Source organism: Symplocastrum torsivum, from assembly GCF_059505465.1.
On record NZ_JCACKQ010000120.1, the window covers coordinates 115,344 to 173,014 of the forward strand.

General features: G+C 45.7%; 50 protein-coding genes and 1 pseudogene (2 of these 51 cut by a window edge). 17 read left to right on the top strand and 34 right to left on the bottom strand.

The window, feature by feature from the left end; all coding sequences use genetic code 11:
• From AC5JL3_RS29165 to AC5JL3_RS29190, 6 genes are all read right to left on the bottom strand, one after another.
• A protein-coding gene (locus tag AC5JL3_RS29165) for a COP23 domain-containing protein (RefSeq protein ID WP_496077777.1) crosses the window boundary here: on the bottom strand, positions 1-299 show its beginning. Its footprint begins 604 nt before the window's first position; only the first 299 of its 903 coding nucleotides appear in the window; the start codon lies at positions 297-299; its stop codon lies beyond the left edge, outside the window.
• Positions 300-516: 217 nt separating this feature from the next.
• Positions 517-1,020 (bottom strand): gamma-glutamylcyclotransferase family protein, encoded by a 504-nt coding sequence (locus tag AC5JL3_RS29170; protein ID WP_496077778.1) that lies wholly within the window; start codon positions 1,018-1,020, stop codon positions 517-519.
• Between the two features lie 569 nt (positions 1,021-1,589).
• Positions 1,590-3,260, bottom strand: a complete 1,671-nt coding sequence (locus AC5JL3_RS29175; protein ID WP_496077779.1) for a DUF8738 domain-containing protein — start codon at positions 3,258-3,260, stop codon at positions 1,590-1,592.
• 312 nt (positions 3,261-3,572) lie between these two features.
• Entirely contained in the window at positions 3,573-4,034 is a 462-nt protein-coding gene (gene dtd, locus AC5JL3_RS29180; RefSeq protein ID WP_496077780.1) for a D-aminoacyl-tRNA deacylase, read from the bottom strand.
• A 103-nt stretch (positions 4,035-4,137) separates the two neighbouring features.
• Positions 4,138-4,773 (bottom strand): YqiA/YcfP family alpha/beta fold hydrolase, encoded by a 636-nt coding sequence (locus tag AC5JL3_RS29185; RefSeq protein WP_496077781.1) that lies wholly within the window; start codon positions 4,771-4,773, stop codon positions 4,138-4,140.
• Positions 4,774-4,788: 15 nt separating this feature from the next.
• A complete protein-coding gene (locus tag AC5JL3_RS29190; RefSeq protein WP_496077782.1) occupies positions 4,789-5,256 on the bottom strand; it encodes a Spy/CpxP family protein refolding chaperone in 468 nt (155 codons plus the stop codon).
• Here AC5JL3_RS29190 and AC5JL3_RS29195 point away from each other — a divergent pair.
• Positions 5,255-5,434 carry a hypothetical protein gene (locus AC5JL3_RS29195; protein ID WP_496077783.1) on the top strand — a complete coding sequence of 60 codons (180 nt, stop codon included), beginning with the start codon at positions 5,255-5,257 and terminating at the stop codon, positions 5,432-5,434. The genes AC5JL3_RS29190 and AC5JL3_RS29195 overlap by 2 nt on opposite strands.
• Before the next feature lie 104 nt (positions 5,435-5,538).
• Here AC5JL3_RS29195 and AC5JL3_RS29200 read toward each other — a convergent pair whose 3' ends face one another.
• Together AC5JL3_RS29200 and AC5JL3_RS29205 are read right to left on the bottom strand one after the other, a co-directional pair.
• Positions 5,539-5,892: a hypothetical protein gene (locus tag AC5JL3_RS29200; RefSeq protein WP_496077784.1), complete on the bottom strand. Its 354-nt coding sequence runs from the start codon at positions 5,890-5,892 to the stop codon at positions 5,539-5,541.
• Positions 5,889-6,497 carry a sigma-70 family RNA polymerase sigma factor gene (locus tag AC5JL3_RS29205; protein WP_496077785.1) on the bottom strand — a complete coding sequence of 203 codons (609 nt, stop codon included), beginning with the start codon at positions 6,495-6,497 and terminating at the stop codon, positions 5,889-5,891. The genes AC5JL3_RS29200 and AC5JL3_RS29205 overlap by 4 nt, the downstream gene beginning before the upstream one ends.
• A gap of 891 nt (positions 6,498-7,388) precedes the next feature.
• Between AC5JL3_RS29205 and AC5JL3_RS29210 the strand changes: the two genes are divergently transcribed.
• Positions 7,389-7,886, top strand: coding sequence for a DUF4112 domain-containing protein (locus tag AC5JL3_RS29210; RefSeq protein WP_496077786.1), 498 nt, complete (start codon positions 7,389-7,391; stop codon positions 7,884-7,886).
• A 70-nt stretch (positions 7,887-7,956) separates the two neighbouring features.
• Here AC5JL3_RS29210 and AC5JL3_RS29215 read toward each other — a convergent pair whose 3' ends face one another.
• Complete coding sequence (locus AC5JL3_RS29215; protein WP_496077787.1) at positions 7,957-10,905, bottom strand: methyl-accepting chemotaxis protein; 2,949 nt, start codon at positions 10,903-10,905, stop codon at positions 7,957-7,959.
• Between the two features lie 830 nt (positions 10,906-11,735).
• On the opposite strand from AC5JL3_RS29215, the gene AC5JL3_RS29220 reads away from it, so the two are divergent.
• Positions 11,736-12,935, top strand: coding sequence for an aminotransferase class V-fold PLP-dependent enzyme (locus tag AC5JL3_RS29220; protein ID WP_496077788.1), 1,200 nt, complete (start codon positions 11,736-11,738; stop codon positions 12,933-12,935).
• Positions 12,936-13,028: 93 nt separating this feature from the next.
• Here the strand turns inward: AC5JL3_RS29220 and AC5JL3_RS29225 are convergent.
• Positions 13,029-14,453 (bottom strand): annotated as a pseudogene (locus AC5JL3_RS29225) (IS4 family transposase).
• Between the two features lie 267 nt (positions 14,454-14,720).
• On the opposite strand from AC5JL3_RS29225, the gene AC5JL3_RS29230 reads away from it, so the two are divergent.
• Positions 14,721-15,533 (top strand): creatininase family protein, encoded by an 813-nt coding sequence (locus AC5JL3_RS29230; protein ID WP_496077843.1) that lies wholly within the window; start codon positions 14,721-14,723, stop codon positions 15,531-15,533.
• A 68-nt stretch (positions 15,534-15,601) separates the two neighbouring features.
• Entirely contained in the window at positions 15,602-17,287 is a 1,686-nt protein-coding gene (locus tag AC5JL3_RS29235; protein WP_496077789.1) for a pentapeptide repeat-containing protein, read from the top strand.
• 106 nt (positions 17,288-17,393) lie between these two features.
• Here AC5JL3_RS29235 and AC5JL3_RS29240 read toward each other — a convergent pair whose 3' ends face one another.
• Together AC5JL3_RS29240 and AC5JL3_RS29245 are read right to left on the bottom strand one after the other, a co-directional pair.
• A complete protein-coding gene (locus AC5JL3_RS29240; RefSeq protein WP_496077790.1) occupies positions 17,394-18,911 on the bottom strand; it encodes a phytoene desaturase family protein in 1,518 nt (505 codons plus the stop codon).
• Positions 18,912-19,058: 147 nt separating this feature from the next.
• On the bottom strand, positions 19,059-19,778 hold the full coding sequence (locus AC5JL3_RS29245; protein ID WP_496077791.1) for a pentapeptide repeat-containing protein: 720 nt from the start codon (positions 19,776-19,778) through the stop codon (positions 19,059-19,061).
• A gap of 366 nt (positions 19,779-20,144) precedes the next feature.
• On the opposite strand from AC5JL3_RS29245, the gene AC5JL3_RS29250 reads away from it, so the two are divergent.
• Positions 20,145-20,324, top strand: coding sequence for a hypothetical protein (locus tag AC5JL3_RS29250; protein WP_192218736.1), 180 nt, complete (start codon positions 20,145-20,147; stop codon positions 20,322-20,324).
• Positions 20,325-20,477: 153 nt separating this feature from the next.
• Here the strand turns inward: AC5JL3_RS29250 and ribBA are convergent, their stop codons facing one another.
• Positions 20,478-22,148: a bifunctional 3,4-dihydroxy-2-butanone-4-phosphate synthase/GTP cyclohydrolase II gene (gene ribBA, locus AC5JL3_RS29255; RefSeq protein WP_496077792.1), complete on the bottom strand. Its 1,671-nt coding sequence runs from the start codon at positions 22,146-22,148 to the stop codon at positions 20,478-20,480.
• A gap of 213 nt (positions 22,149-22,361) precedes the next feature.
• Between ribBA and argC the strand changes: the two genes are divergently transcribed.
• The gene (argC, locus tag AC5JL3_RS29260) at positions 22,362-23,420 is read left to right on the top strand and encodes an N-acetyl-gamma-glutamyl-phosphate reductase (protein WP_496077844.1); all 1,059 of its coding nucleotides are present in this window, start codon (positions 22,362-22,364) and stop codon (positions 23,418-23,420) included.
• Positions 23,421-23,656: 236 nt separating this feature from the next.
• Here argC and AC5JL3_RS29265 read toward each other — a convergent pair whose 3' ends face one another.
• From AC5JL3_RS29265 to AC5JL3_RS29290, 6 genes are all read right to left on the bottom strand, one after another.
• On the bottom strand, positions 23,657-23,881 hold the full coding sequence (locus AC5JL3_RS29265) for a hypothetical protein (RefSeq protein ID WP_192218734.1): 225 nt from the start codon (positions 23,879-23,881) through the stop codon (positions 23,657-23,659).
• Complete coding sequence (locus tag AC5JL3_RS29270; RefSeq protein WP_496077793.1) at positions 23,878-24,183, bottom strand: hypothetical protein; 306 nt, start codon at positions 24,181-24,183, stop codon at positions 23,878-23,880. Before AC5JL3_RS29270 ends, AC5JL3_RS29265 begins: the two co-directional genes overlap by 4 nt.
• Before the next feature lie 118 nt (positions 24,184-24,301).
• A complete protein-coding gene (locus AC5JL3_RS29275) occupies positions 24,302-25,429 on the bottom strand; it encodes a hypothetical protein (protein ID WP_496077794.1) in 1,128 nt (375 codons plus the stop codon).
• A gap of 157 nt (positions 25,430-25,586) precedes the next feature.
• Positions 25,587-26,015 (bottom strand): FKBP-type peptidyl-prolyl cis-trans isomerase, encoded by a 429-nt coding sequence (locus tag AC5JL3_RS29280; RefSeq protein WP_192218732.1) that lies wholly within the window; start codon positions 26,013-26,015, stop codon positions 25,587-25,589.
• A gap of 130 nt (positions 26,016-26,145) precedes the next feature.
• Positions 26,146-27,192 (bottom strand): adenosine deaminase, encoded by a 1,047-nt coding sequence (locus AC5JL3_RS29285; protein WP_496077795.1) that lies wholly within the window; start codon positions 27,190-27,192, stop codon positions 26,146-26,148.
• 57 nt (positions 27,193-27,249) lie between these two features.
• The gene (locus tag AC5JL3_RS29290) at positions 27,250-28,083 is read right to left on the bottom strand and encodes a GNAT family N-acetyltransferase (RefSeq protein ID WP_496077796.1); all 834 of its coding nucleotides are present in this window, start codon (positions 28,081-28,083) and stop codon (positions 27,250-27,252) included.
• A 166-nt stretch (positions 28,084-28,249) separates the two neighbouring features.
• Here AC5JL3_RS29290 and AC5JL3_RS29295 point away from each other — a divergent pair, with 166 nt between their 5' ends.
• The 5 genes from AC5JL3_RS29295 to AC5JL3_RS29315 all read left to right on the top strand — a co-directional run bounded on the left by AC5JL3_RS29295 (position 28,250) and on the right by AC5JL3_RS29315 (position 33,336).
• Positions 28,250-29,590 (top strand): adenylosuccinate synthase, encoded by a 1,341-nt coding sequence (locus tag AC5JL3_RS29295; protein WP_496077797.1) that lies wholly within the window; start codon positions 28,250-28,252, stop codon positions 29,588-29,590.
• A gap of 148 nt (positions 29,591-29,738) precedes the next feature.
• Positions 29,739-30,362, top strand: coding sequence for a 50S ribosomal protein L25/general stress protein Ctc (locus AC5JL3_RS29300; RefSeq protein ID WP_496077798.1), 624 nt, complete (start codon positions 29,739-29,741; stop codon positions 30,360-30,362).
• 119 nt (positions 30,363-30,481) lie between these two features.
• On the top strand, positions 30,482-32,053 hold the full coding sequence (locus tag AC5JL3_RS29305) for a bifunctional aminoglycoside phosphotransferase/ATP-binding protein (protein ID WP_496077799.1): 1,572 nt from the start codon (positions 30,482-30,484) through the stop codon (positions 32,051-32,053).
• Positions 32,054-32,164: 111 nt separating this feature from the next.
• Positions 32,165-32,788 carry a GNAT family N-acetyltransferase gene (locus tag AC5JL3_RS29310; protein ID WP_496077800.1) on the top strand — a complete coding sequence of 208 codons (624 nt, stop codon included), beginning with the start codon at positions 32,165-32,167 and terminating at the stop codon, positions 32,786-32,788.
• A gap of 248 nt (positions 32,789-33,036) precedes the next feature.
• The gene (locus AC5JL3_RS29315; protein WP_496077801.1) at positions 33,037-33,336 is read left to right on the top strand and encodes a ferredoxin; all 300 of its coding nucleotides are present in this window, start codon (positions 33,037-33,039) and stop codon (positions 33,334-33,336) included.
• A 127-nt stretch (positions 33,337-33,463) separates the two neighbouring features.
• On the opposite strand, the gene AC5JL3_RS29320 is transcribed toward AC5JL3_RS29315, so the two are convergent.
• The 5 genes from AC5JL3_RS29320 to AC5JL3_RS29340 form a co-directional block, all read right to left on the bottom strand.
• On the bottom strand, positions 33,464-34,372 hold the full coding sequence (locus AC5JL3_RS29320) for an Npun_R2821/Npun_R2822 family protein (RefSeq protein WP_496077802.1): 909 nt from the start codon (positions 34,370-34,372) through the stop codon (positions 33,464-33,466).
• A gap of 10 nt (positions 34,373-34,382) precedes the next feature.
• Entirely contained in the window at positions 34,383-35,378 is a 996-nt protein-coding gene (locus tag AC5JL3_RS29325) for an Npun_R2821/Npun_R2822 family protein (protein ID WP_496077803.1), read from the bottom strand.
• Positions 35,379-35,381: 3 nt separating this feature from the next.
• The gene (locus AC5JL3_RS29330; protein WP_496077804.1) at positions 35,382-36,347 is read right to left on the bottom strand and encodes a glycosyltransferase family 10 domain-containing protein; all 966 of its coding nucleotides are present in this window, start codon (positions 36,345-36,347) and stop codon (positions 35,382-35,384) included.
• 1,159 nt (positions 36,348-37,506) lie between these two features.
• Complete coding sequence (locus AC5JL3_RS29335; protein ID WP_496077805.1) at positions 37,507-38,070, bottom strand: phycobiliprotein lyase; 564 nt, start codon at positions 38,068-38,070, stop codon at positions 37,507-37,509.
• 108 nt (positions 38,071-38,178) lie between these two features.
• On the bottom strand, positions 38,179-38,859 hold the full coding sequence (locus AC5JL3_RS29340; RefSeq protein ID WP_496077806.1) for a HEAT repeat domain-containing protein: 681 nt from the start codon (positions 38,857-38,859) through the stop codon (positions 38,179-38,181).
• Between the two features lie 177 nt (positions 38,860-39,036).
• On the opposite strand from AC5JL3_RS29340, the gene rlmN reads away from it, so the two are divergent.
• Positions 39,037-40,179 (top strand): dual-specificity RNA methyltransferase RlmN, encoded by a 1,143-nt coding sequence (gene rlmN, locus AC5JL3_RS29345; protein WP_496077807.1) that lies wholly within the window; start codon positions 39,037-39,039, stop codon positions 40,177-40,179.
• Between the two features lie 13 nt (positions 40,180-40,192).
• Here the strand turns inward: rlmN and AC5JL3_RS29350 are convergent, their stop codons facing one another.
• The 5 genes from AC5JL3_RS29350 to AC5JL3_RS29370 all read right to left on the bottom strand — a co-directional run bounded on the left by AC5JL3_RS29350 (position 40,193) and on the right by AC5JL3_RS29370 (position 47,566).
• Positions 40,193-41,542, bottom strand: coding sequence for a cytochrome P450 (locus AC5JL3_RS29350; protein WP_496077808.1), 1,350 nt, complete (start codon positions 41,540-41,542; stop codon positions 40,193-40,195).
• A 342-nt stretch (positions 41,543-41,884) separates the two neighbouring features.
• Positions 41,885-42,688 (bottom strand): SDR family NAD(P)-dependent oxidoreductase, encoded by an 804-nt coding sequence (locus AC5JL3_RS29355; protein ID WP_496077809.1) that lies wholly within the window; start codon positions 42,686-42,688, stop codon positions 41,885-41,887.
• Between the two features lie 262 nt (positions 42,689-42,950).
• Positions 42,951-43,424, bottom strand: coding sequence for a PIN domain-containing protein (locus AC5JL3_RS29360; RefSeq protein WP_496077810.1), 474 nt, complete (start codon positions 43,422-43,424; stop codon positions 42,951-42,953).
• On the bottom strand, positions 43,421-43,690 hold the full coding sequence (locus AC5JL3_RS29365; protein WP_496077811.1) for a UPF0175 family protein: 270 nt from the start codon (positions 43,688-43,690) through the stop codon (positions 43,421-43,423). Before AC5JL3_RS29365 ends, AC5JL3_RS29360 begins: the two co-directional genes overlap by 4 nt.
• A gap of 3 nt (positions 43,691-43,693) precedes the next feature.
• Complete coding sequence (locus tag AC5JL3_RS29370) at positions 43,694-47,566, bottom strand: HEAT repeat domain-containing protein (protein WP_496077812.1); 3,873 nt, start codon at positions 47,564-47,566, stop codon at positions 43,694-43,696.
• Between the two features lie 195 nt (positions 47,567-47,761).
• Between AC5JL3_RS29370 and AC5JL3_RS29375 the strand changes: the two genes are divergently transcribed.
• Complete coding sequence (locus AC5JL3_RS29375) at positions 47,762-48,601, top strand: SDR family oxidoreductase (protein WP_496077813.1); 840 nt, start codon at positions 47,762-47,764, stop codon at positions 48,599-48,601.
• Between the two features lie 8 nt (positions 48,602-48,609).
• On the opposite strand, the gene AC5JL3_RS29380 is transcribed toward AC5JL3_RS29375, so the two are convergent.
• The 5 genes from AC5JL3_RS29380 to AC5JL3_RS29400 form a co-directional block, all read right to left on the bottom strand.
• The gene (locus AC5JL3_RS29380) at positions 48,610-49,245 is read right to left on the bottom strand and encodes a hypothetical protein (protein ID WP_496077814.1); all 636 of its coding nucleotides are present in this window, start codon (positions 49,243-49,245) and stop codon (positions 48,610-48,612) included.
• A gap of 141 nt (positions 49,246-49,386) precedes the next feature.
• A complete protein-coding gene (gene hflX / locus AC5JL3_RS29385; protein ID WP_496077815.1) occupies positions 49,387-51,099 on the bottom strand; it encodes a GTPase HflX in 1,713 nt (570 codons plus the stop codon).
• Positions 51,100-51,319: 220 nt separating this feature from the next.
• Positions 51,320-52,051: a hypothetical protein gene (locus AC5JL3_RS29390; RefSeq protein ID WP_496077816.1), complete on the bottom strand. Its 732-nt coding sequence runs from the start codon at positions 52,049-52,051 to the stop codon at positions 51,320-51,322.
• 274 nt (positions 52,052-52,325) lie between these two features.
• Positions 52,326-52,943, bottom strand: coding sequence for a hypothetical protein (locus AC5JL3_RS29395; RefSeq protein ID WP_496077817.1), 618 nt, complete (start codon positions 52,941-52,943; stop codon positions 52,326-52,328).
• 153 nt (positions 52,944-53,096) lie between these two features.
• A complete protein-coding gene (locus tag AC5JL3_RS29400) occupies positions 53,097-55,175 on the bottom strand; it encodes an S-layer homology domain-containing protein (protein ID WP_496077818.1) in 2,079 nt (692 codons plus the stop codon).
• 423 nt (positions 55,176-55,598) lie between these two features.
• Here AC5JL3_RS29400 and AC5JL3_RS29405 point away from each other — a divergent pair, with 423 nt between their 5' ends.
• The 3 genes from AC5JL3_RS29405 to AC5JL3_RS29415 all read left to right on the top strand — a co-directional run.
• Positions 55,599-56,657: an ABC transporter ATP-binding protein gene (locus tag AC5JL3_RS29405; RefSeq protein WP_496077819.1), complete on the top strand. Its 1,059-nt coding sequence runs from the start codon at positions 55,599-55,601 to the stop codon at positions 56,655-56,657.
• The gene (locus AC5JL3_RS29410) at positions 56,658-57,458 is read left to right on the top strand and encodes an ABC transporter permease (RefSeq protein WP_496077820.1); all 801 of its coding nucleotides are present in this window, start codon (positions 56,658-56,660) and stop codon (positions 57,456-57,458) included.
• 87 nt (positions 57,459-57,545) lie between these two features.
• Positions 57,546-57,671 carry the 5' end (the start) of a GldG family protein gene (locus AC5JL3_RS29415; RefSeq protein WP_496077821.1) on the top strand. It continues 1,695 nt past the right edge of the window, so only the first 126 of its 1,821 coding nucleotides appear in the window; its start codon is at positions 57,546-57,548; its stop codon lies beyond the right edge, outside the window.

Here is a 57,671-nt window from a genome sequence, read left to right on the forward strand (position 1 = left end):
TGAGATGATTGGGGTTCTGTTTTTCCTTCAATATCAGCCGCCAACGTTGTGTTTTGAAGCCGTGGTTTTTGAAGAGTTGCTGGTTCGGGATGGGGGTTCAAGGCAAGCGCACCACTACTTGCGATTAAGATTGCTACGCCAGTGGATAAACTAACACTCTTAAACACCAAAGACATCAGACCTGAATGATGATTCAACTGCCTTAGCGTCATTGCCTTTATCCTCCAAAGTTTGACTACAGCCGCTGTTGTTGAGTTAAAAAGAGCTTTTGCGATCGCACCCTGACTAAGGACTTGCAACAACGAGTGCAAATACTATCGACATCTACATTGGCATCATAACCTTTTCGGCTCAAGAACACACACTCCACAAACTTAAGAATCCTTGCTGTTGTTGAAATATTTAATCCTTGAGGTTTACAACGGAATTTGAGTTCTCAACATATATTTTAAAGTAAATACCCGTAGATAAACCTCCATTAAATAACATACCTTCCTGAATCTTACAGTCCTTATATTAAGCCGAGCGTAGTGTCTGCCATTGAGGTTTTTGTATCTGTTGTAACTGACGGATGTGATTAAACAATTTCCAATAATACTGCTCTGGTAGTCCACAAGTCACGGCTCCTCGTAGGACAACATTGGAATACCATTCGTTAGGAGCCAGTTCTTCAGTTAATTTGTCTACTACCACGTAAGTCCGAACATTCTTGTAGACCATACCCTTACACTGAACTTCTACCATTTCATGGCGGTAGCCATTAAGAGGGACTTCTTCCCGCTCATCAAGGGCATTACTTAACCGATTGGGCAAGCGATACAAGACACCTTCAACTGAAGCTGTTGGGTCTGGAACTACATCCAGTACTCCACACTTACGAAGTTTTGATTGCCAGTAAAAACCTAATCTGTAGCCTTTGAGCGTTGCCGAACCAATGACATAGTTATGTGTGTTTTCACCCAGCGATCGCTTTAAATCTACTGGGCACATGCAGGAGCCGTAAGCGAAGTAGTAGAACATAAAGTTTCCCAAGATTTAGCGGATGAATAACGTTGAATCCTTAGTCAAACTGATCGTAAACTCTCTATCTTTGATTAGAAAATTTGATTGTTAACAACCTGTAGGGTTGATGTATTTAAAATACTCTGCACTTCATCTAGCCTTGTATTGTCTAGTTATAGGTTTGGAAAAAACCTTTGATTCAGAGTACAATTGGTGTGATTTTATACATAATTAAGAGTTTTAATCTTCATCTTGAGTATGAATTCTAGCAAAAGTACCCACTTAATGCAACAAATGCCGATAGGGAAACCGTAGATTAAAGGTAGTGGAGTGCTAGAGCATGATTCAATAATCGCTTGAAGCCCTGTTGTCAAGGCATTTGGTTCAAATGAGGCAGAGATTGACAAGACGTGTTCTAGCCAATCTCTTTATCCGCTTACACTTTTGAATGCGTGACTTGTGACTTCCGCATAGCGGTACTAGTGCATCCCGGCGGAAATAACTATCCAGTTAAAAAAGGTTAAAAAGCTTACTGTGCAAGCAATATTCCTTCTGCCCAGGAGCCTCCTATCTTCTGCCTTCTTGCACTAGCTACCACTAGCAATTTGATTCCAGGCTTTAACAACTTCTTGCAATGGCAGAGGGAGACGGTTTGCCGCAATATCTACATACCTGGTTGTACCCGCTTTGCCAGTAAGGGTGATGGTAATGTAGTCAGCACCTCTGGAAACTGGGTAACTTAGCTGATCGAACTGAGAAAATTCTGTTCGCTCTAGAAGCTGCTGAAACTTTTGCACATCTTGGCGAGAAATACGAGAAACCTGCATTGGTGCCATTAGACCATTGCGTATCACCTGCAATCGAACCACTTGTCCGTCATCCTGGAGGCGGGTTTCAGTGGTTTGACCTGCGATGCCACCACTTGCGATCGCACGGAAGATTGTGTTACTTGGCAAGGGGGGTGGTAACTCGCTTCTGGGAATTGGAACAGCACCACTCCCTGCATAAGTCCCTGGTTTGTCGAGTTTAACTACAGAACCAGAGTCATTCGTGCGATAGACCAAACGGCTGTCTCCAGCTTCTACAGTCACTCGCCAACCTGGTACGATCGCCATTGTGCAGAGAACATTCGGTTCATACAAACCCAAGCAGCCATCCGGCCAGCTTTGCTTATCTACCTGGACGATCCGCAGATTAGAGGTGCGTAACCCAGTTTCTTGGGAGGCACTCTGCAAAACTCGATCAGCAACAGATTTTGGTAAGTTGCGATCGCTAATTGTGCTAGCCGCTTCATTCAGCCTGACCTGGGAACCATTGACATCAGAGCGATAAACTAAGCGTTGTTGTCCAGCTTCTACGGTTACCTCCCAAGCTTGCAGGGCAATCCTGGTGCAAGCTTCCCTAGGACGCGGCAGACCGAGACAGCCGTCAGTCGTAATCTGTTGAGATTTAACAATGCGTAGCTCAGACGTGCGTAACCCTGTACGCTGGGAGGCAGCTTGCAAGATAGCGTTGCTAGCCGCTTGAGGCAAGGTACTACTACCCATATTGCTTGCCCGTTCATCCAACCTGACGAAAGAGCCATTGCGATCGGTGCGATAGACCAAGCGTTGTTGCTTCGTTTCAACGGTCACTCGCCAACCTGGTGTAATTGCACCAGTACACCGCTCATTGTCACGGGCTAGACCCAGACAACCATCTGGCCAATCCTGCCGTTCTGATTGGGTAATGCGTAGTTGGGATGTTGAAATGTTCAACTGTTCAGACGCAGCTCGTAAAACCCCATTAGCAACAGAATCTGGCAAGCTTCCACTCGGAGGGGTTTGTTGACCTTCTAGGCGCAATAGACGACCCGTGCCATCCGTGCGATACGTCCAATTTTGCTCTCCGTCAGACATGACAATCCGCCAGCCATTCTCAATGAAAATTTCAGCACAAGCTTCACGCGGTCTACCCAAACCCAAGCAGCTATTCGGCCAACTTTCTTGACTGAAACTAGTCACTCTTAATTGACCAGGGGGAACTCTGAACTCACGCGCAATCTCACGGCGAACGGCATTGACAACCGCACGCGGGATTTGACGGTTATTTTGCTTTGGACTAGTAACCGCTTCACTGCGGTTTTTCAGTGTGGAATTAACAGAACCTAAGGAGGGTTCTACAGCATTAGCGGCAACACTTAAGGACAAAATACTGGTTAATGTCAGAACAGCAAGCATCTGCTGCCTTTGACGAGTTTTTTGGCGGAAACGTTTCATATTATTACCTAGGACGCGATACGTTGCGCTATTTAGTACAGATTGCGAACGTATAGGGATATACAGCTATTGGGACGCATATCTGATACTTATAAGTTCCGTAGTCGCGTCATTACGATCTTCGTTGTGGACTACTTTCCAGGCTAAGAGCAGCGCATGGAATACGACCTCGCCTTATCGATTCACCTAACTGGGTGATTTTTGAGCAAAAATAGCAGAAAGCCGTCAGCTATCAGCTTTTTTGTTTTCCTTGTTCTGTCTAGGTTTCACAGATCTAAGCTATACTTCATATTTCCAGGAAACTGCTATGGATCATATTGACCCCTTCTCTCGCTCTAGCAGTAGCGTTACGGGTCCATCATTTTCAATTGAGACTTGCATCATTGTGCCAAACTGACCCGTTTCCACGCGCAAACCACTTTGCCGTAACTTCTCGACAAATAGTTCGTATAGCTGTTGTGCTGGTTCTGGTGCGGCTGATTGAGAAAATGACGGGCGGCGTCCTTTGCGACAGTCACCGTAGAGGGTAAACTGGCTGACGACTAATAGTTCACCGCCAATTTCCTGAACAGATTTTTCCCATCGATCAGTGCCAGTTTCATGACCTGGAAATAGGCGTAAGTCTAAGCACTTTCGTGCCATCCAGTCCAATTCGGCTTCGGTATCAGTATTGGCAATCCCTACTAAGAGATTGAGTCCTTGTCCAATTTTGCCAACAACAACACCTGCCACCTCAACCTGAGAAGATTTGACTCGCTGGATGACAACACGCATAAGCGGCTAAACACTTTGGCAACTGGGAAAAATGTCCAAAAATTGGTCGAGGTTGAAGCCCTTTCCCTAATTTTTCGATTGTAAACCCAATCCCCAGTCTCCTTCACGATAGCTGGCAAAACGATTGAGTTGCCTGCCAAATCTCTGGCATCACGTCAGTCAAGGCATGGTCACTGTCGAGTTCAATTAGTTGCACCCAAGGACGCTCACGAGCATAGTCGCGTGTCGATTCAATTGGGATTACTTCATCCTTGCGTCCGTGAAAAATCAGTGTCGGTACTGGTCGCAATAGCTGCGAGTCTTGATACTGATGGGCCTCTTCTACAAACTGATAATGCAAGGGAAGCGATCGCCCTTCTGTGTAGTGGTAAACCTGAAGATATCCTGATGTCTGCCACTGTTGTAATTGTTCTGCTCCAAGTTTAGGCAACCAATGCGAGAGAAAGCCAAATGCAGGAGCGAGCAAGACAAGTCGTTGAACTTGGGAGTGCCGTTGCCCTAGCCAAGCAGACGTTAAACCACCCAAACTTGAACCAATTAGCGTTACAGGTGTCTCGGCGTTCGCCAACATTGCCTCTACTTGAGTAAGCTGGCGCGTAATCGTCAAGTGGGAGAAGTCACCTTGGTTGAGGTCAGGAACTTCTAAAGAAATGCCAAGTTTTGTGAAGCGATCGCATAGATAGATTGCCTTTGCTGACTCAGGACTCGAAGCAAAACCGTGGAGGTAAATAAACCTCACTCCTCTAACCCTCTTCTAGTTTGGTCTGTCAGCGCGGAAATTTCCCTTTTGATGTTGCATCAGTCGAGCAAATTGCCGGCGTTGCTGTGGTGTCAGGATTTCTCGTATCGCTAACATACTTTCTAAGTGTAATTCTCCCTTCTGCTGCCGCAATACATTTACCTCACGATACTTGTCACGGATTTGCCCTTGTGAGGCTGTCCCTGCCATCAACCCACTTAATTCTTGCTGGGCTTGCTGCAATTCTTGGCGCTGTTGAGCCATCTGATCTTTATACTGTTGCTGAATAGCTTTCAGTTGCTGCTCTTGCTGGGGGGTAAGATTGAGTTCTTCCACAAGGCTTTGGCCCTCCTGATTCGGACGGGCTTGACCTATAACGTTTTGCTCAATTTGTGAGGTCAACGGCTTAGGATTGACAAGAGCAACAACGCCCCCAATCGCAAGCAGGAGAACTGACCAAATAGAAACACGACGTAACAACATGGAAATAGCCTATGATTTGTTTGGAGTTGAGAAAATTACTGGAAATTTAGAGTCAAAGATTTTGACAAGGAACAAGGGAAGAAAAGGACTTTTTTCCAATCTCATGCTCTATCCCGCTTCTTTTCACGGCACTCCTAATACTGATGATAGCGAAGCCCTGGTTCAGCCCTATCTGTAGAGTCGAGCTGTCCTCTCTCCCTTCTCGTTTAACCTGTCAACTCTCAACGTTCCAAGTTCAACTCAAATACTGGATTGTTAACGTTTCATTCTTGACAAAATAGCTTATGGTGCCGTTTTGGCATATAGCATCCAATCAGTTTGTGTATTATTGCTTTGCGAATACGTTGAGGTTTCTCCGACAACACCTTCCCAATTGTTCTCTAAGAAAGCTTCCAAGCTTGCTGAATTAGATAACTCTGGAAAAGGAATCAGAGTACGGTAGCCACTCCAAGCCATCAGTAAACCTGCGGCAATTACGGGTGGCACTGTCCACAACCGCCGACTGACGGGTGATTGAGATTTCTCAACCGCGTTCATTAGCTGCTCCTCTAAATCAGCCTTAGCTGGAGGTGGTGTGGAGCGATGTTGGCGCAGAAACTCTTGCCATTGTTTCTCATCGTCTGGAAACTGAGTCATAGCATCTCTCCTTGTTGCTGGATATATTGGCGCAGGGACATTCGAGCATGAAACAGGCGAGACTTAACTGTGCCAACGGCTATGCCCAAGATTTGTGCCACCTCCTTTTGTGGGATGTCCTCCAAGTCATGCAACACCAACACAGCACGATGTTCAAAACTCAACTGCTGTAGTCCTCGCTGAATGATGTCTTGATAGTGCAAGTGCATCAAGTCAGGCGCTTGGGATTTTGAGTTTTGTAAAGACAAGCTATCTGTTTCGGCTTTGAGCTTTGAGTTAAAAGAACGTTGCCTTTGCAAATTGCGCCGCTGATCAGAGGCAACATTCCAGCAGATGCGATAAATCCACGTAGAAAATTGGGCAGCCTGCCGCAGTTGGGGCAAACCCTTCCAGGCTCGTAAGAAAACCTCCTGTACTAAATCATCTAGAGCCTCAGCACCACAAAGCTGGTAAAGCGTTGACCTCACTCGCGAAGAATAACGTCGGTACAGTTGGCGAAAGCTATGCTGGTTGCCTTGTTGGCACTGGAGTACCAACTCAGTATCGGATTCGGACTGGTTATCAGCAAGGTCATTGTTTGACGCCTCGGCAGGTATGACTGACACCTGTGGGTTCCCCCTCACCGGTTTATTTTCTTGAGCCTTTAGACTGAGACTGCAAAAGAAAGGTTCAAGAGAAGGTATCTGTTTGTTGTGTGGAAGTTTCTCTCTTAAACCTCTTAAGTGCTGCCAAGCACTCTAAAACGCAAATATACCCATATCTAGGGGAACAGAAGTCAGCTACAGGATTTAGGGCAAAAGAGAGAGGGCTTAAGCCAGATCTGAAGACAACATAAGCTTTATAACCTCTACTTAAGTTTTAAAACTGGCATCTTTAGAAATGTCTCAAAGTTATATATTCCATCAGTTTGTTTTCCTTGTCTTTTGTGCCGTTTTTGGGGTAGGTTTGATTTTTCTTGGATATTCCTTTGCTTTACCTACTGCCTAATTTAAAAATTTTGTTTCTTAAAATTAATAATTGGGTGAAAGTGAGGACATGGGCTTCTTCGTGAACCGGATTGAAAAGCTGAAGTGTATTGGAATTACATATTAAATTTTGTCACTTTTGTTTATGGCTGACTTTTAACTGACAAGAGTCTGCTGCCAACAACAACGAATGACTTAAAGCAAGTAAGTTAAATGGAATGGCACTGACTTAAGCCCTAAACTAAAGTTTGGGCTAAAAGCTAAAACCCGTTAAAACGGGTTGAAAGACTTTCCCAGTAAGCTTTAGCTATTTAGAGCTTTGAGCCGGAAATTTATTTCCAGGCTCTTAAGTAAGTGCCATCCAAGTTAAATGAGAGAGCAGCTTAGGGCTTGATATGTTGTAAAGTACATTTTGTTTCCACAACTGTAGTGTTGTAGATACTATCCATGTACGGGTAGGTGAGCAAGATTGTTCAATCACCAACCATGTTGTCAATCTGCCTCTACTACTTACTCACTCTTAACTGTGTAATGTCCCAGCCTTCTCGTCAGCCAATTGATGCCCATACCCCTGCTGTTCAGCGCATACGTCGGTTGAGCTATGTGCTTGATAATGCGATCGCCATTCCAGGCACACGTTATCGTGTAGGTCTTGACCCCTTACTCGGTCTATTACCGGGAGCTGGTGATTTTGTCGGAGCTGGTCTTTCAGCCTACATTGTTCTGGAAGCTGCACGGCTAGGTATTCCACGCTCCCTGATGGTGCAAATGGTGACGAATATCCTGTTTGAGACAGTGGCAGGTTCTGTACCAGTGGTAGGAGATTTAGTGGATGTAACCTGGAAGGCTAATGCGAAAAACATTGCTTTGCTGGAAGAACACCTAGAGATTCCACGACAAAGACAACGACGAGTAGATTGGTTGTTTCTTGCTCTATTGTTGGGAGTATTGCTGTTGATTGTGATGGCTGTAGCTGCGCTCAGCGTCATGATCCTAAGATGGCTGATAACAGTGATAACAGGCGGATAGCCGATCTACCAACTAACAAGATACCTCTGGCTGCCTCCCCTGCTCCTCCTACTCTTTCCTCAGAGGACTCTCAGCTATGTTCTTCACTGCCAACCTTAAAGCGACCAACAGACATTTGTAATTTCTCGGCTACTTCTACGGTTTGTCGTAAAGAGCTAGAGACTTTACGAGAGGAGTCGGACGTCAGTTTAGAAGTTTCGGCAATCTCTTGAATCAAATCAGTAACGCCTTCAGATATTTGGGTTTGAGCTACAGTTGCATCAGAAATTGATTGTACTAACTCGTCAATCTCACGCGAAACTTCAAAAATCTGCTCTAGACTCTGCTTCGCATCGACAACCTGGTTGGTACTATCAACGACTTGAGTTCTACCTTCTTCCATTGCCTCCACCACTTCTTTTGTACCTAGCTGAATCGTTTCAATCACCTGTTCGATTTCTTTGATTGCGTTAGTTGATTGAGTTGCTAGTGCGCCAACTTGTGCAGCAACCACTCGGAATCCTTCCCCTTCCTCACCTGCACGGTTCGCCTCAATACCAGCGTTTACAGCTAATAAGTTGGTTTGCAAGGCGATTTGCTGAACTAAGGAAACTACCTTGGCAATCTGCTGGGAGGAATCGCTGAGAAGCCTTACCTTGTCAGCCGTTTTTACTACCGTTGTTTGTAAATTCACAATTTTATTTACTGTGCTATCAATAGCGGCTCCACTAGTTTCTGCTGCTGTAGCGGCAGTATGAGCGACGGCAGCAGCTTTGTGGGCATTTTCTGCCACGACTTGAACGGAATACATCATCTGCTCTACAGAGTTCAGGATGTGGGTAACCTCTGAACTCTGCTTGAATGCTGCAAGGGAGAGTTGCTCGACTGCCTGTTGATCTTCTTCAAGTGAGGTGTTGACTTGAGCCGAGGCTTGTTTTACCTGCACCACAATCTCCCGCAGATTCTCAATCAACAGGTTGAAAAAGTCAGCGACTGTACCAAGTTGACTTTCGCTTACATCAGCCCGAACTGTAAGGTCACCTTGAGCTGTTGCTTCAATATCATCAAGGAGAGCAAGTACTTGGTGCTCAAGTGCTTCTTTTTGCTGGCGTTGCTCAAGTGAATTTAACTCTGCAAGTTGACGTGCTTGTTCGACTTGTTTGGAGACTGATTCCGCTTCCTGACGTGCTAATTCTGCTTCCTGACGCGATCGCTCTAGCTGTTCAAGCAGACTTGCATGGTTGAGGGCAAGCCCAATTTGAGCTGCCAATTGCTTTAATAAAGCAGTTTCCTCATACGTCCAGTTTCGAGGGGCAGAGCATTGATGAGCGCACAACAAAGCCACGAGTTCGCCGCCTTGCAAAATTGGCGCAACCATATTGGCTTTGACTTCTAAGCTTTCTAGAATTTCACAATGACACTGTGAGAAGCCTACTTCATAAATGTTATTGCAAACGGAGACACGCTGATTTTTGTACCTGTCAATCGATTCTTTTGTGAGTGGGTCATAAATGACTTGCCCAATCGCTGAACGCCAGCCAAGTACGACTGATTCTGCCGAGACTATCCCAGTGTGTCTATCTTCATAGAAGCGATAGATAACTACACGATCTGTTTGCAAAACCTTTCGGATTTCGTCAACCGCGATGCTGAAGATAGCCTCTGTATTCAAAGATTTATAAATACGGCTGGTAAATTCTGCAAGTACCAAGGAACGCTCAGCTTGGGCTTTTTGGAATTGGCTCTGTTGTGCAAGAAATTTTTCAGAGGCAACGATACTCTCTGCCATTTCATTAAACGTTTGGGCTAGTTGTCCAAGTTCATCGTTGCACAGCGCTTCTGCACGGACTTGGCGATCGCCATTCGCAAATTCCTGAGTTGCTTGCTGTAGTTTTTTGATCGGTTGAGCAATTGTCTTACTCAGCAACTTCACTAAGAGTATTTCTGCTACTAATGCCAAGGTAGCAATAACTACCTGTAGCAATAAACTTTTTTGGATCAGTGCATTAAGGGCAATTTCTGGAGTTCCTCTCACCAAAATACCAACAGGCTCACCCTTAAAATCAAGCAAGGCTTTGGCAGCCATCGTATAGGTTTGTTCTCCCGGTTGATGAACTCGTCTTGTGACTACCTGTCCGGAATCCGCTACAGCTTGCTTTAGCAGTGTAGCGTCGTGCAAGGGGTGATTGACTTGTACTTGTGTAGAGTTATTTTTCTTTTTTTGGTCTAAAGAGGTGGCTAGGACAAATTCCCCCGTCGGTTTACGCAGATAAATGCCACTGTAGCCGCTACCGAAAGCCTTTAATGATTCCTCGACAATTGGCAACTTGTTGTTCACAATATCTCCGGAAACCAAAGCCCCAATAACAGTGCCATTCGCTGGTTCTTTTATGGGCGTAACTGTGTAACGAATGAGTGCATCTTGTTTCACAAAACCTTGAGGTAAGGCTGGCGACTCTTTAGCTAAGTCATTCCAACTGACAAGACCACTTGCTTTAATTTGCTCTGGGTTCTTGAAAATTTGACTGACTAAATTATTAGGATCGAACGTTTCGCCTGTTCTATTATCATTAGCATTAACAATAATACGTTTATCCTTGCCAACTAGAGTGGCATATTCAATATTACGAGCCTTAATCTCATTCTGAAGAATCTGTTTGACTTGTTCTTGTATCGCTGGTGTCAGGGATTTGCCTTCAGTATTGTAAGTTGCAGCAGCAACAATAGCCGGATTATCAGATTGACCCCGAAAGCCAAAGCCCATTTGGTTGACTTTGATGTTGTAATTAATTTCAGTAACCGCTAGTTCTGCTTTCGCTTGGTTAACTAACTGAGTGCGTCCTGCTGTTATGACTATCACAGATCCTACACCCACAAGTCCAAAGATAGAAATAAATTGGGAGGTATACGATCTAGTAATTTGCTTACTCTGAATCGGTAATTTGTAATACCATTGCAAGGGTGAGAATCGACGGTTCTTGGGACGAGGCATATAAGGTTGACTAATTGACTGTTCCTTTAGCAATTCGAGTCCGAGCATTGAGTAAGTTCCTAAGACTAATTAATGAATTGATAATAGCTCCCACTACAATGGAAGCGCTTAATCCTAATTGAATAAGCGATCGCTCCTCCTAGCTCTTGATTTGAATCGTAGATTTCCCAAGACTCTAACCTCGGAAAATCCCCAGAGCGTCGAATTTATTGCCTTTGAACTTTAATGGAGTAATGGTCAGAATTACCTACCTCTTTACTGACCCTAAAGTTTTGCCGACTTAAGTAACAATTACCTTGAACAATGGGGAGATGCACTCAAGTTATACTGCAAGTATTTGTCGGTTTACTCGATATCAAATTTTAGGTCACTCCTACTATATCTGAGTTATATCGAGTGCGGTGACATTACAGTTCTTTTATAAAGGACTAGTAATTAACCGACTGGATACCAGAAATTTCACCTTGATGCCCCAATCCCTATTTAAAAGGGAACTAAAAAAACTCCAAGGAATGAAAAAAATATTTTTTCCTCAGCATCTTCTACAGTAGCTCAATATTTATAAAGATTAATTAGGTAAAATAGCTGGATAACCTACGCATAAAAGCTTAGAAGCCGCAATTTAATTTAAGTTTTGCTTTAAAATTATTCTTGGCTTCATTAACCTAAAAATTACGTAAATTCTAATTGAAAGTAGAATAATTCTTACAATCAAAAAAGTAAATATTCGTTTTAAAAAGATAATAGAGAAGGGTATCAGGATTACAACAAAAGCGATCGCATGCTAATTTCTGGCAGTACTTGGCAAGCTTGTCTTGACGGTTGCGAGAGAAGCCGGACGATAAAATGAAAGGTCTTGTCCTCTTTTGAATCGTTCTATGACTGGCATCTATCCGGCAGCAACACAGCTTGAACGCCATCGGCAGCAATTTCCGGCATTAGCCAACAAAGCTTATTTTAATTTTGGAGGTCAAGGCACATTGCCACAAGCCTCGCTGGAGGCAATCCAACAAGCCTATACCTATATCCAGCACAATGGACCCTTTTCAGTAGGGGTCAATGCTTGGATTATGGAGGAAGGGAACAAAACGCGACAAGCGATCGCATCAGAATTTGGCGCACCTGTAGAAACGATTACGCTTACTGAAGATGTCACAGTCGGCTGCAATATTCCCATGTGGGGAATTGATTGGCAAGCAGGTGACCATATACTTCTCACCGATTGTGAACATCCCGGCGTTGTTGCCACGGCTCAAGAAATTGCACGTCGGTTTAAGGTAGAAGTCTCTACCTGCCCAATCATGGAAACCCTGAATGAGGGAAACCCGACAGAGGTTATTGCTCAACACCTACAACCTCGCACAAGGTTAGTGATACTGAGTCATTTGCTTTGGAATACAGGTCAAGTCTTACCAGTTACCGAGATTGTTGAAGTTTGTCGCAACTATTCTGCGAGTACCCAATTAATCAGAGTTCTAGTTGATGCCGCACAGTCAGCGGGTTCCCTACCCTTGAATTTGACAGAACTAGGAGCAGACTTTTATGCCTTTACAGGTCACAAGTGGTTGTGCGGGCCAGAGGGCATTGGTGGTTTATATGTACGACCGGATGCCTTGGAAAGCATTAGCCCCACGTTTAGTGGTTGGCGGGGAATTGTTATAGATGAAGTAGGTAAACCCGTAGGCTGGAAGCCGGATGCACGGCGGTTTGAAGTCGCAACCTCAGCTTACCCACTGTATGCAGGACTACGAGAAGCGATCGCAACTCATCAGCAATGGGGAACACCTCAAGAACGTTACGAGCAAATTTGCAAAAGAAGTGAGTACCTCTGGCAGCGCTTATCTGAGTTAGATAACGTTCGCACTCTTGCTACATCACCCCCAAAAGCGGGTTTGGTTTCCTTTGTCTTAACCAATGGACACTCCCACAAACAACTGGTAAATTCTCTCGAACAGCAGGGTTTCATGCTCCGAACTATCCTTGACCCGGATTGTGTTCGCGCTTGTGTCCACTACTTTACCCAACCCGCAGAGATTGACCAGTTAATTGAGGCGATTAGGTTAGAGGCTAGGGACTAAGGCGTGTTGTCTTGCCTTCCCCGTTAAATTCAGATCCCCCTAAATCCCCCTTAAAAAGGGGGGACTTTGACTGAATTCTCCCCCCTTTTTAAGCTATGCATTAGTCGCATCTTTCTTAACAAAGGAAGACTTGACACAAGTAGAAGAAGTAGTGGAGACTAGCATCCAAGTTTGTGCAATGTCGTGCAGTCGTCGCAGACCTTGCCAAATCGTCTTTACCCCAGGTTCACCATCATGTTTGCGTCCTAAAAACCCACCAAGTTGGGAAATCCAACGCACACAGGTGTGTAAGCTGGGGGGGAATGGGGGTGGCTGTGGAGTTTTATGAATAGTGCAGTAGAGCGCTTGCCACTCATGGGTGGCTAGTACGGTGTCAGCAGGGAGGTCTGGGTGATAACGCGCCAGATAGGTAATCCATAACAACCGCCAAGCGACAATCGTGTAAGTAGCCAAAGCCCTGTTTAGGCGTTCGCCAGTCTCCAGTTGCAGTTGTTCGAGGCGACAACCGCTCTTGAGGACATAGTGATAGCGCTCAATCAGCCAACGATAACTGTACCAACGCAAGACTTGAACCACATCCTCGAAACAGGTAACAGGCAGAGTGGTCAACAACAACCAACTGACTGGTTTCACTCCAGGGGGCGGGTTTTCTTCGACAGCCAGAATCACCTGTAAGCTCACAGGTTCCAGATGCTCAGGCGGTGGATGTTGTTGCGGCGGTTGCAACTCCAGGGTGGTCGTTCGGAGGGTGAGGGTGGCACAGCGAGCTTCACGTTCTGGATGACGTCTGAGTTCTAAACTTAACTAACCACAAGCAGGCGTTTGCTCAATCACTTGATGCAAGCGCTCGATTTGTTCCGCTTGAGCATCACGCTTGACACGACGGTTGTGAGTGGCACGAATGAGCAATTGTGAGCTGGGGTGACGCGGTAGCACCAATAAGTCATAGATGTCAGCTTCCCGGTCAGCTACCGTTACCACAACGGTTTCGTGTGGAATCAAATTCTGGGTGGCATCTAAAGCGGTTAACCAACGCTGGCTCTCTTTTTCCTGGGTGGGTTTTTTGTGTCGCTGATATTTTTTACCGAGTTCGGCGGGGTCTCTCGCCCAGACTTGTTGATGTAATACGCCTAAAGGAACTCCGTTGGCACTACTACAGAACACGGAGTGGAGTTTTAACCCTCGTGAACTAGTATTGTCCAAGTAACCCATGCCTCTCTTACTGGGATGATGGGTGAAGTTCAGTTCTGTAGTGTCCTGAATCGCAATCACGGTGGAGTGCTGTTTGACTCGTTCTACTGTGCTGCGTTGGTGGGCTTGGCGGATGGCTTCAGCTTTGATGCGTGGAGAACTCCAAAAGTCATAAGCGGCTTGGGTTGCGGCTAAGTCTCCCGAGGCTTGCGGCACACTGGCATTCGGTTGGGCTGCCAAGTCTTCCACAAGCCGAACTAGTCGTTTGTTCCGGCGTGCATCGCCCAAGTCAGCAAATTGTAGTTCGCTATCTGCCCATCCTTTCATTGTTGCTCCTGTTTCCTCCGATCTTTTTGCCTAGAATACTCATGTCTTGCTCTGTAACTCGTTTGCCGAGTGATGATTTAAGCTTTTGGATGACCAAGCAGCAGCTAAAGTTAAGCAATTTGAAGCTTGGTCTCACAACCCAGACAGCGTAACCGTTGTGGATTGTTAAGAAAGATGCGACTAATGCATAGGGGGGGCAGGGGGGGATCGAAGGGTTTGAAAACACGCCTTAGGATAGACGAACAACTCTAAATTTTGAACCCAATGATGCACAGCTTTATTCCACCCGATCGCTTTTTTCCTTATCTGACTTGGACTGATATTCAAGCAATGCCGGATAAGGAAAATGTGGTGATTATTCAGCCTGTTGGGGCAATTGAGCAACATGGGCCACATTTACCGATTATTGTAGATAGTGCGATCGCAGTTTCTGTCCTTGGCAAGGCTTTAGCGAAGCTCGATTCATCTGTACCAGCTTATGCGTTGCCTCTTTTGTACTATGGGAAATCAAATGAGCATTGGCATTTTCCCGGCACGATTACCTTAAGCGCACAAACGCTTTTGACTGTACTCGTAGAAATGGCTGAAAGCATCTATCGCTCTGGGTTTCGGAAGTTGGTGCTGATGAACGCTCACGGCGGACAGCCTCAAGTGATGGAAATTGCTGCACGGGATATTCATCAGAAGTATGAGGATTTCCTGGTTTTCCCTTTATTTACTTGGCGAGTGCCGCACATTGCTAAGGAGTTACTGTCGCCGAAGGAGTTGGAATTTGGTATCCATGCTGGCGATGCAGAAACTAGCTTATTGCTCTCGATTTTGCCGGAACAGGTGAAGATGGAAAGAGCAGTAGCTGAGTATCCGCACGGCTTACCGGAAGACAGTTTGCTGAGTATGGAAGGTAAATTGCCCTTTGCTTGGGTGACGCGAGACTTAACCCAGAGTGGGGTGTTGGGTGATGCGACAGTGGCGACGAAGGAAAAAGGCGATCGCCTTTTAGAATCTGTCTCTGATGGTTGGGTACAGGCGATTCAAGATATTTACAAATTCCGTCAGCCTCAAGCCTATAAATCTCAGTGATTTAGCGGATTTGGGAGAGAGTGCTATTCGCACAAAATGGGAATAACCTTCCCTGGATATCAAAGAATATGCCTGACACAGAACTAGATATAACGTCTCTGCTTGCGAGGATTTCACAACTCGAAGAGCGGCAAAATATCGTGTCGAAATATATGGTAGGGCTGAAACGCCAGTTTGACGGAATGACTGAAGCGTTGCAGCAGATAGAACCGTTGAGGGAACAGGTTTCGGAGTTACAACAGCGTTTCGATCAACTGCCGACTTTTAGCAACTGCTTGGACGATGTCCAGACTCCTAACGGTGTAGCTGAATCTGTAAGTGTTGACGATGCCGAGACGGTGAAGCAGTTTTTTGAACGGGTTGAACAGCAACAGCGTCAAGAATTGGTAGCTTCAACAGAATCAGTGGTACATCCTGCTGAAGTTGAAGTGAATGCTGAAACGACTGAAGCTGACAAAGATGAGGAGATTGATGCAGTTGTAGAAGAGCAAAATCCTACAGCTTTCAATGATGAGGAATTTAAGACAGAGAGAATAATGTGGCTGCTCAACAGAATTTATGTAGCTGAGGAAGAGAGTCACGAAACGCCTATCAGTGCTGAAGAATTTCTGGAGAGGTGTAAACAAGGAGAACGGGACTTTACTGAGATTTATCTCGCTGGAGTAAATCTAAGTGGAAAGTCCTTAAATAATGGTCTTAATCTAAGTGGTGCCAATTTGAGAGGAGCTAAACTCTGCGAGGTAAATTTATCTAGCGCGAATCTTAGCGAAGCTAATTTAAGCAAGGCAAAGCTTCATAAGGCAAAGCTGGAGTCAGCAAATCTAGGAAAAGCAAAACTTATACAAACAGACCTTAGTAGTGCTAACTTGGGTTACGCAGACCTGAGTGGAGCTAATTTAAGTAAAGCCAACATAAGTAAAGCAATCCTTTCTAGAGTCAACCTGACTGAGGCTAACCTTAGTAGAGCTAACCTTAGCGGGGCTAACCTATCGCAGCAGGCAAATTTGAAAAGAGCAGACTTTAGTAATGCTAATTTGAGCAATGCAAACCTATTAGGAGCAAATCTAGAAGAGGCAAATCTTCAAGGAATCAATCTCCAGCAAGCGCTTTGCAATGCAGCAACTATCTTCCCCGCAGGTTTTGACCCTGTTGAAGCTGGTGCTTACTTGATTGCTCCTAATGTGTCACTGATAAAGGCAAACCTAGCTAGTGTTGACCTAAGTAATGCCAAAGTAAATCTTAGTGGGGCAAACTTGCAAAGGGCAAACCTAACCAAAGCAAATCTTACTAATGCAAGACTTATTCAGGCAAATCTAAGCGGAGCCAACTTGAGTGAGGCAATACTATCAGGAGAGCTAACGCCAGCAAACCTAAGTAGCGCTAACCTAACGAAAACAACACTAAGTGGGAATTTTACTGCGGTAGACCTGAGTAGTACAAACCTACAAAACACTCAACTGCTTCAGGGAAATTTTAGCGGCGCTAATCTGAGTGGGGTCAATCTGGTTGGAGTGAATCTTCAGTACATGAACCTGAGTGGGGCAATCTTAAGTGGAGCTAATCTCTGTGGGGCTATCCTTGCTGGAGTTAACCTAAGTGGAGCAAATCTTGCTTCAGTAGATCTTCGTGGGGCAAACTTAGAGAGAGCAAACTTAGAAAAAGCAAATCTCAAGGGAGCAAATATAAGTGGAGCTATCTTGACTAATGCAAAGCTTAGTGGCGCAATTATGCCTGATGGCACAACTCACGAGTAGACTTTGCTGATGTTCTGAATTAGCTGAGTATGCAGAAGAGTGATGCTTTCGATAAGCTTCACCAACCTACTTTCGAGCTAAAGTGAAAGCGATACTTGGCACTTCGTCAATTCTTGCCGAGGTCTTCCAATAATTCCAATGTCTGCTGTGGCGTGACTAAAGTATTAGCGCAGAGGATGCCAGAAGCCGCCACAGCCGGAACTCCAATTCCTGGCATAGTGCTGTCACCAACACGGTATAAACCAGAAATCGGTGTTTGAGAACCAGGAAACATCCCTTTACCAGCCGCTATAGCAGGGCCATAGGTTCCTTGATAGCGGCGCAGATAATGGGAATGAGTTAAGGGAGTGCCAATGAGTTCGAGGACAATGCGATCGCGTATGTCTGGAATCACCCGTTCTAGAGCCTTGAATAAAGGTTGCGATCGCGTTTTTTTCTTCTCCTCATACCCCTCATCCCGATGCCAACCTTCGTAGGGTTCCAAGGTGTAAGCATGAACAACATGATGCCCCTCTGGTGCGAGACTCGCATCCCATACAGAAGGAATGGAAATCATACAGGTATTACCAGGTTGTGTAATATCCTTATTCGCATCGTGAACCACCACATGATGCCCTGTTAGATTCTCTAACCCCTCTGCCCGGATACCCAGGTGTAAGTGCATAAAGCTTTCAACGGCTGGTGTTTTTAGAGAAGATTCTCGATAAGACGGGGGTAAGTCTTCTTTGAGTAGCAACGTGTTATAGGTATCCCAAATCGTTGCATTAGAGATAACTACAGGCGCTTTGATAATTTCACCTTGCCGCAACCGGACACCAACAGCTTTACCCGCTTCCACCAGAATTTGCTCGACATGAGCATTCAACCGTAATTCACCACCCCAGCGCTTCAATCCACGCACCAAAGCATCAACAATTGCACCACTTCCCCCCACTGGATACTCAACACCAGCACGAGTACGTTCGCCCAACATGAACGCTACCTCTGGGGCGATTGTGCCATGCGCTTTCAGTCCAGAAAGGAGAAAGCATTCTAAATCAATCAATCGCCGTACCCATGAGTCATGCACCTCTTTGTCCATGACATCACCAACAGAACCCTGGATGACACCCAGTTGCGGCAACATTTTTAACAGCGAGGGAAAATAGCGTCCTAGTAAGACAGAAATAAGCTGCCAATCTGCTCTCAGGGCAATCGTCGGAACATCCCGTAAGGCTTCATAGAGCGGCAACAGGCGTTTTTCAAATCGTTCCAGTTCCCTCGCTCCAGTAGGAGTAATTTCTGCGACAGCTTCCCGGTAGCGTTCGGCGTTGCTGTAAACCGGAAACGTACCTTCTGGAAAATGGTAATGTCCCATGGGGTCATAGGGAACAACTTCGATCGATTCTCCCAGAACGTCTAGCACTTGTCGTAAAGGGTTGAGGCTGGGGCGTTGCTTACCCAAACCACAGTAGAACGAAGGGCCAGAATCAAACTCAAAGCCTCGTCTGTGAAAACTATGAGCGGCACCACCTGCGATCGCATGACTCTCACACACCAGCACAGCTTTCCCATAACGAGCGAGCAAGGCACCTGCCGTTAACCCGCCAATGCCGCTACCAATAACAATCACATCAAGGCTCATATTAAGTGTTGTTGGTTGTTTGTTGTTAGTTGTTTGTTGTTATAGCGGTTGTCTGTTGGATGAGGTACAGCTAAAAGCAGTGAAACTGCGCTACTAGTCAGGAAAACAAAAAAGCTGATAGCTGATAGCTGATAGCTGACTGCTATATCACTCAGGCTTACCAGTTGGCGGAGTTGTCTGGTAGGTTCCTGCACCTTCTGTTCTAGTAGGTCGCCCAATGTCAGTGGGTGGTTGATACTCACTACCTCCCCTAGTCCCTCCCCGACGAGAAGGACTACCAACAGGATTGGGCGAACTTTCTCCCGTAGTTGGTTCTGAGTCAGAGCCAAGTGTAGGGTTTATCGGCAAAAGCGGCAACGATAGCCCCAAAGCACCGACTAAGTTAGCACCAAGTACCTTTGCACCTGTTAATTCTGCCGTACTTAAGTCAACTCCGGCAAGATTTGCTGCACTAAGGTCAGCACCGCTTAGCTTAGTACCGTCCAGATTAACGTTGACTAGATTGGTATATTTCAAATCAGCCTCACTCAAGTTGGTATTGCTGAGATTGGCTCCAACCAGATTGGCACCTGTGAGATTAGCGCGGCTCAAGTTCGTACTGCGGAAATTCACGCCAGCGAGGTTGCTACTCGATAGATTTGCCCCACTGAGATTGGCATTTTCTAAGTTAGCGCCAACTAAATTCGCTCCGAGCAAATCAGCACCCACTAGGTTAGCGTTCTTGAGGTCGGTACCACTCAAGTCACATCTTCGACAAGTATTTGTTGTTTGTAATTGTCTAACGTGGTCAGGGTTTGCCGCCAACGCTGGTGCAGTCAAGCAAACTGATAGGAACAAAGTAGCGAGTGAATAAGGTTTGAGTTTCATCTTTTTTACAGAGAACAATGCCTGTGATGCAGGCTGTTTCGGTTTTGGCGTAGATGTGTCCCTGAGCGAAATTAAGAACTTAAGTGATCGCTTCCAGTCGTACACAAGCGCGATCGCAACTTGCAACATTTAGGAGAAAGTCAGACTAAAAGCATCAGCCATAAACGACAAAACCCTTGCCTTGGCTTTACTTCAGAGCCAAGGCATCTGACTTTTAACTCCAAAGCTATCAAGTATACCAATCGGATGAGTAGTTGCTCGGCCTTCAGAAATGCGTCCCATGACATAAGCAGGTAGACAGAAGTAGTCATTCCTAAATTTTGCTTTCTTTTAGAAAGGATCGCATAGGATTTGGGGGAAGTTGAGATGGCAAAAGAGGTACCAGACCAAGTAGCTTATGCTGCTGGAGGTTTTTTCAGTTTTGCGATTACTTGCATTTTGATGGCTTTTCTAATAGGGGTTGGCATGGGTATCGGCGCTCGGCAGTTTTATTCGACAATATACAGCCCAGATGCGGTTTTGCCACAAGCTAACGAAAATGAATAATAAGTTGATCTAACAGTCAGAAAAGGGCAAAGTTGAAGAAGGCAGAGGGTTCGTTGCCATTCCCTCTGCCTCCTGCCTTATGCCCTATGCCTTTTGCCTTTCTGGCTCAAAGAAAATCCTTTTCTCCTTGCCTTGCGATTTACCTGTAGTCGCTTAATTGGCAAAACTATAGATTTTTTGAGTTGTTAAATTGTTGCAGATCGAGGAAGGTCGCTCAGTTAAGGGGAAGGTTTGCCGATCTAGCTGTACTTGCAAGCTAATGAGTGGGTCAGTACCGGAGGACACAAGAAATTCCATGCGTCCTAGTTGCTGCCATTCACTCAAATTATCCAAAATTTGAGCGATCGCTTGCACGTAGGGATGGCGTTCTGATTTGAACCAATCTGGTGCAGCTAGATGGGCTTGGTCAAAGCCTAAGTGAACAATTAAGGACGGTTTGCTAAATAAAGCGATCGCAACAGGTCTTGCTTCCTCTTGCAATAACAGGTGTTGGCTATGGACTAAATGCCTTAATTTCTCCAAACGCTCGTAACGTTCGGTTATAGGTTGCGGTGCATCTTGCCACTGAATTGCGACGGTAACTAAATACGTCTGCAACAGCATATGACCCAATTTTTGAGCCTTAGTTGCTAAATAAGTTGTGTTGTAGTCGTTTGCTTCAATCAACAGTGGCACGCGATCAATAACTTCAATCCCATAGCCTTTCAAACCAGCTATTTTTCGGGGATTATTTGTAATTAAGCGAATTTTTTTGACACCTAGGTCATTGAGCATTTGTGCTCCCATGCCATAGTCCCGCAGATCAGCTGGAAATCCCAAGCGTTCATTGGCTTCAACGGTATCTAGCCCCATATCCTGTAGCGAATATGCCTTTAACTTGTTGACTAGACCAATTCCTCGCCCTTCTTGTCGCAGATAGACAACGACACCTTGTCCAGCACTTTCAATCATTTTCAGCGCTGCTTGCAACTGCATTCGGCAATCACAGCGCAGCGAACCCAAAGCATCACCCGTTAAGCATTCAGAGTGCATCCGCACCATGACGGCAGTGTCTTCAAACTCAGCCGGGTTTCCCTTGACAATTGCGACATGTTCTGAGCTATCTAAGCTATTGCGATAAGCGTAAATCTGGAAACTACCAAAGTTACTAGGTAATTCGGCGATCGTCTCCCGATAGACAAAGCGATCGTACTTGAGGCGGTAACTAATTAAGTCAGCAATGCTGATAATTTTTAGTTGATGCTCTCTAGCGTACTGAATCAACTGGGGTAAACGCGCCATTGAGCCATCTGGATTTTGGATTTCACAGATGACACCTGCGGGATAGAGTCCGGCTAGCCTGGGGAGATCAACTGCGGCTTCTGTATGACCTGCCCGTTTTAAAACACCTCCCTCTCGTGCCCGGATCGGGAAAATGTGACCAGGACGGCGCAAATCATCCGGTTTTGTTTCTGGATTGATAGTCACCTGGATTGTTCGTGCCCTGTCTTCTGCGGAGATGCCAGTTGTAACACCCAAGTGTGGAGACGCATCAATACTTACCGTAAAGGCAGTCTGGTTACTATCGGTGTTTTTGGTAACCATTAAGGGGAGATCCAGGGCATCAAGGCGATCGCCCATCATGGCTAAACAAATCAGCCCCCGTGCTTCGACCGCCATAAAATTAATCATGTCGGGCGTTGCAAACTGCGCGGCGCAGATTAAGTCCCCTTCATTTTCACGGGATTCGTCATCAACCACCACCAAAGCACGACCTGCTTTCAGGTCTGCCAAAGCCGCATCAATCGAGTCAAATTCAAACGAAACAGTTTGAGACGCTTCCACTGCAAGTGTACGAGTTGAGCAACCCGTAAAGATTTCTAAAGTTTGGTTCTAATTTGATTGTATCCCGTTTGTTTAAGCAAAGGCATTGAGGATGTTGCTCTTGAAAATTCTCGAAAAATTCCTCAAATTTATACCACCAAAGTTCACTTTTGATACTAGAATGCAGCAAATGTTAAACCCTATTCAATCTCAGCTTCTTAGGAAAAAAATATGATGGGTGATTTAAAACGCCTACCCGTAGGAATCATTGGCGCTTCAGGTTATGGTGGCGTACAACTTGTGCGACTGTTGATGGATCACCCTGGAGTGGAAGTGGTTTATTTGGGAGGAGATAGTAGTGCTGGCAAGCCATTTGCTGAACTCTACCCCCACTTAGCCCATCGCGTTGATCTGATAATTGAGCCGATTGATCTCGATGAAATTGCTAGCCGTTGTCAAGCGGTATTTATCTCATTGCCAAATGGTTTAGCCTACCAGATGGCACCAACCCTAATCTCAAAGGGATGCAAGGTTCTCGATCTCTCCGCCGACTATCGGTTCAGTAACCTGGAGACTTATAAAAGCTGGTATGGTGGAGAGCGACAAGACCAGGAAATTGCAGCAACGGCAGTTTATGGATTACCGGAACTATACCGCGATCGCATTACTGACGCTCAGTTAGTGGGTTGCCCTGGTTGCTATGTCACGACGAGTCTACTGGCGCTCGCACCACTTCTCAAGCAAGGCTTAATCATCCCAGAAACAGCAATTATTGACGGAAAATCTGGGACATCAGGTGGAGGACGAGCCGCAAAAACCAATCTTTTACTCTCAGAAGCCGACAACTCCCTAGCGGCATACGGCGTTGCTCATCACCGCCATACCCCAGAAATTGAGCAAATTTGCAGTGATTTAGCAGGGCATGATGTCACGGTACAGTTTACGCCTCACCTAATTCCAATGGTGCGAGGCTTACATGCTACCGTTTATGCAACTATGCGCGATCCAGGACTAGTTAGAGAAGATTTACTAACAATTTATACAGCATTCTACCGAGCCTGTCCGTTCATTAAGGTGCTACCGGGTGGTATCTATCCCCAAACGAAGTGGGCTTGTGGTACCAACCTGTGTTATATCGGCGTTGAAGTCGATCGCCGGACTGATCGAGTAATTGTTATGTCAGTCACTGACAACTTGATAAAAGGTCAAGCAGGACAAGCCATACAGTGTCTGAATGTGATGATGGGTTGGGAAGAAGCTATGGGATTACCGCAGTTGAGTTTTTATCCCTAGATATTCACAGCGAAATCCCACCAGTTCTGAAAGCAGGGGAAGCAGAGGGAGAGTTTTTGCTGGTGGGTTATTTCTACCAATCCTGTCTGGTAACCAACGCAATCCTTACCAACCAATAACTAATAAGTAACAACAAAAAACCCTCAGCGTGAACTGAGGGCAGTCATCAGGGTGCATCTACTGTTTCTTAATCCGGCATCACTCCTGCGGTGTCCGGAAAAATTAAAATCCTAATATCAAATTTCTTCTGGCACTGAGCGATCACTTATCTTACTGTTATCCTCCGGCTCTGGCATTGGATCAAAAACAATCGTGTAGGGGACTGAGGGGACAAGCCTGCCAACCACTTGCACAAGCGACTCCGCATCACTGCGACGACGACAGCGTGCGACAACAAGTCGTTGCAAATTAGGTAAGGGGCGGATAACACACCACGGATGCAGTTTTTCAAAATAAGTCATGAAACTCTCCCTGTAGATTGCTGAATTAAAGCGCGTTGAATGACAGTTTCAAGGCTATGGCGTTCAGTCTTGCCGTTCTCCTTAGAGCAATCACTATCCTCGTTTTGTGGGTGAAGTACCCAACTGCTGATTGGAGCAGGTTGATAGGTCAGCATATAAAAATTGTCATCAGTAACGTAGATGCTCCAAGAGGCTTGCTTCGGGCGCTTGCGAAGATGGTAGCCACGTTTCTTCAGTGCTGTACGAATGGCAGCAACCTCTTGGGCGACACGCAGAGCTTCGGTCGCTTTTGATTTCCTCATACCTGGTTTAATTGAGACTGTCGCCACATTAGTAGAAGATAGCTAGCTAAAAAAGTGACAGGTGAATTTGACATCATGACGTTTATGTGATAGCTAAAATTATGCCTCCTCGGCTTCTTCACTGACCCAAATTGGCACTACATAGTAAATTTCGTAAGTTAAAAGGAATCTCCTCAAAATGTTCTAGGAGAAAGTCCATAAGAGCGAGATGACGCAAATCAGTGCGAGTCGGACGGCGATGGTTGCTACCTTTCATAAACCAGCGTCGAACTGTCGAAATTGAGCGATCGCAAATTGAGGCAAGATGCTCGTAACTCACAAACCATTTGGAATAAAATCTCCTGGGTGCCATTCCCAATTGGCATTGGCTATAGAGTTCAATCAGATTTTGCTCTCGCTGAGTCAGCATCCTAGGATTGTTTCTATCCCGTCGTCCAGGGTTATAGGTTCCGGGGGGTAGACGTAGATGTAGGGATTTGGGGATTTGGGGATGGGCTAATGAGCGTAAAAGCGTTGTAGAACTCTCAGATTTAGGGGGATGTTGTTCAGGAAAGAGAGGTAAGACGAGTTGCTTGCCTTCGAGACTAGGTAAAGAATTCTCTCCTTTGGCAAAGTCAGTGTCGCTACTTGCGATCGCTTCTATATCGTCTTCCCAAGCTGTATCAGTAATAGTCCAAGTTGCACTAGGGGAATCTTTATCCAACCGGATGAGATAGCATATTCCCCAATCACACCGATGTTGGGCGTATGTGTAATAGCGTCCAATTACAATTCCCCAATCTGTATTCTCACTCAGAGCTTGCCACCTAACGCGATCGCCTTCTTTGTAGCTCGGCGTAACGCCATTCGGAAAGTTCACTGGTAGCTCAATTGTTGGTAAAGGAAGTTCTAAATGGCTTGGGTCACACAGCACATCCGAGTCACCGTGGCGGATAGCATTTAAATAACTGGCAATCTGCTTACCTTTCAGGCTACTCATTAACCGTTGGATTAGAGTTGCAGCTAAGCAATCGAGTTCATGCTCATTCAGATTCATCAACGCTGCATCAAAATCTTCATCAACGTAGCTGCTCAAATGTGACAGCAACTGATTGATGCAAAATGTCTCTAAAACTTGCTGTTCGGTTTGAGAGCGATAGCCTTTACAGGTCGCTGAGGCTAACGGTTCCTCCCCTTGCTGCATCGCTAACCTTACCTCCTCTGATGCAGTTTTGTTAACACTCTTTCCGCTTACGGGTTTCACCATGGTTAGAGTCTCCTGATACTGGGGAGTCAGGATAATGCATTCAGACCTTAAGATTTGCTTCAAAAATAACTACTAACCCCCTTTCCCTCGCTTTTTAAGGGGAAATGGGGGTTAAGTTTATCTTCGGTTTATTTACGCTCTGTATTTAACAAAACTTTCAAGCAATTTCGACCAACTGAATATCAAACGTCAAGTCTTCTCCAGCCAGAGGATGATTAGCATCTAACGTCACTTTGGACTCCGTTACCTCTGTAACAAACACTGGGATAGTTTGCCCATTCTCTTGCTGAACTTGTAATTGCTGACCAACTTCGGGTTCCAATTCTGGTGGGATCTGCTGTCTGCTAATCTCCAGAACCATTTCATCACGATGCGGGCCATACGCTTGATCCATCGGAATCTTTTGGGTTTTTGATTCCCCAGGACTCATTCCTAGTACCGCTTCGTCAAAGCCAGGAATGACTTGTCCTCCACTGAGAGTAAATTCTAAAGGCTCACGGTTAACCGAGGAGTCAAATACTGTGCCATCGTCTAATTTGCCTGTGTAGTGAATTTTTACGATATCACCAGGTTTTGCTTGTACCATGCTTATTTCCCTTAAATTTTGTCAACACCTACTAGGTTACCAACTGCCTCCGAAATGGTTACTTCCAATCTGAAAATAGGTGTTAGGTGGTAGGGAACCCCATTCCCCATTCCCGACTTTCAAGATAGGTCTACTGATTATTGACACCAACAGGCTGCTTCGCTCCAGTTTGTAGTAATCCTGTTAACAGCGAGGTAGGACGCTGAGGATGGGGCCAAGCAAAGGCATGGTGGAATGCCGCATCTTGGCAAGCTTGCAACTGTTCAAAACCAATAATGTCGTAAGTGAGTAAGTTTTCATACTCAAATTGCAGACGGACATTGTGCAACCCGGCATTGTCTGTACAGATTGCAATATCTACACCAGCATCAAAACAGCGGTCAAATACTACTTTTAACTGACGGATATCATCGAGAGTGCCTGTTTTTAAGTACGTTGTGGGACAAACTTCTAAACATTGCCCCAGCTCTCGCACTTCTTTTAATAACTCTGGATGCTTTAAGGGAATCTGAATTCCATGACCAATTCGCATCAGGTAAGGGAGGAGTTCCGGGTAACAGCCATCAGTAGTTTCGTAGAGATGACCTGTTGTTTTTAGACCTAGCGATCGCGCATATTTGTACAATCCAACAAACTCATCTAAACGCTCTGCATAATGAGCGTCTCCTCCAGCCAAATCTACTGCACAAACATATTCTTTCGAGCCAGCCGCGAGGTCAACAATTGCCTTGTTTACCTCATACGGTAATCGCGAGTGCATACACAATATTTGGCTGGTTACAATCGGATACTCATTGACTTGGCTTGCTTTACCAACAATCTCCACAATCTGCGCCATCTGGTCAATCCGTTCTGATTGACTCAACTCTTCAGATGTTCGTAGGTATGGGGTGTAACGCAATTCCAAATACGCCATATTTTCAAAAATATGAGCGCCACGAATTAGCCGATAGATGAAATAGGGTAATGTTTCTATTGTTTGAACGCTTTCTACCAGCGTGTGCAATTCTAGATACTCATCCAGAGTATTGCGCGATCGCGTGTAAAATTCCTCAAATTCTGGATATTCTGGAAACCGCTGGGCTAACTCAGGGTTTTGGCGATGGAAGTACCGCCAGAGAATCCGAGGAACGACTGAACCTCCCAAATGGCGGTGTAAATCAGCGTATAAAGTCACAATAAATTCTCCAAATAAGTTTAGGTTTGTTAAAGGTATGCTGTTGTCGGCAATTGATTAGATAAGAATAGGGGAGACAAGTTGTTCTGTGGCTCCATAAGTGTCAATGTAATTGAGTCGTGCATCGACTAAGTAAAAGCCGATACGCTCATAAATGGCTTGTGCGATCGCATCACCGGCTGCTAGCCAAACTAGCTCACCTCCTGTCTTAAAATGGTCTTTGATTAACGTGCTGCACAGCGTTGCGGCTACACCCCGGTGCCGTTGCGCGGGTAAGGTGGCAACACCAACAAGTTCACTAATTCCCAACATCGGCAGGGTGAAACCTACGCCAGCAGGTATCCCGTTAATGTAAGCTAGCGCCCCTTGCATCATCCCTTTATGAATCTGCTCTTTCAACTCAGTGATTTCCTGGTTTGTCGGAGCTTGGGCGGTATTATTCAAGCTAAAGCATTGCTTGGGAATCGCCACACAAGCGGACAGAATATCAGGATGAGCGTCAGGGGTAAGCAGTTGGACTTGTACAGCAGAGGCTTGATAAGGGTGAAAGTCAGTTGGTGTACACAGCATCATCGGATGACGTGCCTCTGTTCTGAGTCCAGCATCCTCCAAAGCGGTTGGGAGTGTAGACCACAGGGATTCGGTAAACTCAAAGCGGAGAATGCGATCGCGTTCCCTAAAAATATGACGCAGTTCGACAAGTGCTTGCGCCACCTCAGCACTAGTTCCCAAAGGCGCAATTGGCACTGCGTAATTTAGCCACGTCAAATCTGTTGTTGGGTTAATCATTGCTTGAAATGACCCAACGATTATGACTTCCCGTTGTTTTGCCGTCACCTGAGTATTCGCCGCTTCAATACGACTTAACAGAGTTTTTAGTGATTCCTCCACACCTCCACCTTTTATCTTCCAAATAACTACTCAGCCATTAGCGACAGATATAAGCCTCCAAACTAATTGTTTAGAAATGCTTTCCGGCTGAACGCTGGTTGACATTGGTTAAACCTAATGCTAATAATTATAGTTTGTGAAAACTTAAACACTATAAAAAAAACCCTTGGCTAACGTCGTTGTAATCGGTGCCCAGTGGGGCGATGAAGGAAAAGGAAAAATCACTGACTTACTAAGTCGCTCAGCAGATGTCGTCGTCCGTTACCAGGGGGGGGTCAATGCAGGGCATACTGTTGTTGTTCAGGGTCAAACCTTCAAACTGCACTTAATTCCCTCTGGAATTCTGTATCCCGATACCGAGTGCATTATTGCCTCTGGCACGGTCATTGACCCACAAGTACTTATTGCTGAACTCGATCAAATCGAAGCGTTAGGCATTTCCACCAAAAACCTACTGATTTCCGAAACGGCTCACGTTACGATGCCTTATCATCGGTTAATTGACCAGGCATCAGAAGAGCGTCGAGGTAGCCATAAGATTGGCACAACAGGTCGTGGCATTGGACCCACGTATGCCGATAAGTCAGAGCGCACTGGGATTCGGATGTTGGATCTGATGGACCCAGACATACTAAGAAAACAACTAAACTGGACAATTAACTACAAAAACGTCATTCTCGAAAAGCTCTACGATTTGCCGCCTTTAGATCCGGCGACCGTGATTGAGCAGTATCTAGAGTATGCCGAACGGCTACGTCCCCATGTTGTTGATTGCTCATTGAAGATTTACGAGGCAATTCAGCGACGGAGTAATATCCTGTTTGAAGGCGCTCAAGGGACGCTGTTAGATTTAGATCATGGTACCTACCCCTATGTGACTTCCTCGAATCCGGTTGCGGGTGGGGCGTGTGTAGGTGCGGGTGTCGGGCCAACCATGATTGATCGAGTGATTGGTGTGGCGAAAGCCTATACAACTCGCGTGGGAGAAGGGCCATTTCCGACAGAACTTGATGGTGAACTCGGAGATTTATTATGCGATCGCGGTGCAGAATTTGGCACAACTACGGGTCGCCGTCGCCGTTGTGGCTGGTTTGATGCCGTCATTGGTCGCTATGCGGTTCGCATCAATGGCATCGACTGTCTAGCAATCACCAAACTAGATGTACTCGATACCCTAGATGAAATCAAAGTCTGTGTTGCCTACGAAATTGAGGGTCAGCACTGCCAGGATTTCCCCAGCAGCGCTCGCCTGTTTGCTCGATGCAAACCGATCTATAAAACTCTGCGTGGTTGGAAACAATCAACAGATCATTGTCGGTCTTTAGAAGACTTACCCACAGAAGCGCTGAATTATCTCAAATTCTTGGCAGAGTTGATGGCTGTTCCAATTGCGCTCGTCTCCCTAGGTGCTAGCCGAGATCAAACCATTATCGTGGAAGACCCAATCCACGGACCCAAGCGGGCACTGTTACACGCCAACGGCACACCAGTAACATCAGGAGTCTAGGATTGAGATTTTAGATTTGAGATGTTGGATTTGAGTCCAACCAATCATCTTGGGTATCAGCAATCTAAAATCAAAGATCGGGAGATAGCCCTCTTCGCGCCCGCTAAGGGCTATCGCTAAAACTTGAAAACCTATACAAGCTACTGAAATGGAAGTTACAGTTGAATGTCAAAAGCGACCAGAAGGCAGCAAACCCAAAGCGCTGCGTCGGTCTGGTCTAATCCCTACTGTCCTCTACGGTCATAAAGGTACAGAATCTATTGCCCTGACCATAGGCGCTAAAGACGCAGAAACTTTACTTAAAAAAGCCACTATCAATAACACCCTGGTTCAGGTCAAAATTCCTGACCTTCCCTGGAGTGGTAAAGCCCTAATCCGGGAAGTGCAGACTCATCCCTGGAAGAGAAGTTCAATCTACCACCTCAGCTTTTTCTCCGTAGCCGCTCAAGAAAGCCTTGAGGTAGCGGTGCCATTGCACTTTGTCGGAGAAGCGGCAGGTGTTAAAGAAGGAGGAGTCCTCGACCCCGTATTTACGGAACTTCAGGTACAATGTGCGCCTGAGAACATCCCAGAGTCAATTGAGATTGATGTTTCTAATCTACAGGCTGGGGATAGTTTGCGTGTCCAAGACCTTGTTTTGCCACAGGGAGTCACGGCACTGAGTGAACCGGAGAATACAGTTGTTGCAATTACTGCACCGCTCTCAGTTACCCAGTCAGAGGACGACGAGGTAGAAGCTACGGCAGCCGGAGAAGCTACAGAATCTACCTAAGGTTTGCTCTCATGAGATAGTTAGACCAGGGGCAATTGTCCCTGGCTTTTTTATAGGTATCTTTTGACACAAGTTAGTAACACAAGTTAGTAAGTCTAATTACGGACATTTGCACTGAGATGACTCAAACCGCTCTTCCTGCCTTGATTCAGCGAATGATGCAACCGGGATTTTATCCCCACCCTGTTAAAGAACCAATTGAGCTGAAGCAGACTCACGTTTCCTATGTATTTCTTACAGGTGATTATGCTTACAAAGTTAAAAAACCAGTAAACTTTGGCTTTTTGGATTTCTCCACCTTGGAGGCTCGCAAGCACTTCTGCTTAGAAGAAATCCGGATGAATCAACCAATTGCACCGGAGATTTACCTAGACGTGTTGCCAGTAACGGAAAATGGCGATCGCTTCGAGCTAAATGGGGCAGGTCAGCCAGTAGAATATGTGCTAAAAATGCGGGAGTTTCCCCAAGATGACTTGTTTATTTGCCTATTTGAGCAAGGCAAGCTCACGGAAGCTCATATGGAGGAGTTAGGGCGAATTGTTGCTCAATTCCATGCCAAAGCGGAAACAAGCGACTATATCCGCTCGTTCGGTGAAGTCTCCCAAGTCCGTCAGGCAATTGATGAGAATTACGAGCAAACACAAAAATACGTGGGTGGCCCTCAGACTAGCCAGCAGTTTGAAGAAACTCAGCGGGCTACTGATGCTTTCTTTGCCACTAGGTCAGCGCTTTTTGAAAGCCGCATCCAAGATAATCAGATTCGAGAATGTCATGGGGATTTACACCTGAGAAATATTTGCCTATGGCAAGGCGAAATTCGGCTATTTGACCGTATTGAATTTAATGAACCATTCCGCTTTGTCGATGTTATGTACGACATCGGGTTTGCGGTGATGGATTTGGAGGCACGGGGGCGTAAAGACTTAGGGAACGCCTTTTTGAATACATACGTCGAGCAAACTGGCGATTGGGAAGGGCTAAGGGTGCTGCCCTTGTATTTAAGTCGGCAAGCGTATGTGCGAGCCAAGGTGACTTCTTTTTTGTTGGATGACCCTGGTGTGCCAGATGATGTCAAGCAAGAAGCAATGTTAACAGCCGCACAGTATTACCAGTTGGCTTGGGAGTATATGCACTTACCAAGCGTTGATGCTGTCTCTTCTCAACAAGGACGCTTAATTTTGATGTCTGGTTTGTCGGGTTCTGGTAAAACGACAGTAGCGCGATATCTAGCACGACACTTAGGAGCAATTCACATCCGCTCTGATGCAGTACGCAAACACCTTGCTGGGATTCCTTTGGAACAGACAGGAGGCGCGGAACTCTATACAGCAGCGATGAATGAAAAAACATATGATCGCTTGTTAGAGTTGGGCATTAAGCTCGCAAACGATGGATTTTCCGTGATTTTGGATGCGAAGTATGACCGACAGGTGTTCAGAGAAAAAGCGATCGCTGGAGGTCAACACCACCAACTACCAATACAGATTCTTCACTGTATTGCTCCAGAATCCGTCTTACGCGATCGGCTAACAGCACGAACGGATGATGTTTCTGATGCGACAGCTGAGCTACTGACTCAGCAACAAGCCACAGCCGAATTCTTCACGGATACAGAACAACCTCTCGTCACCACATTAGACACGACACAAGACTGGACATCACAGTTAACAGGATGGGCAAGTGTTTCTTAGCCTCCTTGTACCAGTTCACGAAATGCTTGATACAAATAGTTGATAAAGGAAAAGGAGAAGAGGGAAAGGCGAATTTTTCTTTAACCTTATAAGGCTACGATACACAAACCGATGCCTCCTCATCAGGCTAATGCTCATAAATTAGATGCCTCCCAGGTTGATGAAATTGCACAACTGCTGGTTCTTGCATTTGAGAATGGCTCTGGTCTTAGCCAGATTTGCAAGGCAGAAGGTGAAGAACTTCAGCGCCGACTGCACTTCTTGTTTCGGGCTGGACTCGCACTGCAAGCCGCTGCGAACCAACGGGTGTTGAGTGTCACGCAGGATGATCTCGTAACAGGTGTTGCTGTCATGCAGGAACCAGAGAGTTGCTTTCCTCTTTGGCTACAGATTCATTGGTTACTACAAGTAAGCTTTGGTATAAGCCCAGTTGTAGCTTGGCACCTATGGCAAAGCTTGAGGATTTTAGAACGGCACCATCCTCCAGAGCCTCATTACTACCTGATGCTCTTGGGCGTACACCCAAATTTTCAAAAGAAAGGATACGCTCGCGCTCTGCTTGAGGCACTTCATGCACGTTCAGAAGCACATCCTACTTCAATTGGTGTGTATCTCGAAACAGCGAAAGAGCAAAATGTAGCGTTTTACAAATACTTTGAATATCAGCAAATAACGAAAGTTAATATCAATGGGGTGGAAAACTTTATTATGTTCCGTCCAAATTTTAGAGAATAAAAATAAAAGTCTAAAGCTGATTTGAGCTATTCCTACGCTCTAGAAGTTTGAGAGAAAGAACAACAGAAAAAATACCCTATTACTTCTACCTGAGGGAGGAGCGATAACCTGAGCTGACGTGTGCGATCGCTACCAATATCAAGATGCATCAGTGGCACCAATAGATTTTGTCTATTTATTAATGATTGACTAAGTATATTTACTTAGATTAAGCTATAACAGAATGTTAAGGAATTTAAGAAACGCTAATGGCAACTTACAAGGTAAGGTTGGTCAACGAAGCCGAAGGGCTGGACACCACAATTGAAGTTCCCGATGACGAGTATATTCTCGACGCGGCGGAGGAACAAGGCTTTGACTTACCCTATTCCTGTCGGGCAGGTGCTTGCTCAAGCTGCACTGGTAAAATTACTGCGGGTGAGATTGACCAGTCTGATCAGAGCTTCTTGGATGATGACCAAATCAATGATGGGTTTGTGCTGACCTGTGTTGCTTATCCTAAATCTGATTGCACAATTCAAACTAACCAAGAGGATGCACTAGGTTGATGATGTCGATGCATCTGTAGTGATCGCACACTCAATCAATATCCTCTGCATACTCTTTTAGATACAAGAAGCACCTATTTGTGGGTGCTTTCTGTATTGGCTGCTAAGCTTGTCTCAATTCGTATGATCAAAGTCTTTTTACTTTATCCACAAGCGAATCCCAGAAACTTTTAGGAGTTTGTTGAAACGAATCATCATTTGGTAAGGGTTCATTCAAATAGCGGTAATATTTCCAGATATCCCAATAAGGACAACCGGGTTCAATGCGAATGCCTGCCCAATGTAGATATTGCAAAGGTTGATTAACGTTTGGGTCAATGAGTTGATTCCCTTGAATTCGGAAATGTTTGCTGCCTGCCCAACTTCCTGGCGCCCCACCAGGTCTACGAACAATGTTAAATCGGCGTGGTATGTGCTTTAAAACCATGTAATTAATAATTGGCTGGTCTGAAGTTTTTTGAGAGAAGTCAAAGTATTCAGGATAAGCCGCACACTCGGTAAAGGTATCGTATAGAGTTTTCTCAGAGATTAGATTTTTCTTGGAACCCCAAAATCCTCCATTAAAAATATCTTGAATTTCATAGCTACTAAAAACATCGTCTTCAATGACTGGAGATGTGAAAACATTCTTTATTCCACCTGCGTGTTGATAATCGCAGCAGATGAAATCATAGTCATTTAGATAGTTCAGGCTATTGCTTAGCTTCTCAAAAACAACGATATCAGTATCGATATAAATGAATTTATCAAAAACGCCAAACCAGCAAGCTTGTTTCCTAAACTGATTAGGCCTAGCGAAAAAGTTCTCCCCAAAAATTTGGTGTAGCTGATTAGAGAGGCGGTCTATAAATTGTAAATCTGGATAAAGCTGTACCCCATAGCGCTCTTGTAAGATTTTTGCGATCGCTTGATACTTGTCATCATAAGGAATCAGCACTACAGGAATATCAGAATCATGTAACCGAATGCTATTGAGTAATGCGATCGCTTGTTCGATCACCCGGTCATTAGCAGTAATATAGATACCACGGCTCATCCAAAAATCCTCAACGGGTGAATCCTAGTTTTCCTAATGCTTTTGTAAGCAGAGTAGGAGTTTGCTTGTACGATACAGGTTTAGTTGTAAACTTAGGGCGCTTCTCTGGTTCATGCAGATAGCGATAATATAAAAAAAGGTCACGGTAAGGAAAATCAATATTTTCTCCAGCACAAACTCTATTGAATAACTGGGATTTTATTCCGATGTAATGAAGGTACGTTAGTTGCTTTCCTTTGTCGTATAGAGTACGATTTTGTTCTTGAAAGTGGAGTGATGTAACACAGCAGCCAGTTTTTTCATCCGCTGGTAAATGCAAGGCAAAGTTATAAATAGAGAGGTTAGCTCTCATCATCATGTAATTGAGGAGAGTTTGGTCAGGTGCCATTGGATAAAGAACCTCGGCTTCTCCTTCTTTAAGCTTTGAGATTAGCCAATTCTTTCTTTCTTCATCAAATAACCCTTTCTTAGAAGCATAGAAGCCTGAGCAAAAAATTTCTGCTTGCAGACGTTCAATCGGAAATAATTCTGTAAGCTTAGCTGAGGAACAATTATAGACATGAGTGGGGTCAGTATACTGAAAGTCATAGACTACACAGTCGCCTTCCTCCAACTGCATAAATAGAGGTGCAACTTGCCCTAGAAGTAAGGTATCAGCATCCATGTAGAGAAAGAGATCAAAGATACCATCAAAGGCACAGTAGCGTCGGTGAGTGCCGAAACGGTAATACGGTGCATTGCTTATCTGACTCCAACGTTGGCGGGCAGTCGGGTGAGTATCCCAGACACGTTGAGCAAATTCATCCCAGCGCTGTATCGAATCGTCATCGTTGTAAAGATGCACGTTGGGACGATGGGAAATTTCAGCAGCAATTTGTGTTGTGTTGTCATCGTAGGGATAGACACAGACAGGGATTTCTGTCCCTAAAATTGCCTCAATACTATTGAGCAAAGCAACGAGTTGATTGTAAACTTTGTCATTGGCTAAGGTACAAATTCCGTCCATATTTTAAGAGAATTTATCAACAAAATCAGATAGCCAATTGAGGAGGTTAAGTTTGTGGAGGATAATTTCCCTAGCTTCTGCGATCGCAGATTTGGCTTCGTGCCAAGCATCCGGTGTAGCTGTTACCTCCTTTATATAAGATATGCCCTTTTCATCCAAGCTTGGCAAGCACAGAAAGCTACCGGGAGGTAGTAACTGATCAGCGGCACTGCCACCATAATAAATTGGCAAACACCAAGCAAGTAGTGAATCCCATAGCTTCTCGCTCACATACCAACTATTCTCAGCATAGTTTTCGATCGCTAAATTGTAATAATAAGGTGCCATCGCATACCATTTATTACTCAGTTCTCCAGATGTAGTTGCCCAATTTGGCAATTTTCGACCATACAAATCAAATGGGATTTCACTCAATTGCAGTTGTTTTAAAAAATCTAACCGTTGACGATGATTAGCCGTGCGGTTAACCCCTGATGTAATCCAACTTAAAGCCTTCTCTTTCTGAGGAGGATTCATTTCACTCAATTCTCGAAATGAGTTAGCATGATACCAAATTGCAGGCATATAATTTGGCGTAGGAGCAAAGTCATCCGGACCAGAAATATAGCTACAATACTTTTTGGCTTCCTCGTAGTTGGCTTTGTTCTTGCCAACAATCTCTTCTAAAGGTGGTTCTCTTAACAGATAAATAGTTCGTTCTTGAGGTACCCCTCGTAACTTAGAGTGAACGTCTACTAGCCGAACCTGATCGGGTTTTGGCTTTTGTAAACGAGTCAACCATGATTTCTTCCTAGGCAGCTTTTCATAAAAATTAAACTGATACATCAGTAAAAAATCAGGCTTAGGAGCGTTTGCCAGCATTTGTATATTGCCCCAAACTCCAAAAGGATGTGGCGTTTGTTGCCATAGCCAATCGCTTTGTGTCAAGCCTGAGTATCCAGTAATCATCCCAACAGTTTTTCTACTCATCGCCTAGCTAACCATTAACTAACAAAGTAGAGGTGGATGCATTGCCTCTTCTACGTGGCTTAGAATCAAGGGCGATCGCTTTTCTTCACGTATCGCTGAATCTTTAATACGTTGCCTAGGCGCTAGGTTAGCATGACACAACAACTGCCAAGCGACTATCACCTCAGCAGGCTTGGCGGATAGTCACTCTTCAGGCTGATGTTGCTTTATTCTGTAGCTGAACTTACAAGCCTTCTTAACTCAACATCCTCTTGTACAGCTTTCCATGTTGGGGACATTCTCATCCGTCAATCTAACTAACGACAGAGCTTAAAGTTTAAGCAAACATTAAAAATAGAAGAACAAGCTTTAAAAATTGGCACAATGAGTGTCTATTTTTCTAGCAAAAGTGATTTTCTCGCCAACGGCTTTGGTTGGTAGCCTGGGTTAGTGTTTTAGAGCAATAGCGGTGTAGATCAGCAGAAAACCCTAGTTTCACTAGTGGGGAGCGTTGATATATATCTTAGTTGCTACATTTGATTAGCCAACAATCTTACTAAGTTGTCTTGTCAATAAGTAAAAACACTGACATACTTAAAAATAAATAAGGGCGATTCATTTTTCCATTTTTGTCTGTATCAAACAGGCAGTTTATTAATTTAGAGCAGCTAGAGCTTTTACTACAAAGTGTAAGTTTTTTGGGATTTCGTCTTTTTTAACTCACGAAATAAAAGGTTGTAAAATGCGCGTAACACAAGAAGTTCGCTGCCCTAATTGTGGTAGCTATGCAGAAAGACATTATTGCGTCAAAACTGAAATAACTCAGACGCAGTGCCCAACCTGTGACTACTTAATGATTAACTGCTCTCGCACAGGTAAGGTAGTTGAGGCTTACGCTCCTGGACTCTATGCTCGTCGTTAAATCATAGGATATAGAAGGATTTAGCATCCTTTATAGGCTATATAGCGTTTTCATTTGGGATGATGAAGCCTTCAATGTAAAACCATCCCTCCTTATTTCAACACTCACCGCATGGTTGAGGAGTATATCAAAAAGGTCTACCTGAACCCGTCAATACGCCTAACCTGTGGCGGTTTAAGCTGTTTTGAGTTGTAGAGTATTTGTCGTCGTCGGGTGCGTTACAACGCACCCTACTACTTTTCTTGAGGCTGAGTTCTCTTAAACACTGGCAGCATCTTCAGCTTTTTTCGGTGCTTGAGTGACACCTAGGCGAATTTCTGAGGAGAGAGATGCCATGCTAAACCCGCCAAACCGCTTGAGGATGCTGGTGCGGAGGCGCAAGTTAGGGCTGGCAAACCAAAGGCGTTCCTCAGAATACATCGTTTCGTAGTCTGTAATTAGTGTCAGTGCTCCATCATCACCCATAATGTAGCGACCTGCAACGGGCGCTTTCTCTGCGTAACCCATTTCTCGTAATAGCTGACCTTCGTTAGGCTTGTCAGCGTCGGGAACAGGTACAAGTACCGTGGAACCCTTGTGCTGTTCTTTGTCTTCATCCCATTCCATCGTGCCGTCCCAGGCAACTCTCGCCCCACACAGAGCAAGTTGTGGGTCAATGTTGTACTGTTGACAAAGTTTAATAACCTCTGGAGTATCGGCAGAGAGCATTTCAATCGTGATGTTCGACTTACCATTTTCCGCTTGCTTAAAGGCAAGATGATGGCTGCTACGTTGGGAAAACCATTTGCCAGCACTCTGCTCGAAAAACTCTTTAATATCCATGAACGTAGATGAAGGGGTAGAAGGGTACTAAGGCTTTGTGAGTTTACTGTTTAGATCTTAAGCGATCGCTTTATCCTTGAAGGACACTGCTCCCAAGATGCGATCGCTTTATGCCTGGTTCGAGGCTTCTTCCAAACGCTTTAGCGAAATGGATGCCGATTCGGAAACTTGGCGATGGTTGTCTTTTTCCAAAAATTTTAATGCCGAAATGCTTTTACTGCTCTTGAGCTGACCAAGTGCTTCGGCTAAGCGTTGACGGATTAGCCAATCGTCTGACTGAGCGAAGCGTAGGATATCATCAACAGATTCTATCGCTTTAATTTCACCCAAAGCTGCGATTGCTGCTTGTTGCAGAACGACTTCATTGCTATTCAAAGCTTGGGTAAGAACTTCACGAGCGCGAGGGTCTTTAATATTGCCTAATGATACTGCTGCACTGAAACGTACTAACCATTCTGTGTCTTCATAGAAAGCCCGAACCAGAGGTTCAAACGCTCTACCGTCACCTAAATAGCCCAAAGCACCTGCTGCATCAGCACGAATCCCATAATCTGGGTCAGTTTCGAGTAATTTCACCAGAATTGGATAACACTCTTCGGTTCCCTTAACCCCCAGAGCAAAGACTGCCATTGAGCGGATTTGTAAATTTTTGTCGTCTAAGACTTTTTTAATCAAAGGTACTGCCTCAACCGCTGACACATCGCGCAGTGAGGCAAGCGCCACCATGCGATCGCGTGAGTTAGGGCTTTCAAGCTGAGTAGAGAGTTGCTCGATGTTGGAACGATCCATGGGCAAATATTAGTGAGTGTAATCTTTCTTAATAATATCGAAGTACCCAACTAGAGTGATAGGGGAAAATCAACCTCTGTGAGTTCGGTGATTACTCAGGTGTGAAACGTTAGAAATTCCATCAGCCTTGCTGTGAAGTTCTAGGATAGAGATCTAAGGTAAATTTTTAATCTATATATGTCCGCTACGCCTTCTATTTCTCCAGTTCAAGCACACCGCAGCAGCAAAAGTCAGAATCCGCCAAGTGTGGCTCAGCCGCTTGAATCACAGTCGCCTTTAGCAACCGCTGTTCCTCCCCTTTTAGGCGCTTCTGAAACTGAGTTAACGCAGTGGGTGCAGGAACAAGGGCAACCCGCGTATCGAGGGCGTCAGCTACATGGATGGATTTATCAGAAAGGAGCGCGATCGCTTTCTGAAATTACCGTATTTCCCAAGCAGTGGCGTGAAGCCCTAAGCGATATTCCAATTGGTCGCTCTCAACTACACCATCGCTCCGAGGCACCGGATGGTACAGTGAAGTACCTCTTACGGTTGGCAGATGGTCAAATTATTGAAACAGTTGGCATTCCTACTGGCAATCGGCTGACGGTTTGTGTCTCTTCCCAAGTTGGTTGTCCAATGGCTTGTGACTTCTGTGCTACTGGTAAAGGGGGATTTACACGCAACCTTGCCCGTCATGAGATTGTCGATCAGGTTTTGACGGTTCAGGAAGACTTTCAAGAGCGTGTCAGCAATGTGGTGTTCATGGGTATGGGAGAACCCTTACTGAATCTGGATGCTGTTTTGGGGGCAGTGAAATCCCTGAATCAGGATGTTGGGATTGGCGTGCGATCGCTTACAATCTCAACCGTTGGCATACCTAATCGTATCCGCCAACTCGCTGAACACAAACTTCAAGTTACCTTAGCTGTCAGCCTCCACGCTTCAAATCAAGCACTGCGAGAAAAACTCATCCCTAGTGCCCGTCGCTATCCTCTAGAGGCGTTATTAGAAGAGTGCCGGGAATATGTACAACTAACGGGTCGTCGAGTAACCTTTGAATACATTGTCCTTGCTGGACTGAATGACCTACCGGAACACGCCATTGAATTAGCCAGACATCTGCGTGGATTTCAGAGTCACGTTAATCTAATTCCTTATAACCCGATTAGCGAAGTCGATTATCAGCGTCCTAGCCCTCGTCGGATTCAAGCCTTCGTTGATGCTTTGGAAAAGCACAAGATTGCTGTCAGCGTGCGGCGTTCTCGCGGACTAGAAAAAGATGCTGCTTGTGGACAACTGCGAGCTTCTAAAGTTACTCTACCGGAGCAGCTTGTTTAGGGGGATTGGGAAATTAACGCCGACTTTGCATAATCAGCCTCACACCCGTACCTGGAGCCAAAGTTACCCCACGCCGTTGGGGACGTTCTGGCTCCTGCTGGGCTAAGGTCAGTTCATAGCGCGACACAATCGTCGCTAGGACTAACTTCATCTCAAATAGTGCCAAGGCTTCACCAATACATCGACGTATCCCACCCCCGAACGGCAAGAACTCATAGGGAGAGAACTGGCGTTGTAAAAACCGCTCTGGTTTAAACTTTTCCGGTTCTGGGTATAAGTCCTGGCGATGATGGGTCAGGTAAATGCAGCCATAGAGTCTTGTACCTGGTTGTAGCTGATAGCCCATCAGTTCGACAGGTTCTTTCACCGCCCTCGGCACTGTTAGCATAGCAACCGGGTAAATCCGCAAGGCTTCATTGCAAACCGCAGTCAGATAAGGTAGACGGACAATCTCCATCACAGAAGGAGCCTCGCCTAAGGAATTCAACTCTTGGAGCAGTTGGCTATGAACGTTGGGTAATTGGTATACCCAATACAGTGCCCAAGCGATCGCTGTTGCTGTAGTTTCGTGTCCCGCCAACAACAGCGTCATCAACTCGTCCCGCAATTGTTCATCTGTCATCGACTCCCCATCCTCATCCCGCGCCTCTAGGAGTAAAGAGAGTATGTCTGAACGAGAAGAGTCATGCTGTTGACGACGCTCACGAATTTCAGCCAGAAGGAGCCGATTGATTTGCTGCTGCTTCCGGAGAAAGGAACCCCAAGGACTCCAAGCCCCTAAATCCTTCTGGAGAGATGGAAAGAAGAGTAAGCCTGATGTATAGGGAGACTTAAATCCATTGGTTAGAGCAACAATGGACTTTTTCAGTTGATGAAAACGTTCTCCTTCGTGAAGACCAAAGACAACATTCAGGATTACCTCCAGGGAGATTTCCTGCATCAGGGTACGGGCAGTAAAGACTTGTCCAGGGGACAACGGCTGCATCACCTTCTCGGTAAGTTCGCAAATGAGCTGTCCGTTGGAGAGCATCCCCTCACCATGGAACGGTGGCATTAGAAGTTTCCGTTCCTTCCGATGGCGATCGCCTTCCAGCACAAACACTGAATGGTCTCCTACGAGGGGTTGCAAAAGCCGATTGGGAGGAGCTGTAAATTGATTGCTGGAAAAAATCTGCTGAAGTGCCTGGGGGTGGCTTACGAATAACAGGCAGGGATGGTTACCAATTACGGGTGCGTTGAAGATGTCACCATACCGTTGCCCAGCAGCATCCATGTAACTCAGAGGATTGGTAGTCCACTGAATCTTCTGCAACCACTGGGGGGATTGAGGTCCATCAGGAAGTTTTTCTTTCAATTGGGACATTGCAGTATTTACCTGGGAGCTAACACACGCCATGCAATGAAAACAGCAAAGGCTAAATAGCCCAACACAGTTACCCAATCCTGCCAGTGATCAGGAAGCATCAAAACGTTGTCATCCACAAGCAACCCTCACATTAGCCATTTCATTACCGTTATTTTAATAGCCAACGTTTTTGTGCTTCAACTACCCCAACTTACTCCGCTTCGCCTGATGGCTTCGCTTCGTTGAAGTTGGGGATTGTATCTTGGCTCCATCTGAGTCCTGAATACCTTAAGCGGTAGTCAGTTTCGATTTGAAAATGAGTATCTAACTGAGCCTATTGAGTCGTTCTCTAGGCGCAAATTACTTGTTCGCAGAACCTGGCTCACTGAGTTGGCGGTGCGCTTCAGCAGTGACCGTATCAGGCAAAACTTTGCTCACGTTGCCTTGAATCTTCGTCATGAGCGAACCTGCGATGATGTGGTCTTTGCCTGCCATCAGTGCCTCAAAACCCTGCTTGGCAACTTCAGCCGGGTCATCCTTCTTGTTCGCACCCACATTGGTGTCGTCCATACCTGCACGGTGGAAGAAGTTGGTATCAGTTGGTCCTGGCATGAGCGCGGTAACGGTTACACCTGTGTCTTTCAATTCGTTGCGTAGTCCCTCTGCGAAAGAGTGTACAAACGCCTTGGAAGCTGCATAGACTGCCTCAAACGGCCCAGGCATGATGGCGGCGATGGACGAAGTGAAGAGAATTCGACCCTTACCGTGTTGAACCATGTCCTTCACGACTCGCTTGGCGAGATGTACAGATGACACGACGTTCAGATTGATGAGATTAAGCTCGTCCTTCAGATCAGTTTCGCGGGCAAAATCACCACCGACCCCGACCCCTGCGTTAATTGCGATCGCATCCACGGGTCGTCCAGATGCTTTAATCTGGTTGTAGAGCGTTTCGACACCGTCATAGGTGGCAAGATCAGCTTGTACTGTCTCAACCTTGGCACCTAGCCCCTCGCAGGATCGAGCCGCTTCGTTAATGCTCGATCCGGTAGCTGTTATTAAAAGATCGAAGCCGTTTTGGGCGAACTGTTTGGCGAGTTCGTAACCAATGCCGTTAGAGGCACCCGTCACGACAGCTAGGGGTCGAGTCAACGAACTGTTCATTACCATCTAAACTCCTACGTAACTGCTCCACACTTGCTTGCCCAAGCTTGCTTCTGTTTGGCTACCAGACAAGTTTGGACTGTGGGCTTTCAACCCCTACAATCCTAGGGAGGCAGCCATTTGTTTACCTCTTTCCAACGACGTATCGCTTGTCTGAGTTGTAAGTAATTTTGGTTGAGAAATGTCTTGATTGCAGGTTGAGCTGAGGTGTTCGTTTAAAACAGGGGGCGCACAACAGGCGATGTGGATGCCATAAGAATGTTTAGAGGTGCTTATCCAACAACTTTTGAAACAAACTGTCAGATGCCCAGAAGGATGTACTTTGAAGATTTTGGACAGCAGCAGGTAGATCGATAAGTTTCATAGTCGCTGCTTGATCTAGAATTCCGAGGATGCCCGTGATGGCAAGCCCTCTTTTTGTCGCAGTGCGCCGTGCCTTCATATCATCTAGCAAGAGTAAATCTGCATTGAGTTCTTGGGCTAGAAGGATGGCTGCACGTTCTCCAGGATCGAGTAGATCGAGAATTGCATCTGAAGGTTGACTGACAGGCTGAATTTTGAGCCAATCGGGTGGTGTTGCAATCCAAGTTTGGACAGGTGAGGGGGCAGATGTATCGGAAAGTTCGCTGTAGACTGCCTGGGGAATAATGATTGCACCGAACAGTTCGGGTAAAAGGTTGATGTGACCAATCAGGATTAGGTAGTTGATTGGGGAGGTATTGGAGACAATAATCATTCCTTGGCTAAAACATTGCGAATTGCTTGTGCATCTTGCTCCAAGTCGTCTTCAGTATAGGGTAAGTAGGCTTTTTCACGCTTGAGGAATTCATAGGTTTCCCAACGAGATGAGAAGTTGAGCATTCGGCGGACTTGGGCGGCTCCAATGCGTCCTTGACGATAGTTATCAGCCGCAATGAGTTCCAAAATTCGGCGGGAGATGTTGGCAGGTTGCAGTTGCAGTTGATTGGCGATCTCATCGGGGAGTTCGATCATGATTTGCATAAATTATTCTCCTTGGTCAGTTTCAGCACTCAAGCTGTCGAGATAGGTAATAGCGGCTTTAGCCATGAGGCTGTCTTCGAGGTAATGTTTAGCGACTTCAGCAAGGGTGGCTTTGGTGGCTTTAAGATGACTTTCGGGGTTGAGGAGTTGGCGCTTTAAAAGTTGTAGTTGTTTCCGGATTGTTTGCCATCGACTCGGATTCGTCTGTTGGATTTCGCGAAATTCGACATTAATGATTTCAGCAGCTTCGACTTCGGTGATTGGTTGGTAGGTTTGCTGAAGTTGATTCACCAATTGGCGAAGTTCGGGAATTTGTTGTTTCAGAGCTTCATTGTTTGCATAATTGTGGGTGTGAGTATGAGTGCCTTTTTCAAAGTAGTTTTTAGTATTAATGATGCGCTTGGGTACTTCTGACACTTTTTTGATCTCCTGGGTAAGGGTGTCTAGTTTATCGTGTAAAAAATCTTCTGCCCTCCTCTTTCCGTCTTCCGTTCTCTGAGGAGGCGGCAACTGGGCGATGTCGTAGTTGTAGAACAGGCAGCGTGATTGGATAGCAGTGATCGCAGCGGCAATATTATCATTTGGAAATTTGACTTGTAGTTGGAAAAGTTTAGGTAGTGCCTTAGAATTTCCAATCTTCTCTAATGCCTCAACAATTATGGCTCGCTCTTTGAAGCTTTCATTCTCCAACGGACTCAATAGCCCTGAAATTGCGGTCTCAGTTCCTAATGCTGCTAAGTCATATGCTGCACCATTTTTAGAAAGAGGGTCTGCTTCCTCCAATGCCTTTACCAAAACGGAGATCGCTTCTTCTCTGCCTAATCGGGCTAGTACACGAGCTGCATGAAAACGTACCTCAATGTTCTGGTTCTCATGTCCAAGAATCGGTAACAGTTTTGATGCTACTTCCCTACTATCAACCTTCTCCAGTACAGAAATTGCCTGAATACAAACAAACGAATCTTGATTGATTAGGCTTCTACAAAGCAGTGGTATTAAGGTTGCACTGAATATCTCTGATTTTCGCTGAATTCTATTTAATGCAGAAGCTGCGCCAGAATAAATATGCCTATCTTGATGTTCTAAAGCTTTCATCAATACTGGAATTGCTGCCTCAACCTCTAGTTGATCCCATATAAAAAACATACTTGAAGGAAATGGATCATCTAGGGTCTTGATGAGCGCTGACGTTCCTACTTCACTACCTAATCGTGATAGAGCGATGGCAATTTCTAATGAACCATAACAGTCCAAACATTCCAGTTTTTTACAATCTGAGCTTTCTAAAGCCTTGATCAGGGCTGGAACCGCTTTTGCATTGCCGATTAGTCCTAACGCTCTAGCAGCACTCCCACGAATACTCAAATTTGAATGCTCTAAAGTTCGCTCTAACTCTGGAATCGCTGCTTCGCCACCAATTTGCCCCAATTCTTCAGTAGCACTTAAGCGAACAGAAAAGTCTCCATCATTTTTCAAAGTTTGGATTAAGTCTGGAATCGCTGCTTCACTATGGATCTGACCTAGCGCTCTAGTTGCATTCAAACGAACGTGTCTGTCTGTGTCCGCTAGAGCTTCTACCAGATTTGAAACTGCTACTTCATCTCCGATTTTCCCTAGTGCAAGAGCAACACTACCACGAACCGTAGAATCTTCATCCTTCTCTAAAATATCTAACAAGATTGGAATTGCTGACTTATTACCTAGTTGTCCTAAAATTTCTATTACGCTTCTGCGAATATAACAATTATCATCTGTTGTTAGAATATCGAACATTGCTTTAGTTACTGCATCGCTACCAATCTGCCCTAAAGCCTTAATTACGCTCTCTTTGACTTCAACAGTATTTCTATTTAGAGCTTTTAGTAGTATGGGAATAGCCGCATCATTACCAATTCTGCCTAACGCTTCAATAGCCTTTTGACGAACAGAAGATTTTGGATGTTTTTCTATAGCTTCAAATAAAGCCCAGACAGCTCTCTCACTATTTAACAGTTCCAAGGCAGAGATTGCTTTACCACAAATAGTAAATTCAGAGTTTTCCAGAGCATTTGAAAGTGCTGGAATCCCATTTGTATGTCCTAATTTTTCCAATTCATAAGCTGCCCTTAGATAAACATCCCAATCTTTCTGTTGTTCTAGGGCTTTCAATAGTGCTGAAATCGCTGCTTTGCTACCTATTGCTCCTAATGCGGAAACTGCTGCTAAACGGACAAAATAAGCTGTATCATCCAAGGCTTTCTTTAGTCCAGGAACTACAGTTTCGCTGCCAATTTTTCCTAGTGCAGTAACTGTAGCCCAGCGAACAGTGAAAACTGGATCATCGTCTAAGGCTTTCAGGAGTGCTGGAACTGCCGTTTCATTGCCGATTTCCCCCAAAGCTTCTGCTGCCTTCTCACGAACATTAGGTGCTTGATCTTTTAGAAGTAGAAGATCGAGTAGTGTGGCGATCGCATATTCAGAACGAGTGATACCTAGAAGCTCTCCTTTAAGTAAGGGAGGTGGGTTTAAGCTAGTAATGAGTTCAATGGTTTGTGGCTGGCATACTGGTTTGACCTGCCCTGCCAACCTTGCACCCAAATACGAATCTACTTTTAGCGCCAGATCTATTAGCTGTTGTGCCAGATTTTCAGTTATTTCTGGCAGCCCAAGCATAATGGCGATCGGCTCTGTCCACTTCAAGTAGTTGAGATAATGACACTTCAGTTTCGTCTCACCTTCGTCATCCCTCAGAAGTTCAGGTAAATATTGCAGCAAGTATTCCGCCGCATAGTATTCCTGAATTAGTTGATGGTGAAAACTAACTTCCCTATCAGAGACTCTTTCCAAAAGGTGATACTTGAGTAACTCTTCAATCCGGGATGAAGCACCATGAAGATCGCCAAACTTTTCAGCAAGCACTTTTTCTGCTCGGTCGTCAGAGATTACCAAGCCAGTTGCGGTTGCCTCCGGAGAGTTCAGCATTGTGAACGCCAGATGTTTCAACCAAGGATTCCAAGCTTTGCGACGCTCATCTGTAACGGGTGCGTCTTCCTTATATTTTTTGAAAGACGGGAAAAATTGACGGAATGCCTCTCCCAAAGTCTCTACAACAGCGTCTGCCTCCTGAAACAAGTGATACAGCATCCACAAAACAAAGGGCGTGCGGCTTAACTCTCGATTATCTCGGCTCAACAATTGCAACACCTGTTGCGCTTGACCGGGCATACATTCTTGCAAAAAGCGATTGATTTCTGGAGGGCTAGGTGGTTGAACTTCCAGCCTTCTTTTGATGCCCAAATCGCCGCTGCCTAACTCTCGCGTTGTGCAGATGAGTGGTATTTCATCGCACTCCTCACGAAATGCTTTCAGTTGTGTACGAACTGTGTCTGCTGGCATCTCGTTCAAGCCATCCAAAAGCAGAATCAGCCGTTTCTGAAACAATAGTTCTTCAACTTCTGGAATTTTCAGTCGTAGTTGTGGCTTAAGGGCATCTCTAATCAGAGTCAACATCCCTGAAGGATCTTCAGAGCTAGAAAAACGGACGTTGTACCTTTTCAACGGAACCAGCACTGGAATTCGAGGTTCTGCTTTCCCAAGCTCTTCTTTTGCAAAACTAACCAAACAACGCAAAAGGGCGGTTGATTTGCCGACACCTGGCGAACCTACCAGCAAAATATGCTCAGATTCGATGTAATTCTGGATTCCTTTGAGTATTGGCAGTGAGACTATCTGCGGCTTCTCCCCTGGCTTCTTCTCCTCAGTTTGCACCATCTGCTCAAATGAGAAGGTTGCCTGTCGATCCGCGATCATTTCAGTCAAAGCATCCACAGCCCACCACTTCTCATAGCGGCGGCAGATTTTTTGTAGATAGCGCTGAAACTCGCTAAGGGCAATCATGCGAGAGTGAAGTTATATCCATCTCAAGAGAGTCTTCTCTATGATAGGCAGCTTATTCGGCATGATGCCCAGATGAAATGGGCACTGGGATTGAGGGCTGATAGCCTCTATTTCAGAATCAAGAGATCAGTCAAGTGCGATCGCATTAGTGTACGCTGCTTTTTGAGAGGCAGTACCCATTGAGGAGAAAGTGTCATGACTGCACAAGAAGCAAGAGCAAATGAGCGGGTGCTAGTCACAGGTGCTACAGGAGGCGTTGGGCAACTGACGGTGGCAAAGCTATTAGAGAAAGGTTATCTGGTGCGTGTTCTCACTCGTAGTGCCGAGAAAGCCCAAGCAATGTTTGATAACCAGGTAGAGATTGCCATTGGCGACATCCGCCAACCCGCAACTCTCCCTCCTGCTGTGCAGAACGTTACCCAGATTATTTGTGCTACGGGAACCACAGCCTTTCCTTCCGCAAAATGGGATTTTGACAACGCTGACGAACTGACTGGACTCGGAAGTCTCATCGGCTGGAGCAAGATCTATCTCGACTCACAGTACCGTTTGGAAAAGGCGAGGAATAGTCCTGAGCAAGTCGATGCTCAAGGCGTCAGCAACCTGGTAGCTGCGGCACCCAAAGATTTGAAGCGGTTTGTTTTTGTATCTTCCTGCGGCATTTTACGGAAAGATAAACCACCATTCAGTCTTCTCAATGCCTTTGGTGTACTTGATGCCAAACAGAAAGGTGAGGAAGCAATTATTCGTTCCGGCTTACCCTACACGATTATTCGCCCAGGACGGCTGATTGATGGTCCCTACACGTCCTACGACTTAAACACGTTGTTGAAGGCAAAAACAGGAGGGAAGTTGGATGTGGTCGTGGGAACAGGCGATACTCTATCTGGTGACACTAGCCGGGTTGATGTAGCAGCAGCTTGTGTAGAATGCCTCGGCAACCCAGCTACGCCAGGAAAAGTGTTTGAGCTGGTGAACCAAGGAGCAAGACCATCGGTGATTGACTGGGAATTACTCTTTTCTAGTCTGAGCTAGTAACGAAATTAACTATCACTGACTCTTGTCCAAAGCGCCAACCCACCGCCCCGACCTCTAGCCGCAATACTTTGGTTCTCTACTAAAAAGTAAGTGAAAAATGCCTGCTCTTTCACGCCTTGCTCATAGAATCGGGCTTCCCGATCTTGACCCTTGCGAATATAGCCGTCATACAACTTCAATCCGGACAATGACACCCGCATCCGAGTGAAGTCGAAAGCTAGCATATTCGTCTTCGACCAGAATTGCGTCGGCCCTGTGAGAACCAACTGTAATAATCCAAATGCAACGGAATTTTGAACCGTTCCTTGCTCTTGATTGGACTCTGTTTGCAAGTAGGACAGATGAATCTTGACCCAAGAAGGCAGAAACCGTCCGGCTCCTAGGATAACCCCTGCTCTTTTACGTGATCGCTTTGTCCCCGTAATAAATCCCAATCGCCAAGTACCTAGCAACTGCGGGTAGGTATGGCGCACTCGGCTCTGTTTAGCCGTCTTCTCTGCCTGAATCAGTGCTTCAACCACAGCCTCAGGCGCAGGTAGTTTTGCCGATGGGGTGGTTAAAAATGCGATCGCTTGATCTAGTGCTGGGTCGATTGAGGGTGTCGTCTGAAGTTGGTTGCTGCTCGTCTTATAGTTATCCATCGGACGTTGCCACTGAACCCTTAGAACAAAACTTTGGTTGTGTTCAGTATAAAGGACTGATGAAATGCTCCTCGTTCAGCGAATCAACGAGGGGTTTATAACGTTTCTATCCTCAATGGATACCATGCCTAGCCCTGCCTTCTATCTTTCTACAAGTGTTGGAGGTGAAACCCCTTCGTCAATCAATTGCACCAATCGCTGTCGTAAAGTATCTAAACCTAAGCGTTGAGTCGCTGAAATAAATACAGATTCGGGATACTCTTGCTTAGCTAAAGCTAGGGTTTCACTATTGACCTGATCCACTTTGTTAAAGGCAATCAAAGCTTTCCCCGGAATAGTAGGCATTTCGTCTAACACCTCCATTACTGATCGGATGTGACTTTCCCAAGCTGGATGAGAAAGATCGACAACATGTAGCAAGGCATCCGCCTCTATCACTTCCTCTAGTGTGGCTCGGAACGCATCCATTAGCGGAGGCGGGAGTTCGTGAATAAACCCTACGGTATCTGTAAGAAGAATCGTTCTCCGCTCTTGGGTTTCAGGGTCTGTAATGACCAGCTTTCGTGTTGTTGGGTCGAGGGTCGCAAACAATTGATCGGCTGTATAGACCTCGGCATGAGTTAACACATTCAGTAGGGTGGATTTACCAGCATTGGTGTAACCCACAACAGCAATCGAGGGGACTGCTTGCTGTTGTCGCTGTTGCCGTAAGCGGGAACGATGCGCTTGTAATTGGTTGACTTCCTGCTGGAGTTGAGCGATTCGCCGCTGAAGGGTTCGCCGCTCAGTTTCTAGTCTGGTTTCACCAGGACCTCTGGTGCCAATTCCGCCTCCTAGTCTGGACATTCCTTGACCCCGACCTCTCAACCGAGGCAGCATATATTCCAATTGCGCCAATTCCACTTGCAATTTACCGGCTTGGGATTGAGCGCGTTGAGCGAAGATATCTAGTATTACTTCAGTCCGGTCTACTACAGGAATACCAATCTCGGCTTCTAGGTTGCGAACTTGAGAGGCTGAGATGTCTCGGTCAAAGACAATGAGATTGGCTCCATGCTTATGAGCGCGGAGGGCAATTTCTTCAACCTTTCCCTGACCAACGACTGTCTGAGGATGAGGACGCGATCGCTTTTGTTGCACAATTTCTACGACTTCTCCTCCTGCACTCTCAACTAACCGAGCAAGTTCTTCGAGACTATCTTGAAACCTTTGGGGAGATAGATCCTCAGTCATCAAGCCAACCAAGAGAACGCGATCGCCATCAGACTCACTCTCCTGGAATTGTGATGTTTCAAAGCCGGATTCTTGAAACTCGCTCTCCAATTCATCAACTAAGTCGTCAAAGTCCTTCTCACTTAGCTCATCCAGACTCAAGGGAGACGAAACGATCCAAGGCGTTTCTAAATCGGGTACAAGATGAGCGAGATAAGCTTCCTTAACAGAACCACTGGGTGTGCCGCCTCGTTGTTCACCTCCGTTACCCGCTGGAATTAATACCACTAAAGCGTCTAATCGCTGCCGTGCCATTGCTGTCAGTGCCGCTGCATCTGGTGTATCTCCTTTGAGTTGAGTCGCAACGCAACGAATCCCACTCAAGCGTTGAGCGCTCTGGCGAGGCAGTTCTTGGGGAGGAATTTGAGTCTGACTCGGCGTACCTACCGCAACTCGGATTACCTGTCCGCGTCGATTGATGTAGCTGCACACAGGGTGATGGATTTGCGTGCTGATTGCTGCTAGCGCTTGAGCAAATTCAGGAGTCGTTAGGCGATCGCCTGGTTGCCGCTGCTCGTACAGATGCTCTAGTTGCTTGATGTGGCTCGATTTTAATCCTTTAAGGTTTCCGTAAATAGTCAAGGGTAAGACCAACCAGCAAACTGGTTTCTGAATTCGTTAACTCTATATCTAGCGATCTTTGTGTGTAACTTAAATCTTTCCTTTGGACTAAGTAGGCTGAGCAAACAATTCCTACTAATAAATTGCTTATCTAGCTGGGTTTGTTGGTTAGGTGTAGTGAGTTTTGGAGTAGCTTTGTAGCACTGTATACAGTCTGCTGAAAAAGGCGATCGCATTTCTCTCAATTTTTCTCAGAATCCGGCTGAGATAGCTCTGACTCAGGTTCATCAACCAGTGGTGTGCTAACCTTAGCCGGGGCTTCTTCTTGCTGCTGAACAACTGCCTTAAGCTTGAGGAAAAAGCCTGAAGCATCAGGTGGAGGCGTAAATTGGTGAATTGGTTGTTTGAGTGGTTCACAGCGCGACCAATCGGCATCGTATGCCGGGTTGAAACCCATGGTAGTCAGTTCCTCTGATTGATCATCCAACAGGTCAGGTATCTCCATCTCCTCTTGAGGAGTAATTGTGTCAGTAGGTGGAGTATCCTGTTCTTCTATGGGTGCTAGGTTCTCAACAGTTGGCTCCAGCATCGCGCTCTCATCAATCATGTCCTGAGAACTGGAAGTCACAGGTGGTAGACTAAATTCCTGACTCAGGTCAGTGGTTGCTGAGTTGAATCGCGCGGTCAAGCTTTGGGGAAGCTTGCGAGAAATCAGCCGCTCAAACTCATGGGTAAAGCGACAGATTGGCTGTCCCCGCCGTCCCCAAACTGCTAAGATTTGTTCAACTGAAACCGCTTTGTAGCGTCCCTGATACAGCGCCTCAATCACACCCAGACGCACCCAGCTTGCCTGATAATTTCTCAGCCACAGATTCACTAATTCTTGGGCAGTATAACCCCTTAGCTCAAACTTATAGTGACTGAGCAACGCAACGGCATAGGCAATGGCTGGGTCTACGGCTGATTCCCTCATCTCAAGTTTGGCTTTTGGTTTTTGGCTTTTGGATTGGGGATGAATAGTTCTTGTATACCCACTCCTGGAGTTTTCTTATCATGATTCGCGTGAGGCAAAGATTTAGAACTGAGGTAAGACGCTACATCTAATTTTCTGAAGTATAGTTGGACACTTATGGCTAAGTCTACTAGCAAAGTCGTGATTCCTGTTGCTACCGATGTTGCTGTCAATTGTGGGTTAAGTGGATATATAACTTAGTATTAATACCTTCTCATAAGATGAATATTCTTACCTAATTTAGGTTTGACAAATAGGATTGAATAGGCTTCAAAATAATTGCCAATATTATCTCAACTTGATTGATATAATATTCTACTAAATCAATACAGACGGTGTTTTCATTAAGCGTCAAAAAACGCCAAGCCGTACCACTAGTTACAGCACCATAAATCACGGGAAGATCAATTTCTTTCCGTTGATTAAAAATCTGAGCCGCCACCATTTCTGCTACACATTGCCCCAACCCTCCGATAATATTTTCATTTTTCGCTTCAACAATAGTAATAACAGGCGCACTAATAAAAAACTGCTCCCTAGATGCACTAAGCATAAAATCACAGTATCCTATAAGCCCCTTCTCAATATCTACATTAAAATCCGTGCCAGAGAACAAGCTAATTTGATAATTTAATTGCCGTCTGACCTCAGTTAAAATTGGCGCAATTAAAAACTCAGAACGTGCCTTTTCCGTACCTATTGCAGTTGCTAAAGAAATATACTCCTGTAAAGTAACAGTTAAAATTTCCGATGGCTTAACTGCTTCAATGCCAGCAAACAAATCTTGCGTTTCATCCACCGTTAAACCAAAATCTTCCTTGACTTTAGCCAGAGTAAAATTGCTATAAGCCATCTGTAGAACTCCTTTTTGCTGCCGACCTACTTATAGCAATCAGCAATCAGCAGTCAGCTTTCAGCGGTCAGCTTTGGGTTAAATAGGCTCACTTCTAAGGAACACAAGCTCCCGTTAATGTTCTAACATTCGTGGCTACTGCTATAACAAACCTCAACTTGTTGGTATCGAAACAATATAGGGTGAGTTAATCACGCTAACACGTCCGCTTCTTGCTAAAGCTTGATACACAAAAGCCACTGCCTCAGCGCGTGTCGCTTCCTGCTTGGGTTGCAGGAGTGATAGTTTCGGGTAGTTAACAACTATTCCGGCAGCACTGGCAGCAGCGATCGCCGATTTAGCATAAGCCGGAATCGTATCGCGATCTTCGTAAAATTCCAAGACCTTCGCATCAGCAGTAGGTAGAGAAAGCCCAGTTGCTAAAGAAGTAATTAGCTCCAGTCGCCGTAAATTCTGCTGAGGGTGGAACGTTTGGTCGGGGAATCCAGACAGGAAGCCACCTCGATAGGCACTGGTAATCACTGTTGATGCCCAGAAATTCGCTGGAACATCACTAAATTGAGCCGCAGGGCGTATGGGGTTGGGGTTAAAAATCTTCACGATCATGGCGGCATATTGCGCCCGATTTAGGGGTGCATCGGGCTTGAAGCTGCCATCAACAAAGCCAGTAACGAGGTTTAGGTTAGCCAGACGACGGATAAAATCAGTTGCCCAGTGGTTTTCAATATCAGTAAACGAGGGACTAGTGGGGTCAGGGCTAACAATGTAGGGTGAAGCAATAACGTCTGCGCGTCCTGTTGCGACCAACGCTTGATAAATCAACGCTGCAACTTCAGCACGGGTAATACTAAGCATTGGTTCCAACTGATTGGTTTGAGGAAAATTCACCACCAGTCGTCGTTGCGTTGCTGTAGAAAGTGCCTCTGTGGCGTAGCTGGGAATTTGAGCGCGATCGCTATAGAACTGTAACAAGTTAGGATTCCCCCCCGTTAACCCCAAACCACTAACCAGCGATACTATCGCTTGCACCCGCGTCAGATTTTGCTGAGGGCGAAACGTTTTATCGGGAAATCCGGAAATAAAACCCATCGCGGCGGCTTGGCTGATTGCTGTTGCTGCCCAAAAAGCAGTAGGAACATCGGCAAACATACCTGTACCCGTTCCCTCCTTTCGAGGCAAGTCAAACGTTTTCGCAATTATTGCCGCATACTCTGCCCTGGTAATGCTAGCTTCTGGCCTAAAGCTGCCATCAGGAAAGCCACGAATTAGTCCCCGCGTCACCAATCCCTGAATAAAGCCTGTTGCCCAATGAGTCGCAAGGTCACTAAACTGAGATGGGCCTGTTACAGGAGTTGGTACTTGTGCCACACCCAGCACAACCGACCCAGAAACTCGTGCTGGATTGAGTTGATTTCCCACTGAAACCAACGTCAACGATGTGTCATTTTGTAAATCAACCTGACCGTTATCCCTGATGATGTTGCCTGCTGGGTCTTGAGAACTTCCCAAATCAGGTCTAGCACTCCCTGTAACCACTAAACCGCTAGCCGTATTTTTCTCAATTAGATTGCGGCGCAGTACAGGTCGTGCCTCACGGGAGAGAAAAATCCCTGCGTTGTTACTAACTAGTGTGTTATCTGATATTAGAGGTGCCGCCGAGTCACTAAGCGCAATACCGTAACCCGTTTTCTGGCAAAGATTGCGCCGCACTTCTCCCTTGGCGTTGCGTACCAAGAAAATCCCACTAGAGGCATTTTCGCTAAAGACATTATCCAGAATTAGCGGTTTGCTGGTACCCGTGACAAAAATTCCCTCGCGGCGACTGCGGGTAAAGGTGTTGTTCGCGATTGTCGGTGACGTGGATTCTAGCCAAACGGCTGTCCCTTTTTCTACTGGATTCGTCACCGTTACGCCTCGCAATTGGGCGTTAGAATCCAACCGCATTGTGACATTTTGATTACCAAAACTGGCACTAAGATAGGTTCCACTCCCCGATATCAAAATTCCCTTCCCCTTACTGGGTTCATCTCCCAGCACCATTACCCCAGCCGGGACAACTAAGGGAAAGACTTCTCCCCCAGTTGCACTATACGTTCCAGAGGCTAGTTGAATTGTGGTTCCTGCTTTCGCTAAGGCGAGTGCCCTCGTTAGGGTTTTCAACGGGACTGTAGAGGAGCCAGCGCCGGAATCCTTACCAGTCGCTGGGTTAACGTAAAGAATGGATTGAACCATGATTGGCGATTTTACTAAAACAGTAACAATAGAGACGTCACAAATAAGAAGAAAATGCTGTTTCCATATCTTGATTCAACGGCAACATTTATGATCTCTCTACTATCCCCCAAGATGTAGGAGGGTTGGGGAAATCGATTGTCTTTGAGCAAAAAACCTGATCAAGGTCATTCTTAATGTTGCTTTACCAAGGCTGAAGATTCCTCGTAACCGCACATAACTCTTGGCTTGAGAGCTGTTCAGCTTCATTCGCCTCTTGATTCATGGGCGAGGGGGTACGGCAGACAAGGCAGACCGTAGTCTAGTATTTTTGATAGTCCTATCCTGACCCTAAGCAGATCAAAGCGTAATGAAATCTCAGTAATACCCTGGCTTTTCCTTTAATGCAAGCGATTCAAACCTTTATAGTGAACGACCAGCACCATGATTGAAGTTGAGCATCTCAGCAAAATCTACGGCTCTACCCCAGCGATTCAGGATGTTACCTTTAGCGTTGAGCCAGGGGAAATCTTGGGGTTTCTTGGGCCCAATGGGGCAGGGAAAACAACAACGATGCGGATTTTGGCTGGATATTTACCAGCAAGCAGCGGCAGCGCCCACATTGCTGGTTACGATGTTCATGAAGATTCGATGGCGGTTCGACGCCGGATTGGCTACTTGCCGGAGACACCGCCGCTTTATCCCGAAATGACCGTTGAGGGATTTTTGCACTTTGTCGCCCGAATCAAAGGTGTTCCCGCAGGCGATCGCACTCTCAAGGTAAAATCGGCAATGGAACGCTGCAACCTGACGGATAAGCGTAAAGTCCTCATCCGTAAACTGTCCAAAGGTTTCCGGCAGCGCGTTGGCATTGCTCAGGCAATTGTTCACGACCCACCTGCAATCATTCTTGATGAACCGACTGTGGGGCTTGACCCTCGACAGATTATTGATGTCCGTAACTTAATTAAGAGCCTTGCCGGAGAACATACGATTATCCTCTCGACTCACATCCTGCCAGAAGTGAGTATGACCTGTAGCCGTGTAGCAATTATCAACCGGGGTCGAATTGTCGCTACCAATAGTCCCCAAAACCTACTCGCGCAGTTAGTTGGGGGTTCAGGCTATGAGCTAGAGGTAGATGGCGACGCTGTAGAGTTACAGAAGCTTCTACAAATTTTGCCCGGAGTCTGCATGGTGGAAATCGTTCCTACTGATGATTTACCACTTGATCGTTCCTTAATTCGTATAGTTTCAGCCCCTGGTGCTGAACCGGGACGCGATATTGCCGCTGTCACCATCGGAGCAGGTTTAGGCATACATGAACTGCGGCGCACTCGTGCCACCCTGGAAGATGTCTTCTTGGAACTGACAACCCAAGAACTACCACTTACTCAGACTGATGCAGTGCGGGAGATACAAGACACAGAACAAGACCGGACTTCTTCCACTCCCCAATTCCCACTCCCCAATCCCGAATCCCCGACTGGAGGTGAATCTTAGATGGGTATGATCATTGGCAACATCTTGGCGATTTACCGCAAGGAATTGCAAGGCTATTTTGCCTCCCCCTTGGCTTATATCGTTGCAGGTGTCTTCTGGCTGCTGTCTGGCTTCTTTTTTGTAGCAATTCTTTTGAGTCCAGAAGGGGTAATTAACCAAGTAGCGGCGCAAGACCAAATGGGTGTGCCGACACCACCCGTTGATGTCGCTTATGAATTTTTGCGCTACTTCATGAGCGTTATGGGGTCTTTAGCGTTGTTTGTTTTACCAGTTCTCTCAATGGGGCTTTATGCGGAGGAACGCAAACGTGGGACGTTAGAACTATTGGCAACGTCGCCCCTCACCAACTGGACGGTGGCAGTGGGGAAGTTGTTGGGTGTACTGACATTTTTTACAGCAATGATTGTGCCATTACTTGCTTATGAAGCGATCGCACTTGGTGCGGCTAACCCGCCTGTACCCCCTGCGGTTCCCTTACTCGCTCACCTTGCCTTAATCTTACTCGCTGCTTCAATCCTCTCACTGGGGATGTTTGTTTCCTCCCTCACTGACAGCACAATTTTGTCTGCCATCCTTACCTTCGGACTAGTGTTGTTTCTTTGGATTATTGATTTAGTCGCTAAAAGCATCGGTGGTCCTGTAGGTGCCGCTTTAGGTCATTTATCCTTACTAGAGAATTACAACAACCTTGTACAAGGTGTCTTCGATACTAGCAACCTTGTGGTATTTGCAAGCTACATTATTTTGGGGTTGTTTCTCACTGCCCAGTCTATTGATGCCTTGCGTTTTCAGCGTTCTTGAGAAAGTTGTTAGTTGTTAGTTGCTAGAAGGTTATTGCTCTAACAATTTGCCAATCAATAGCTAATCACGCATCATCTTTCACCTAAAATGAAATCTATCAAAAGTAAGACTTATTTAAGTTATCTGTTTTTGCTCGGACCCGTCCTGAGCATCATGGGCATATCAGCCAGGATTGTCTCTGGCAATTGGTCGCCAGTGGCTTTAGGGTTGCTG

Coding starts and splice junctions, on each gene's coding strand:
- AC5JL3_RS29170 (WP_496077778.1), bottom strand. CDS start 1,020: ATGTTCTACTACTTCGCTTACGGCTCCTGCATGTGCCCAGTAGATTTA.
- AC5JL3_RS29175 (WP_496077779.1), bottom strand. CDS start 3,260: ATGAAACGTTTCCGCCAAAAAACTCGTCAAAGGCAGCAGATGCTTGCT.
- dtd (WP_496077780.1), bottom strand. CDS start 4,034: ATGCGTGTTGTCATCCAGCGAGTCAAATCTTCTCAGGTTGAGGTGGCA.
- AC5JL3_RS29195 (WP_496077783.1), top strand. CDS start 5,255: ATGGAAATAGCCTATGATTTGTTTGGAGTTGAGAAAATTACTGGAAAT.
- AC5JL3_RS29190 (WP_496077782.1), bottom strand. CDS start 5,256: ATGTTGTTACGTCGTGTTTCTATTTGGTCAGTTCTCCTGCTTGCGATT.
- AC5JL3_RS29200 (WP_496077784.1), bottom strand. CDS start 5,892: ATGACTCAGTTTCCAGACGATGAGAAACAATGGCAAGAGTTTCTGCGC.
- AC5JL3_RS29210 (WP_496077786.1), top strand. CDS start 7,389: ATGTCCCAGCCTTCTCGTCAGCCAATTGATGCCCATACCCCTGCTGTT.
- AC5JL3_RS29215 (WP_496077787.1), bottom strand. CDS start 10,905: ATGCTCGGACTCGAATTGCTAAAGGAACAGTCAATTAGTCAACCTTAT.
- AC5JL3_RS29220 (WP_496077788.1), top strand. CDS start 11,736: ATGACTGGCATCTATCCGGCAGCAACACAGCTTGAACGCCATCGGCAG.
- AC5JL3_RS29230 (WP_496077843.1), top strand. CDS start 14,721: ATGCACAGCTTTATTCCACCCGATCGCTTTTTTCCTTATCTGACTTGG.
- AC5JL3_RS29235 (WP_496077789.1), top strand. CDS start 15,602: ATGCCTGACACAGAACTAGATATAACGTCTCTGCTTGCGAGGATTTCA.
- AC5JL3_RS29240 (WP_496077790.1), bottom strand. CDS start 18,911: ATGAGCCTTGATGTGATTGTTATTGGTAGCGGCATTGGCGGGTTAACG.
- AC5JL3_RS29245 (WP_496077791.1), bottom strand. CDS start 19,778: ATGAAACTCAAACCTTATTCACTCGCTACTTTGTTCCTATCAGTTTGC.
- AC5JL3_RS29250 (WP_192218736.1), top strand. CDS start 20,145: ATGGCAAAAGAGGTACCAGACCAAGTAGCTTATGCTGCTGGAGGTTTT.
- argC (WP_496077844.1), top strand. CDS start 22,362: ATGGGTGATTTAAAACGCCTACCCGTAGGAATCATTGGCGCTTCAGGT.
- AC5JL3_RS29265 (WP_192218734.1), bottom strand. CDS start 23,881: ATGACTTATTTTGAAAAACTGCATCCGTGGTGTGTTATCCGCCCCTTA.
- AC5JL3_RS29270 (WP_496077793.1), bottom strand. CDS start 24,183: ATGAGGAAATCAAAAGCGACCGAAGCTCTGCGTGTCGCCCAAGAGGTT.
- AC5JL3_RS29275 (WP_496077794.1), bottom strand. CDS start 25,429: ATGGTGAAACCCGTAAGCGGAAAGAGTGTTAACAAAACTGCATCAGAG.
- AC5JL3_RS29280 (WP_192218732.1), bottom strand. CDS start 26,015: ATGGTACAAGCAAAACCTGGTGATATCGTAAAAATTCACTACACAGGC.
- AC5JL3_RS29300 (WP_496077798.1), top strand. CDS start 29,739: ATGGAAGTTACAGTTGAATGTCAAAAGCGACCAGAAGGCAGCAAACCC.
- AC5JL3_RS29305 (WP_496077799.1), top strand. CDS start 30,482: ATGACTCAAACCGCTCTTCCTGCCTTGATTCAGCGAATGATGCAACCG.
- AC5JL3_RS29310 (WP_496077800.1), top strand. CDS start 32,165: ATGCCTCCTCATCAGGCTAATGCTCATAAATTAGATGCCTCCCAGGTT.
- AC5JL3_RS29315 (WP_496077801.1), top strand. CDS start 33,037: ATGGCAACTTACAAGGTAAGGTTGGTCAACGAAGCCGAAGGGCTGGAC.
- AC5JL3_RS29320 (WP_496077802.1), bottom strand. CDS start 34,372: ATGAGCCGTGGTATCTATATTACTGCTAATGACCGGGTGATCGAACAA.
- AC5JL3_RS29325 (WP_496077803.1), bottom strand. CDS start 35,378: ATGGACGGAATTTGTACCTTAGCCAATGACAAAGTTTACAATCAACTC.
- AC5JL3_RS29330 (WP_496077804.1), bottom strand. CDS start 36,347: ATGAGTAGAAAAACTGTTGGGATGATTACTGGATACTCAGGCTTGACA.
- AC5JL3_RS29335 (WP_496077805.1), bottom strand. CDS start 38,070: ATGGATATTAAAGAGTTTTTCGAGCAGAGTGCTGGCAAATGGTTTTCC.
- AC5JL3_RS29340 (WP_496077806.1), bottom strand. CDS start 38,859: ATGGATCGTTCCAACATCGAGCAACTCTCTACTCAGCTTGAAAGCCCT.
- rlmN (WP_496077807.1), top strand. CDS start 39,037: ATGTCCGCTACGCCTTCTATTTCTCCAGTTCAAGCACACCGCAGCAGC.
- AC5JL3_RS29350 (WP_496077808.1), bottom strand. CDS start 41,542: ATGTCCCAATTGAAAGAAAAACTTCCTGATGGACCTCAATCCCCCCAG.
- AC5JL3_RS29355 (WP_496077809.1), bottom strand. CDS start 42,688: ATGAACAGTTCGTTGACTCGACCCCTAGCTGTCGTGACGGGTGCCTCT.
- AC5JL3_RS29360 (WP_496077810.1), bottom strand. CDS start 43,424: ATGATTATTGTCTCCAATACCTCCCCAATCAACTACCTAATCCTGATT.
- AC5JL3_RS29365 (WP_496077811.1), bottom strand. CDS start 43,690: ATGCAAATCATGATCGAACTCCCCGATGAGATCGCCAATCAACTGCAA.
- AC5JL3_RS29370 (WP_496077812.1), bottom strand. CDS start 47,566: ATGATTGCCCTTAGCGAGTTTCAGCGCTATCTACAAAAAATCTGCCGC.
- AC5JL3_RS29375 (WP_496077813.1), top strand. CDS start 47,762: ATGACTGCACAAGAAGCAAGAGCAAATGAGCGGGTGCTAGTCACAGGT.
- AC5JL3_RS29380 (WP_496077814.1), bottom strand. CDS start 49,245: ATGGATAACTATAAGACGAGCAGCAACCAACTTCAGACGACACCCTCA.
- AC5JL3_RS29390 (WP_496077816.1), bottom strand. CDS start 52,051: ATGAGGGAATCAGCCGTAGACCCAGCCATTGCCTATGCCGTTGCGTTG.
- AC5JL3_RS29395 (WP_496077817.1), bottom strand. CDS start 52,943: ATGGCTTATAGCAATTTTACTCTGGCTAAAGTCAAGGAAGATTTTGGT.
- AC5JL3_RS29400 (WP_496077818.1), bottom strand. CDS start 55,175: ATGGTTCAATCCATTCTTTACGTTAACCCAGCGACTGGTAAGGATTCC.
- AC5JL3_RS29405 (WP_496077819.1), top strand. CDS start 55,599: ATGATTGAAGTTGAGCATCTCAGCAAAATCTACGGCTCTACCCCAGCG.
- AC5JL3_RS29410 (WP_496077820.1), top strand. CDS start 56,658: ATGGGTATGATCATTGGCAACATCTTGGCGATTTACCGCAAGGAATTG.